Here is a 57671-nt window from a genome sequence, read left to right as displayed (position 1 = left end):
CGGCTGCCAGAAAAGATGCCTTGACCTTGGCCGCATCGTCCACGCCCGGCGGCACGCGGTGCGTGAGCAGTTCCATCAGGAACTCTTCTTCACCTGCGGGCGGGTTCTTGATGAGCTCGATCAGCTCGGCGGTCTGCTTGGCGTCCAGCGGCAGCGGCGGGATGCCGAGCGCGGCGCGCTCGGCGGCGTGTTGGCGGTACTCATTGAGCATGTTTTTTCTCCTGGGGCTGATGGTTATAAGGTTCACGAATCACCGGGTCTCTGTGCCCGACGCTCGGTGAGGGGCAGCGCCCCAATAGCGCTGCGGGAATGGGTTACTTCTTGGCTTGGGATTTGGCAGAGGTCTTGGCCTTGGCGGACGCCTTGGCCTTGGCCGTAGCGGCTTTGGCCTTGGCGGCTACCTTCTTGGTTGGTTGCGCCGCCTGAGCTTTAGCCTGGGCTGCAGCTTGCGCGCGGGCTTGTTCCGCCTCGTGCGCAGCCAACCTGGACACGGGGATGCATTCATTGGCCAGGCGTTTGCTCTTGGCCTGGTCGATCAGCATGGCGCGACCAGAGACTTGCAGCCAAATGACTTTTTGCGCCATGTTCTCCAGCCGGATGGCACCACTGGGCACCACGGTGGGCACCATGTGGTAGGTAAAGTTTTTACCCTTGATGATGAATTCACGCGGATTGCCCGGGGCTTCGCTGACGTTGAGCACCAGCGAATCGCGGCACTGGAAGTCCTCCTTAATGACCCGGCTGATCACGTAGTCCACCCCCGTCAAATGGGTTGCCGCAGGCGCCTGAGCAGCGGCCTGTCCAGGCGCGGGCGGATAGGCAGTGGCTTTGTCTTGCGGGGCATCACCAGGCTTGGCCGAAAGCGTGGCGAAATTACAGCCGGCCAAAACGGCGCTGGCCAGGATCATGGAAGAAAAATGCAAAAAGGCGCGCATGGCAGAGTCAATGGTTGGCGTGAAATTAATAGTTGGATTGGCTCAACCACCTTCAGGCAGCAGCCACGCTTTCAAGAAATCGGGCAAGGCTTGCCCCGTGTGGTGCGCCCGCTCAATGACTTGCCAGTAATAACGGTAGCTGGCGCGGTCGTGCAAGACGCCCTGGTGGCTGATGGGCGCCCATTGTGCAGCAAGCGCCTTTTCCAGGATTTGCACTGCGGCATCCAGCTCGGCCGGCTCGGGGGAGAAAGCCTGCACGATGGGGCGAATTTGCGACGGATGGATGCTCCACATCCGCGTATAGCCCAACTCTCGGCTGGCCTTGCGCGCAGCGGCGTGCAAAGCGGAGGTATCCGAAAACTCCGTCACCACGCAATGCGAGGGCGTTTTGCCAAAGGCGTGGCAGGCGGCCGCCAACTCCAATTTGGCACGCAGCACCAACGGATGCTGGAACTGCCCCGGCATGCCCAGCGCATCCGCGCCAATGGCGCCGCCGTGGGCAGAGACAAAATCCATCAAGCCAAAGCTGATGGACTGGATGCGCGCATGCGCCGCGATGGCAAAGGCGTTATGCACCCCCAGCGATGATTCAATCAAAACGTGCAGGGGCAGATGTGCGCCGCCAGCGGCATCGACCTCACGCACAGCGCGCTCCACATCGGCCAAAGTATCGACCTTGGGGATCATCACATGGCACAGGCGCTCTCCAGCCTGCGACACGATGGTGTGCACATCTTCGGCGAACGCGGGGTGATCGATGGCATGCACGCGCACGGCCACGCGCATGCCCGGCGCTGCCTCCTGCGCCAACGCCACAACCAGTGCAGCATGTTCGCGCTCGCCGCCTACTGGCGCGCCATCTTCACAGTCCAGCGTGACATCAAACACACACGCGCCAAATTCCTGCGCCATCTCGGCCTGCAATTGCAGGCTTTTGCGCATGCGCGCCTCCACACCGCTGTAGTGGTCGCACACAGGCAACAACCAAGCCGACGCCTGGGCGCCAAGGAGAACGTCGCGGGGATGGGCAGATGCGGCAGACATGAAGGGCAGGTAAAGAATGGCGCAACAAGAAGGGGCCGCTGCCAAGCAGCGGCTTAAGACAAATCAAGGCAAAAGCGCGCTACGCCCCACTCGCACGCAACCGAGCGGGGCGTAGCCAACGTCGGCTTACGGCAGCAGGTGCTTGACGCCGTCTTGCTCACCTTGCAACTCAGCCAGGGTCTTGTCCAAGCGCTCCTGACTGAAGGCGTCGATTTCCAGACCTTCGACGATCTTGTACTTGCCGTTCTCGGTGGTCACGGGGAAGCCGAAGATCACATCTTTGGGAATGCCGTATTCGCCGTTGGAAGGCACACCCATGGTGACCCACTGGCCCTTGGAGCCCAGCGCCCAGTCGCGCATGTGGTCGATGGCGGCGTTGGCGGCCGATGCGGCCGAGGACAGGCCACGCGCCTCAATGATGGCAGCGCCGCGCTTGCCCACGGTGGGCAGGAACACGTTGGCGTTCCATTCCTGATCGTTAATGGTGTCCTTGACGGATTTGCCGCCGATGGTGGCAAAGCGGTAATCGGCGTACATGGTGGGCGAGTGGTTGCCCCAGACGGTGAGTTTTTCGATCTCGCCGACTTTGCCGCCGGTTTTCTCGGCGATCTGGCTGGCGGCGCGGTTGTGATCCAGGCGCAGCATGGCGGTGAAGTTCTCGCGCGGCAGGTCGGGCGCGCTCTTCATGGCGATGTAGGCGTTGGTGTTGGCCGGGTTGCCCACCACCAGCACTTTCACGTCGCGGCTGGCGACTTTGTTCAGGGCCTTGCCCTGGGCAGTGAAGATCTGGGCGTTGGCGGCCAGCAGGTCGGCGCGCTCCATGCCGGGGCCGCGCGGACGGGCGCCCACCAGCAGGGCGTAGTCGGCATCCTTGAAGGCCACTTCAGGGTCACCCGTAGCCACAATGCCTTCGAGCAGTGGGAAGGCGCAGTCTTGCAGCTCCATGATCACGCCTTGCAGCGCTTTCTGGGCTTTTTCGTCGGGAATTTCCAGCAGTTGCAGGATCACGGGCTGATCCTTGCCCAGCATCTCGCCAGAAGCGATACGGAACAACAGGGCGTAACCAATCTGGCCGGCGGCACCGGTCACCGCGACGCGTGCGGCTTTTTTGCTCATACAAAGACTCCACTGTGGGTTAAGAGAGAAAATGGCGCGCATTGCCCCCGTTCTATCGAGAGAAAAAGAAGAAAGCGGCCTGCGGCGCACTGGGCGTAGCGGCGCGCGCTGGCAATGGCGGCGCGGGATTTTACCCTTCTTTTTCTTATGTCTTATATAAGACATGCGGAAAACCCTAGAGCGTGTTATGAACTTTGAGCCAACCGAATCAACGGCATGGCATTGGGCAGCATGAGAATGGCAAAGACCACGAAGTGCAATCCCCCCAGTACGTCTGGCAATCGCTCGTAATCACGAGACAAGCGTCTAAAGCGCGCAAGCCAGCCGAAGCTGCGTTCCACCACCCAGCGCCTTGGCAGCAAAACGAAGCCCTTTTTTGCTTCGCGCAACTTCACCACCTCCAGGGCAATGCCGTTTTGCGCCGCCGCATCCCGCGCCCTTTGCCCCGTGTAGCCTTGATCGACCCAAGCCTTGCGCACGCTCTTTCCCGTTGCCTGTTGCACCGCCTGGCACAGCGCATCGACTTGATCGCGCTCTTGCTCGTTGGCGGGCGTGACATGCAAGGCCAGCAAATGCCCCAGCGTATCCACAGCCATATGCACCTTGGAGCCGTTGCGGCGCTTGTAGCCGTCATAGCCAGCCCGCGTTCCACTCTCGCAACTCGATTGCAGGGTGCGGCTATCGATGGCTATAGCGCTTGGCTGCCCCTGCCGACCTTGAGCGAGCCGGATGATGGAGCGCAGGTCCGAGACGATGGCTTCGAAACAACCTGCATCCAGCCAGCGCCTGCTTTGCTGATACACAGCCTCCCACGGTGGCAAGTCATTGGGCAGCATGCGCCAGGGGGCGCCTGCACGCACCAGCCAGCGCAACGCGTTGAAGACTTCTCGCAGATCGTGCTGACGCTGCGGTGCCTCTTGATCCATCAAGATCAGATAAGGGGCGACAAAGCTCCATTCTTCATCGCTGACATCACTGGGGTAAGGCTTGCGAGACATGCTGGCACTGTATCCAAGCTCAGCACCACCTCTCGGAAAAGTGCATAACACGCTCTAGGCCCGTCTTTCAGGCCAGTTCTTCAGCCAAACAACTGCGCCAGCGCCAGCCCCGGCTCTTGGGCGCGCATGAAGGCCTCGCCCACCAAAAAGGCATGCACGCCTGCATCGCGCAGCCGCTGCACATCTTGCGGCGTGGCGATGCCCGATTCGGTCACCAGCAGGCGGTCGGCGGGCACTTCGCGTTGCAAGTCCAGCGTTGTTTGCAAGCGGGTTTCAAAGGTGCGCAGGTTGCGGTTGTTGATGCCCAGCAGCGGGGTTTTCAGCCGCAGGGCGCGCTCCAGCTCGGCCCGGTCGTGCACTTCCACCAGCACCGCCATATCCAGCCCGTGGGCGATGGCCTCGAAGTCGGCCATCTGCGCATCGTCCAGCGCGGCGGCGATGAGCAGTACGGCGTCCGCCCCCATCGCGCGCGATTCGTAGATGTGGTAGGGGTCCACCATGAAGTCTTTGCGCAGCACAGGCAAATCCACACTGGCGCGCGCTTGTTTGAGGTAATCGACGCTGCCTTGGAAGAATTGCCTGTCGGTCAGCACCGACAGGCACGCCGCGCTGGTCTGGCCGTCGCCTTCGGCATAGCTTTGCGCGATGTCGGCGGGGTAAAACGGCTCGCGCAACAGGCCCTTGCTGGGGCTGGCTTTTTTCACCTCGGCAATCACTGCGGCCTGGCCGTGTGCGATTTTGGCGCGCAAGGCGGCCTCAAAGTCGCGCGTGAGCACGCGGCTCTCGGCATCGGCGCGCACGGCTGCGAGCGGGGCTTTTTTCTGCGCTGCGGCGATTTCTTCGCGCTTGACGGCAATGATTTTTTCCAGAATGTCGGACATGGGCGGCTCCACTCACAAAAAAGAAAAGCGCAAAAAACGCAAGGCTTCAGGCCATTGGTTCAGGTCATTGGGGCCGCCACTTCACCGCGCGGCGGTCTGGGGCGGCAGGGCCTGGCACGCCTTGGCCTTGTACTCTTTGATCGCCTGCGCCAGTTGCGGCACCAGCGCCGGGCCACGGTAAATCAGGCCGGTGTAGATCTGCACCAGATCGGCGCCTGCGTCGATTTTCTCGAGCGCGTCCTCCGTATCCATGATGCCGCCTGCGCCAATGATGGGCAGGGCGGGGCCAACGGCCTGGCGCAACTGGCGAATCACCTCGGTGCTGACCTGGCGCACTGGCGCGCCGCTGACGCCACCGACTTCATCGCCGTGCGGATACGGGGCCACCTCGTCGTGGTTGATGGTGGTGTTGGTGGCAATCACCCCGTCCACCTGGTGCTGCTGCACGATGTGGGCAATCAACGCCACCTGGTCGGTGGAGAGATCGGGCGCGATCTTGAGGAACATGGGCTTGTGCGCATGCGTCTGCTTGAGCTCCTCGCGGCAATCGGTCAGCGCCTTGAGCAAGGCGTCGAGCGAGGAATTCGACTGCAAATCGCGCAGATTTTTGGTGTTGGGCGAGCTGATGTTGATGGTGACGTAATCGGCATGCGGATAGACCGCGCGCAAGCAGCTCACATAGTCATCGGCGGCGCGCTCAATGGGCGTGGCCGCGTTTTTGCCGATGTTCAGGCCCAGCCGCATGGGGTGCTGGCCCTGGCGGGCGGTGGACTTTTGCACGTTCTTCAAAAACGCCTCCAGCCCCTGGTTGTTAAAACCCATGCGGTTGATGATGGCGCCGGCCTCGCGGATGCGGAACATGCGCGGCTTGGAGTTGCCTCCCTGCGCCAGGGGCGTGACGGTGCCCACTTCCACAAAGCCAAAGCCCATGGCCGCCAGCCCATCGATGCAGCGCGCGTTTTTGTCCAGCCCGGCGGCCAGGCCCACGCGGTTGGGAAACTCCAGCCCCGCCACGGTAACGGGGTCGTCCACGCGGCGCTGCGCATAAAGGCGGCGCAGCCAGCCGCTCGATTGCGTTCTCTTGATCCAATCCAAGGCGAATTCATGCGCCTTCTCGGCATCCATGGCGAACAGAAACGGGCGTATCAGCGGGTAGAAATCCATGGGGCGCGAGTGTAAAGGAACGTTGCAAGGCTCAAGGTGCGCCGGCCGGGAGCGGCAAGCGCCTCACATGCCCTGCTTGGGGCAACGGGGATAATGTGGGGCTGTTGATTTCACAAGGCGCGGCGGCCAAGTCGCCGTCCGCTCTTTTCCTTCTTTTTCTCACCCGCCCCCTCCATCATGGACCAGGACGCCCTCAAGGCCCTCGTCGGCCAAGCCGCTCTCGCATACGTCAAACCCCACAGCATTCTTGGCGTGGGCACTGGCTCAACCGTCAACAAATTCATTGAAGCGCTGGCCCAGGCGGCCATTCCCTTGCAAGGGGCGGTGTCCAGCTCCGAGGCCAGCACCGCGCTGCTGCAACAGGCGGGCATTGCCGTGCTGCCCGCCAGCGAGGTGCAGGCGCTGGATTGGTATATCGACGGCGCCGATGAGATCGACGCCAACGGCTGCATGATCAAAGGCGGCGGCGCGGCGCTGACGCGCGAAAAAATCGTGGCCGATTTGGCCGCGCGCTTTCTCTGCATTGCCGATGGCAGCAAACGCGTGCAGACGTTGGGCGCCTTCCCGCTGCCGGTGGAGGTGGTGCCCATGGCCGCAGCGCAAATCGTGCGCCGTTTTGCCGCGCTGGGCGGGCAGGCCAGCGTGCGCCTGCGCGAGGGGCAGCCGCTGGTTACCGACAACGGCATGCACATCGTCGATGTGCGCGGCCTGCGCATCACCGAGCCGCTGGCGCTGGAAAACGAGATCAGCGCCTGGCCTGGCGTTGTCACCGTGGGCATTTTTGCCCGCCACCGCGCCAGCGTGTGCCTGCTGGGCACGGCCGAGGGCGTGCAAACCTTGCAATGGGATTGATGGGGCTGTTGTGATGGCTGCACGCCGCCCTGTTGCCCCTGCTTCGCCTGTGCGCACCGAGCGCAACGCCCGCGATGCCGCCCGCACCCGCGCAGGCGGCCCCGGCCATGTGCGCATCATCGGCGGGCAGTGGAAGCGCACGCGCCTAGCCGTTGCGCCCAAGCCGGGTTTGCGCCCCACGCCCGATCGCGTGCGCGAAACCCTGTTCAACTGGCTGGGGCAGGATTTGAGTGGTCTGTACTGCCTGGATGCCTTTGCAGGCAGTGGCGCTCTGGGCTTTGAGGCCGCTTCGCGCCACGCCGCCCACGTCACGCTGGTCGAGCGCGACCGCCAGCTTTGCGCGCAACTGCAAGCCAACGCCCGCCAGCTTCAGGCCCGCACCATCACCGTGCGCCAGGGCGACGGCCTGCATGCCTTGCAAACCCGCCCGGTGGCGGCCACGACGGATGGCGCGGCGGGCTGGGATGTGATTTTTCTCGACCCGCCCTACGCCGCCGAGCTGGAGCGCCCGGCCTTGCAGCTCGCGCGCCAAAGCCTGGCGCCGCACGGCCTGCTGTATCTGGAGAGCAGCCAGCGCTGGGACGATGCCGCGCTCCAGCCCCTGGGCTGGCAGCGCCTGCATTACCTCAAGGCCGGGGCGGTGCATGCCCATGTGCTGCGCCTGGCGGCCGCTTGATGTATTGCACTTCAAAGAAAAACACGGGTGTTACATATCATGCCGAAAATGGCATATTTTATTTCCTGTTGATTTGTAAATCAAAGCCCCCAAAGCCGCATGCAGACGGCGGGCAAACCTACAATAGCGCCCATGTCCACACCACACTACACCCGCGCCCAAGCCCTGCCGCAGCTCTTGCGCCAGCGCATCGTCATCCTTGATGGGGCGATGGGCACGATGATTCAGCGTTTCAAACTCGATGAAGCCCAATACCGCGGCCAGGGCTACGACGGGCCGGGTGCAGCCGGGGCGCGCTTTGCCGACTTTCCGCGCGATGTCAAGGGCAACAACGAGCTGCTCTCGCTCACCCGCCCGGACGTGATCGCCAGCATCCACGAAAGCTATCTGGCCGCAGGCGCGGATTTGATCGAAACCAACACCTTTGGCGCCACCGCTGTGGCGCAGGAGGACTACGGCATGGCCGATCTGGCGCGTGAGATGAATCTGCGCTCGGCTCAGTTGGCGCGCGCCGCTTGCGACAAATTCTCCACCCCCCAGCAGCCGCGCTACGTGGCCGGGGCGCTGGGGCCGACGCCGCGCACGGCCAGCATCAGCCCGGATGTGAACGACCCCGGCGCACGCAATGTGGATTTCGAAACCCTGCGCCAAAGCTATCTGGAGCAAACCCTGGCCTTGATCGAAGGCGGCGCGGACGTGATTTTGGTGGAGACGATTTTCGACACCCTCAACGCCAAAGCCGCGCTGTTTGCCGTGCAGCAGGCCTTCGACGCCACGGGCCAATGCCTGCCCATTCTCATCAGCGGCACCGTCACCGACGCCTCCGGGCGCATCCTCTCGGGGCAGACGGTGACGGCCTTCTGGCACAGCGTGCGCCATGCCCAGCCGCTGGCCGTGGGCCTGAACTGCGCGCTGGGCGCGGCCTTGATGCGCCCCTACATTCAGGAGCTGGCCAGCGTCGCCAAAGACACCTTCATCAGTTGCTACCCCAATGCCGGCCTGCCCAACCCGATGAGCGAAACCGGCTTTGATGAAACGCCCGAAGTCACCAGCCGCCTGGTGCACGAGTTTGCCGCCCAGGGGTTGGTCAACATCGTGGGCGGCTGCTGCGGCACCACGCCCGATCACATTGGCGCCATCGCCCGCGCCGTGGCCGCCGAGCCAGCGCGCGCGCTCAGCGCCGCCGGGCGTTTTGGCGCCTACCGCGAAGTGGCGTGAGAGCTTGAGCGCACAATTTCATCGTTCAACACGGAGGCCGCCCCATGCAGCGGGCGACATGTGGATGACAGCAAGTCGATAACAGCAAGTGGATGACAAGGAGGGTTTGCCATGTTCCGTTTTCGTTTTTCCCGCCGCTGGCTGGGGCTGTCCGGTCTGTCGGGCTTGAGCCTGTGCGCCGTGGCCTATGCCGCTGGCGCCAGTGTGGACGGCGTGGGCAGTTCGGGCAGCGCGGGCGAGAGCGCCGCTGCCGCTGCGCAGGAAACCGTCAGCCAGGCCAGCGACCGCCAGGGCGTGGCCGTCACCATCTACAACGATGGCCTGGCGCTGGTGCGCGAGCAGCGCCAGGTGCCGCTGCGCCAGGGGCTCAACCAGCTCGCCTTGCGCGATGTGGCCGCTCAAATCATGCCGCAGACCGTCAGCCTGCGCAGCGCCACCGGCGCGCCGCTGACGCTGCTGGAGCAGAACTTCGATTTCGACCTGCTCAGCGGCCAGTCGCTGCTGGAGAAATACGTCGGCCAGAGCATCACCGTCATCCGCGCCAACCCGGCCACGGGGCAGGAGCACAGCGAGCCGGCCAAGGTGCTGGCCAACAACGGCGGCCAGCCCGTGCTCCAGTACGCCGACCGCATCGAAACCGGCCTGCCCAAAGATGGCCGCATGGCCTTTGGCGCCGTGCCCGCCAACCTGCGCGACCGCCCCACGCTCAGCGTCACCCTGCAAGCGCCGCAAGCGGGCGCGCAGCCGCTCGATCTCTCCTACCTCACCAGCGGCATGGGCTGGGCGGCCGATTACGTCGCCACGCTCGCGGCCGATGAGAAAACGCTTGATCTGGCCGGCTGGGTCACGCTGACCAACGAAAGCGGCGCGCGTTACGACAACGCCACGCTGCAACTGGTGGCCGGCGATGTGGCGCGCGTGCAGCAGCAGCGCGATCGCGTGATGCTCAAAACCGCCACGGCCCCCATGGCCCTGGCCAGCGAGGCCATGCAGCAGGAGGAGCTGTTCGAATACCACCTCTACACCCTGCCCAGGCCGACGACGATTGCGCAAAACCAAAGCAAGCAGGTGGCGCTGCTCTCGGCCAGCCAGGTGCCGGTGCAAAAGGAATACCGCCTGCAAGGCGCCGAGCATTGGTACCACCTGCTCACCCATGGCCGTGACAGCCTCCCCGAGCTGGGCGATAAACGCAAGGTCAGCGTGTTCGTCGAGTTCGACAACAAAGGCGGCGACATGGGCATGCCGCTGCCGCGCGGCGTGGTGCGCGTGTACAAGGCCGATCGCAAAGGCCAGGCGCTGTTTGTGGGCGAGGACCGCATCGACCACACGGCCAGGAACGAAACCGTGCGCCTCAAGCTCGGCGAAGCCTTTGATCTCAACGGCACGTGGAAGAACACGGATCGGCAAAAAATCAGCGAGCGCGTCCATGAGATGAGCTTCACCGTCGAGCTGCGCAACGCCAAGAGCGAGCCGGCCACCGTCAAAATCGTCGAGCCCATCCCCGGCGACTGGAGCATGCTCAAGGAAAGCCACCCGCACACCAAGCCCGCAGCCAACCTGGCGCAGTGGGAGCTGCAAGTGCCCGCCGAGGGCAAGGCGCAACTGCATTACACCGTGCGCGTGCAGTACTGATGGCAGGGCGCTGGATGGGGTGTTCGGCTTGCGCCGCGCACCTGCCCGATGCCTGAAAAAAAGCGCCTCTGAAGGCGCTTTTTTATTTCAATGAGAAAGAATATATGCCTATTTCGGCAAAACAGGTATCAAGTCAATTTTCCCTTGAATTGAATAAAACCATCAGGCCGCCAGCGCCATCACCCACTGCGTCAGCGTGTGAATGGCCAGCCCCACGATGCCGCCCACCAGCGTGCCGTTGATGCGGATGTACTGCAAATCGCGGCCCAGGTGGCCCTCCACCTCCTCGATCAGCTCGCGCGTATCCCACTGGCCCACGCGGTCGGTGATGTAGCGGTGGATGGCGCTGCGGTAGCGCTCGACGATCTGCGGGCCGATCTGCTGCACCTGCGCGTTCACCCACTGCTGCATGGCCGGTTGCGCCTCCAGCTCCCGGCCCAGGTGGGTGATGGCCGCCTCCAGCCGCTGGTGCAGGCTGGAGGCCGGATCGTTCACATCGCGCGCCAGCCAGGCCAGCACATCGCCCCAAACTTGCTCCAGATACGCGCCCAGCGCCGGATGCGCCAGCAACTGGTCGCGCAGCGTGCTGGCCTTGAGCTGCACCTGCTCATCTTGCTGCAAGCGCTCGATCCAGCCCTGCACCGCCGCATCGAAACGCTGGCGCAGCGGGTGATCGGGCGACTCGCCCATGTCCTTGAGGTTGCGCGCCAGCGCACGCACGATTTGGCGCGTGCCCGCGCGGGCCGTGACCTGATCCAGCGCCAGATAGCGCAGGGCCTTGAGTTCGCGCGCAATCGCCTGCGTGATGTGCTGCTGGGCGCTCTCGCTCTCCACCACGCGCGCCAGTTGGGCCAGGATGTCGTCCAGCAGCGCCTGATGGCGGCCCTCGGCGGTCAGGCCGTTGAGCACCGCCGCCGTGCTGCCCGAAACATCGAGCTTGCCCAGCGCCTGGCGCACGTTGCGGATGAAGAAAGCGCGCACGCGCGCATCGTCCATCGCATGCACGCCGAAATCCACCGCCGCCGTCAGCGGCTGCATCAGCGCACGCACGTTGTGCGGCTGTTGCAACCATTGCGCCAGCCACGGCGCGGCGTTGAACTGCGCCAGGCGCTCGCGCACGTGGCTGGCGCTCAAAAAATTGCGGTCGATGAAATCGGCCAGCCCCTGCCCCAGCCGCTGCTGGTTGCGCGCCAGCACCGCCGTGTGCGCAATGGGCAAGCCCAGGGGATGGCGAAACAGCGCCACCACGGCAAACCAATCGGCCAGCGCGCCGACCATCGCCGCCTCCGCAAATGCCGCCACATACGGCCAGACGGGGTGCTGCGCATGCAGCGCAGTGGCCACGATGTAGAGAACCGTCGCCGCCAACAGCAGCGAAAGGGCCAGGGGATGTCGCATAGGCAAAGTCTTTCTGCGCAGCAAGCGCGCCTCGTGAGGGGGAAGGAAGGGATGCAAGAGATTTCAAATCAAAGTAAATTAATTTTTATATCTATCATGCCGAAATATGGTTGTTTTATTTCTCAATGATTTGTAATAAAAACATTCGCCAGCCTGGCCCAAAGCCCAGGGCGCATGCGGGCGCGCAGGCCTGCCGCTACACTGGCCGCCACATTGGCACTACGCACAGCATGACCACGTTATGAAATTGATCGACTCCATTGTCCGCCAGGCCGAGGCCCTCAGCGCCATCCGCCAAGACATCCACGCCCACCCCGAGCTGGGCTATGAAGAACACCGCACGGCCGATCTGGTCGCCTCGCTCTTGCAGCAATGGGGCATTGAAGTGCACCGCGGGCTGGGCAAAACCGGCGTTGTCGGCATCGTGCACGGGCGCGACGGCGGCGCCAGCGGTAAAGCCATCGGCCTGCGCGCCGACATGGACGCGCTGCCCATGCAAGAGGCCAACACCTTCGCCCACGCCAGCCGCACCCCCGGCAAGATGCACGCCTGCGGCCACGACGGCCACACCACCATGCTGCTGGCCGCCGCCCAGCACTGGGGCCACGGCGCCAACCGCGACTTTGACGGCACCGTCTACCTCATCTTCCAGCCCGCCGAGGAAGGCGGCGGCGGCGCGCGCGCCATGATCGAGGACGGGCTGTTCCGGCAATTTCCCATGGACGCCGTTTTCGGCATGCACAACTGGCCCGGCATGGCCCCCGGCGAAATGGCCGTGGCCGACGGGCCGGTGATGGCTTCGTCCAACGAGTTTCACATCACCATCCGCGGCAAAGGCGGCCACGCCGCCATGCCCCACGTCACCATCGATCCCATGCCCGTGGCCTGCCAGATGGTGATGGGCTTTCAAACCATTGTCAGCCGCAACGTCAGCCCGGTGGAGGCGGCCGTCATCTCCGTGACCATGATCCACGGTGGCGAGGCCAACAACGTCGTGCCCAACGCCTGCCGCATCGACGGCACCGTGCGCACCTTCAAGACCGAAGTGCTCGATCTGGTGCAGGCGCGCATGGAAAAAGTCGCCCGCGACATCGCCAGCGCCTTCGAGTGCGAGGCGGATTTCGTGTTCGAGCGCAACTACCCCGCCACCGTCAACAGCAGCGCCGAAGTGGCCCTGGCGCGCCGCGTCATGGGCGACATGCAGGCGCGCGCGCTGGAGCAAATCCCCTCCATGGGTGCGGAGGATTTCTCCTTCATGCTGCTGGAAAAGCCCGGTGCCTACTGCTTCATCGGCAACGGCGACGGCGCGCACCGTCCGCAAGGCCACGCGGGCGGCCCCTGCACGCTGCACAACCCCAGCTACGACTTCAACGACGCCCTCATCCCCCTGGGCGGCACCTACTGGGTGCGCCTGGCCCAGCGCTGGTTTGCCGAGCAGGCAGGGCAGGCGTAGGCAAGATGTTGAAAGAGGTTGGAATGATCAATCAAAGGAAATAAAACTGCCTTGTTTTGGCATGATGTGTAAAAAATCAATTTTTCTTTGATTGAAACAAAAGGGCGCATTCCAGCGCCCTTTTTTCATGCCCTGCGCGCAGGCGCCCAGTGGGTTCAGGGCGTTCAATGCGCTCAATGCGCTCAATGTGCTCAATGTGCTCAATGTGCTCAATGTGCTCAATGTGCTCAATGTGCTCAATGCGGCTGTCTGGGCTTGCGCTCGCGCCCGGCCAGGGCCGCATCGAACAGCCCGTTGGGCAAGATGCGCAGCAGCCGTGCCACCCAGGCCATTTGCCAGGGGATGACGACGTAGCTGCGCTGGCGCTCAATCGCCTCGAAAGCGCGCGCGGCAAACACCTGCGCATCGGTGAGAAACGGCATGGGAAACGGGTTGTCCGCCGTCATCGGCGTGCGGATAAAGCCCGGGCTGATCGTCACCACCCCCACGCCGCTGCCGCGCAAATCTCCGCGCAAACTCTCGCAATAGGCGATGGCCGCCGCCTTGCTGGCGCAATAGCCCGCATGGCCGGGCAAACCCCGCACCCCGGCCACGCTGGCAATGCCCACCAGCGTGCCGCTGCCGCGCTGGCGCATGGGCTTGATAAAAGGGATGAAGCTGGCCGCCATGCCCAGGTTGTTGGTCTGCCAAATGCGCTGCATGCCCTCCAAATCCTCCCACTCGGCGGTATCCACGCCCCAACTGATGCCCGCGCTGGCAATCACCACATCGGGCAAGCCCTGCTCGGCCAGGCATTGCTCGGCCACGGCGCGGATGCGCTCGGGCCGGGAGACATCGGCCGCATACAGGCGGCATACCTCCTCACTCAAATTCAACGCCTGCCGCCACTGCTGCATCACCTCCAGCCGCCGCGCCACCAAAGCCAGCCGCCAGCCCTTTTGCGCATAGTGCGCCGCCAACGCCTGCCCCAAGCCGCTGGAAGCGCCCGTGATGAATACCAGCGGCCGGGGCGTGAGCGTCACGGCCGTGCGGGAAGAAGCAGGGGAGGAGGAAGCGGGCGCAGCAGAAGATGTGGCGGCAGAAGGCATGGCAAACAGGCTCTTGGACAAAATCCGGACAAAACGCGCTTTATCGCACGCTTTGCACAGGCTCCCAGCCCGAGACATCCACATTGGCGGTGCAAAAAGCTGTGGATAAGTCGTGGGCGAGCGTGGGATGGCCCTATGAAGGGCCTGAGCGTGCCTGTTTTTTAGGCAGCTTGTTTTGCTTTGCCCGATCGGGGTCAAGGCTGTGGCGTGCGCGCTTTATTCCAGCTCCATCGCCAGCACCGCCTGCGCCACCGACAGCCACAGCGTCTGGCCCACGAAATGCACATCGCGCACATTGGGCAGGCGGTAGCGGCTGGGCGCTTGCAGATAGTCTTGCGCCGTGGCGGGAAGCTCGGCGCCGCCCAGCAGCAGGCGGGGCTGGGCTGAACCCGTGGCCGCCCCGGCCGGGTTGGCGGCCCAATCCACGCGGTACACGCTGGACCATTTCTCAGGCAACGCATCGTCGCGCACCGCCAGCGCCAAAGTCTGGCCTTGCGCACCTGCGCGCACGGCCATGCTGATATGCGGCAGGCCGTACCCTTCGATGCGGAAGTCGCGCCGCTGCCCGCTGGCAAGCTGGTGCCAGGCGTAGGCCCCGGCGGCGTTCTGGCTGATCAAATGCACCTGCCCTTGGGCATCCACATCCAAATCCAGCGCCACGTCGCCCTCGGCCATGCTGGGCAGCGTCAGCGTGCGCACATGCAGATGCCTATCGATGCTGCGCACCTGCCCCTTGTCCACAAAGTACTGCACGCCATCGCCGCCTGTGACCAGGCTGTGGGGGGCGTAAAAACGCGCCTGGCCGGGCGGGCCGTCGATGGCATCGAAGGGGATAAAAGTGTTTCCTGATTCAGAATCAGGCAAGCCCGCCATTCGGTGATCAAAACCGGAAACAAATAATGGATTTCGATCGGAGCGGGTAAAGGCAATCAGCAGCGGCCCATTACGCGAATAATCTGCATATGGCATCCCAAATCCGGAATGGAGTGCATAGCCTTGATCGGCATTTGTTTTTGCAATGGTGGTGGCGTAAATCTTGCCGTTATTGAAAAACAAGCCGCTTAAACGATTTTCTGGCAAAGGGGCCAAAATCTCCGGAATTCTGCCGTGTATGAATTCAAAAACCCGGCCATTTGCGTCCATTCTGTGCACGTGCGAACGGGGGTGGGCCAAACCCGCACATTGTGAAACTCCGCCATCGGAGAGCAAATATATTTGCTCGGTCTGGTGATAAATCCGCTCCACGGCATAAAACCGTACGGCATGCCAATCGATTGATTTTTCCGCGATGGGTAAATGGCTGGCCGGCGTGCAGTGCCGATCCGAAAAATCAGCCGAACCGGCCATGACGGTCAAGGCGTTTGGCACCGGCTTGGGCAGGGGCTTGGCGGGTTCGGGCTGTGCAGGCGGCGGATTGGGGTTTGCCGGCGGCTCTGGTGGCAGGGGGGAGTCGCCCCCACCGCCACAGGCGGCCAGCAGCGTGGCAAGACAGGCCAAGGGGAAAAGTCGGCTGCGCATATCTCCAGGCTCCTCAAAGTGGATTAGGCGCGCATGATCGCCAACTTTGGCGGGCGTATCCATGCGGGATAACGCCGCGCATCAGGCGCGCGGGTTACTTTTGCATGGTGCGTGGCAGGCTGAGAAACGTGGCTTGCACCGGGCCGCCGATTTCGGTGAGGTGGCGCTGTTTGTCGTAGCGCAGGTTGTGGCCGCTGAGGCGGTCGGGGCCGCGCAGCAATTGCACGGGGGTGTCGCTGTGTACGCGGCCTTCTTCGGGCCAGACTTGCAGTTGGGCGCTGCGAAATTCCATGCGCGGGGCGCTGGCGCTGGCTTGCTGGATGACGACGGCCTGGCCGTCCAGGCGCGCATAGGTGCCTTGGCCATTGCTGGCGCCGGTGTCGGCGGTGGCGGAGAGCACGCGGCCGTCTTCGGTGATGGCGCGCAGGCGCAGGTTGTGCACTTCCAGGGTGTCGCTGGCGGGGAAGTGCTGGCCGTTGCTGCCGAAGATTTCCGCCGTCAGTTGTCCATCGGGGCGGTAGCTGCGCACGGCAAAGCCGTGCAGGCGGTAGTCTGGCTCGCGCTCGGTCAGGGCGATGGTTTGTGGCGCGATGGGCTCGGGCATGCTGCGCGAGAGCCAGTAGGTGGCCAGGGCGAGCGCGGCCATGACGAGCATGGGGGCGTAAACGGAGAGTTTGTCGAGCCGGTAGCGCAGGCTGCGCCGGGGTTTGCGGCGCGGGTCGTAGGGCTGGGGCGCTGTGGGCGAGGTCATGGCTGCGCCCCTTCGCTCTGAGGTGTGGCCTGGGCGACGGGGCCTGGGGCTTGTTGCAGCAGCGCGCCGTAGTGGCCTTGGGCCATGAGCAGCAGGTCGCAGCATTCGCGCACGGCGCCTTGGCCGCCGCCTGCCTGGGTGATGTAGTGGGCGCAGGCGCGCACTTCGGCGTGGGCGCCGGGCGGGGCGATGGCCAGGGCGCAGGCGCGCAGCACGGGCAGATCGGGCCAGTCGTCGCCCATGGCGGCGGCTTGTGCCCAGCTGAGGTTCAGTTGCGCCAGCAGGGTTTGGGCGGCGGGGAGTTTGTCCTCTGTGCCGTAGATGGCGTGTTGCACGCCCAGGGCTTGCAGGCGCAGGCGCAGGGCGGCGCTGTCGCGCCCGGTGATGACGGCGGGGGTGATGCCGGCGCGCTGGAGCAGTTTGATGCCGTGCCCATCAAGGGTGTGAAAGCGCTTGAGTTGCTCGCCTTCGGGGCCGAAGTACAGGCCGCCGTCGGTGAGCACGCCATCGACGTCGAAGAACACCACGCGCACGGGCTGGGCTTGGTTCAGCAGCGGTGGGGCGAAGCGGGGCAGGATGGGGATGGCGGTCATGGCGTGCGGGCAGGGGGCAAAACAGGCGGCGATGGTAATGCGGTGGGGGCGGGCGGTGCTTTGTTTCAATCAAAGGAAATGTGGGTGATTGCCTATTTTGCCGAAACAGGGTGATTTTTGTTCCTTTGATTGGTAATTTGACGGGGTTTGCGCGGATGGTTTTGCATATCAAAGGAAAATAATCCTATTGACCATCAAGCCGAAACAGGGTGGTTTTTTTGCTTTGCTGGAGAGGGCGTGGTTCGCCTGCGAATGCAAATGGGCGCGCGCGGGGTGCGCTGGCTTAATCGAAATACGCCGCATCGGCAAAGGCGCAGGCTTGGGCGTCTTTGGCGGAGATGGTGGGCGCGGCTACGGTCAGTGCGGGCCATTGGATGGCCAGGGTGGGGTCGTTCCAGGCGATGCTGCGCTCGTGCTCGGGGGCGTAGTAGTCGGTGGTTTTGTAGAGGAAGTCCACCGTTTCGGATAGCGCCAGAAAGCCGTGCGCAAAGCCTGGCGGCACCCAGAGTTGTTCGGCGCCAGCGTCGGTGAGCAGCGCGCCGGCCCATTGGCCGAAGGTGGGCGAGCTGCGGCGCAAGTCCACCGCCACGTCAAAGGCTTGGCCGCGCGCCACGCGCACCAGCTTGCCTTGGGGCTGGCGGATTTGGTAGTGCAGGCCGCGCAGCACGCCGTAGCTGCTGCGGCTGTGGTTGTCTTGCACGAAGGTGGTGTGGCCGCCCACGGCGGCATCGAACACGCGCTGGTTGAAGCTCTCGCTGAAAAAGCCGCGCGCATCGCCAAACACGCGGGGCTTGAGCAGCAGGACTTCGGGGATGGGGGTGGGGATAACGTCCATGAGGGGAAAAAGCTTTGTGAATACGGGCGCCATGCCCGGGCAGATGGGCAGGGCGCGGGCGAATGTAGCAAGGATGGTGGTGCTGTTTGTGCGGGCGTCAGTGGTTGTCAGTGGTCTTTGGGGGGCGTGTCGCTGCTGAGGGGCTGGCCCCCGTTCTGGTCGTTGCCGTTGCCGTTGCTCTGGCTCTTGTCCTCGTCCGCGCCATCACTTTCGCCATCGCTTTCGGCATTGCTGCGGGTGGCTTTGAGCACGGCTTCTTTCAGCGAGGGTTTGCGCGGGCGCAGCAGTTTGTGCAGGGCGGCCATGAGTTCGGAGGCCATGTATTGCAGCAGGGCCATGTCGATATCGGCTTCGGCGTGGGGCTGGTCGTCCATGATGGAGAGCGCGCCCAGGGTGTGGCCGTGCCGGTCGAGCAGGGGCACGCCGGCGTAGAAGCGCATGCCGTGCGCCAGCACGTGGGGGTTGTTGGCAAAGCGCAGGTCGGCCTGGGTGTCTTCAATGACCAGCGGCGCGGCCTGGCTGGCGATGTGGGCGCTGATGGATTGCGCGCGTGGCAGCCCGGCCAGCGGGGCGCTTTCCTTGGGGGTGATGAGGCTGGTGGCGGGGGTGTGGATCCACTGGGCGTCGATCAGGGCGATTTGCGCGTGCTTCATGTCGAAGGCGTTGATGGCGCGGCGCACGCAGTCCTGGTAGAGCTCTTGCGCTTGCGGGGCGTGCAGCAGGCCGCTGTCGTGCAGGGCTTGCAGGCGTTGGGCTTCGTTGGCGGGGGGCGGGGCGGGGTGGTAGTCCAGTGCGCCTTCGGCGTGCAGCAGGTGGTCCACGCGCATCACCATTTCATGCAGGCGGCCCACGAGGTGGTCGGCCAGCACGCGCCCGGCCAGCTCGGGCGTCAGGGCCAGCGAGGGGGCGTTCCAGATGCCTGCGACGATGCGCACGTGCGGCCAGTGCTGGCGGATGTGGCGGGCCAGATAGCGGATTTGCGCTTGCGGCGAGGGGCTGAACACGGCCAGGCACAGCACGGCGGTGCTGGAGAGATCGGGCAGCGTGTGCAAGTGCATGCGCGCGCCCAGCGCGTGCTCGCTGTAGCTGGCGCGGTGGCCAAACAGGCGCAGGCTGTGGGCCATGGCGGCGGCGGCCATGCCATCGACTTCCCAGCGCGCGCCCAGGCAGTGCACGCGCGCGTATTCGCCTGCGGCGGGGAGGGTGGCTGGCTCGGGCGGGTAGGCGTCGGCCAGCTCGGCCAGCCATTCGTCCATGCCGTTGTTGAAGCGAAAACGCTGCTCGGCGGTGGCCAGGCTGCTGTGGGCCTGGCTGGACAGGCGCAGGGCGGGCAGGGCGACGGCGTCGTAGAGGTGGGTGACGGCCGAGGGCGGGCCGGATTCGCCCGGGCTGTCGGCCATGTGTTGCTTGATGGTGCTGCGCGCCAGGTCCATGGCGCTGTCCACGTCTTCCACCAGCAGGCGCTGGTACAGGCGCTGCGGCGGCGTGAGCACGGGGTCGCTGCCGAGCAGGACTTCGAGAAAGTTCAGCGCTTCGATGCTGCGCCCGAGCACCAGCAGGCACACGGTCAGGGGGGTGGCCAGGATCAGGCCGATGGGGCCCCACAGGGCCGTCCAGAACGTGGCCGAGACGATGATGGCCAGGGTGGACAGGCCCGTGCTTTCGCCGTACAGCCACGGCTCGATGAGGTTGTTGCTGATCAGCTCCAGCGCCACGATCAGCGCCAGCGTCCACAGCAGCATGTCCCAGCCGTGGCCGACGGCGAAAGACAGGGCCAGCGGAAAGATGGCGGCCAGCGCCGGCCCGACGTAGGGGATATAGCGCATCAGCGCGGCCACCACGCCCCATAGCGGCGCGCCGGGCACGCCGATCAGCCACAGGCCGATGGCCAGCGGGAAGCCGTAGGCGATGTTGACGATGAGCTGCATGCGCAGGTATTTGCCGATGCGCTGGGCGGCTTCGTCCAGCGCATCGGTGGCCAGGTGGATGTTGCCGCCCACCAGGCGCAGCAGGCGCTCGCGCAGGCCATCGCGGTCCAGCAGCACCAGGATGACGAACAGCAGCACGATGCCTGCGGTGAACAGCGGCTCGCTGATGTGCAGCAGCCAAATGCCCGCCTGCTGTGCGGGCGAGAGCTGCTGCGGGGCCAGTTGCACGGTTTGTACTTCGGCGCCCGCGTCGTTGGAGGCGGATGGCGTGGCGTCGTCGCGCTCCTCCAGGCTGCCGGAGATTTCTTCGCGCAAGCGCCCGAACGTGGCAGTCAGCCCCTCCAGCGCGCCCGGGCTTTCGATGGAGTTGCGCAGCGTTTGCAGCTTGACGATCATGGTGTGCTGGTAGCGCGGCAGGCTTTCGGCCAGGCTGGCGAGCTGGCCGCCCAGGTAAAAGCCCAGGCCGGTGAGCGCGCCCAGGGCCAGCGCCACGGTCACGAAAATGGCCGCCATGCGCGGCAGGCCCCAGCGTTTGAGGCGGCGCACCACGGGGTCGAGCAAAAAGCCCAGCAGCACCGCCAGCGCCAGCGGGATGAGCAAATCGCGCCCGAAGTACAGCGCGGCGATGATGGCCCCGGCAGTGACCAGCGCGCTGGCCAGCCGCAGGCCCGGCGCGATGGCGGCCAGGGCGTGCAAGGCGGCGCGGTCTTCGCTGTCGTAGGCGGGGGGCGCATCGGGCGCGGATGCGGGGGAGTTGCGCCCCGGCGAGGCGGGGTCAGAGCCGTTTCGATGCATGGGGAGTGTGTGTGGGCAGAGGGGGCGGCCATCGTCTGGGCGCACGCGCGGGCGGGGCCTGGCGGGGCTTGTCCACTCGCGCCGCGACTTTGAACAGGCGCCTGGTGATGTCTCTGGTTAATTTTGCAAATCAAAAAGGAAATAAAAACTGCCTGTTTCGGCAATTATATCAATGGGTCTAATTTCCTTTGATTTGCATTTGGAATGCGATGCGGGCAGCGTTGCCTAATGGGCTTGGCGCGGTAGCGCTCCAGCCAGTTGCTGCGCCAGCGGCAGGGCTTGCGCCAGCAGTTGGGCGGGGCTGAGGGTGTCGCAGGGCAGCACGCGGCGCGTGGGCATGCTGCGCAGCCAGGTGAGCTGGCGCTTGGCCAGTTGGCGCGTGGCGGCTTTGGCTTGCTCCAGCCATTGCCCGGGCGGCAGTTGGCCGTCGAGCATGAGCCAGGCTTGGCGATAGCCCACGGCGCGGATGGCGGGCAGTTGCGCGTGCAAGGCGGGGTTGGCGCGCAGGCGGCGCACTTCGTCCAGAAAGCCCGCTTGCACCATGGCGTCGAGGCGCTGGTTGGCGCGCGCGTGCAGCCAGGCGCGCGCGGCGGGTTCGAGCGAGAGCACGCGCTGGCGCACCCAGTTGGCGCGCCAGGCGTCGGCCGCTTGGGCAGTGCTTTCGGCGGTGGTTTCAGCGGTGGTTTGGCCGCGCGTTTGCAGGCTGGAGAGGGTTTGGCCGCTGATGAGCCAGACCTCCAGCGCGCGCTGGATGCGCTGGGCGTCGTGCGGGGCCAGGCGCGCGGCGCTGGCCGGGTCGATTTGCGTCAGCCAGGCGTGCAGGGCGGGCCAGCCTTGCTGGCGGGCTTGGGCGTCCAGCCTGGCGCGCACGGCGGGGTCGGCCTGCGGCAGCGGATCCAGCCCGTGCAGCATGGCGTGCAGGTACAGCAGCGTGCCGCCGACGATGAGCGGCAAGGCCCCGCGCGCCACGATGGCTTGCACCAGCGCGCCGCAATCGCGCACAAAGGCGGCGGCGCTGTAGCTTTCGTGCGGCTCCAGGATGTCGATCAAATGGTGCGGCGCTTGCGCCAGCTCGGCGGCGCTGGGCTTGGCGGTGCCGATGTCCATGCCGCGATAGACCAGGGCCGAATCCATGCTGATGATTTCCACCGGGCACTGCGGCGCGAGCATTTGCGCCAGGGCCAGCGCCAGGGCGGATTTGCCGCAGGCCGTTGGCCCGGTGAGCACGAGAAAAGGCAGCTCCAGCCAGGCCGCTGGCGCTGGGGAGGCGGCTGGTGCAGGGACTGGCGTGTGCATCGTGCGGCGGGCGAGTGGGCGAGTGGGCGAGGCAGCGGGGGGCGCGGGCGGGCCATCAGCCGTGCCCGCCCTCCAGGTAGGCGGCGCGTACCTCGGGGCTGGCCAGCAGCTCGGCGCCGGTGCCGCTGAGGGTGATTTGGCCGTGTTGCAGCACGTAGGCGCGGTCGGCCACGCGCAGGGCCTGGTTGGCGTTTTGCTCGACCAGCAAGATGGTGATGCCGTGGCTGCGGTTGAGTTCGCGCACGATCTGGAAGATTTTGCGGATGTAGATGGGCGCCAGGCCCAGCGAGGGCTCGTCGAGCAGCAGCAGCTTGGGGCGGCTCATGAGGGCGCGGCCAATGGCCAGCATTTGCTGCTCGCCGCCCGAGAGGGTGCCTGCGCGCTGGCTTTGGCGCTCTTGCAGGATGGGGAACATGGCGAAGACGCGGGCGATGTCGGCGTCGTAGTTGGCCGCATCGGCAAAGCCTGCGCCCATTTGCAGGTTCTCCATCACGGTCATGCGCCCGAAAATGCGCCGTCCTTCGGGCACCAGGGCGATGCCGCGGCGGGCGATTTCGTGCATGGGCACGGCGGTGATGTCCTCGCCGTCAAAGACGATGCGTCCGGCGCTGGCGCGCGGCTGGCCGAACAGGCTCATCATCAGCGTGGATTTGCCCGCGCCGTTGGCGCCGATGAGGGTGACGACCTCGCCCACCTGCACCTGCACGTCGATGCCGCGCAGGGCGTGGATGTGGCCGTAATGGGCGTGCACGCCCTCCATTGTCAGCATCATGTGCGGGCCTTTTCTGTGGTGGCAGCGGCAGCGGCGCTGTCCGGTTCTTCGTCGTCGTCCTCGCCCAGATAGGCTTTGATGACCTGCGGGTCGTTTTGCACCTGCTCGGGCGTGCCTTCGGCGATTTTGCGGCCGTAGCTGATGACGCCGATGTGGTCGCTCACGCCCATGACCACGCTCATGTCGTGCTCGATGAGCAAGATGGCGATGCCCAGCTCGTCGCACAGGTACAGCAGCAGCTCGTTGAGCTGGGCCGATTCGCGCGGGTTGAGGCCGGCGGCGGGTTCGTCCAGACACAGCAGCACGGGGTCCACGCACAGCGCGCGGGCGATTTCGATGCGGCGCTGGATGCCGTAGGGCAGCGCGCCAGCGGCATCGTCGGCCAGGTGTTGCAGTTGCAGGCGCTCCAGCCACATGGCGGCGCGCTCTACGGCTTCTCGCTCGGCCTGGCGGTAAGCGGGCAGGCCAAACAGCCCGGCAATGGAAAAGCGCGAGGCGCGCTGCAACACGTTGTGCTGGGCCACGATGAGGTTTTCCAGCACCGTCATCTTCGGGAACAGGCGGATGTTCTGGAAGGTGCGCACCACCTGGGCATCGCGCGCCACGCGGTGGCCGGGCAGGGCCTCCAGCCGCATGGCGCCGCGCACGGGGTGGTTGAGCAGCAGCGTGCCGCTGGTGGGCTTGTAAAAGCCGGTCAGGCAGTTGAACAGCGTGGTCTTGCCCGCGCCGTTGGGGCCGATGATGCCGGTGATGCTGCGTGCGGGCACTTCCAGCGACAAGTCGTCGATCGCCGTCAACCCGCCAAAGCGCATGGTCAGATTGCGCACGGACAGCAGCGTGGGCGGCAACGGGGCCGCAGCGGTGGGGGTTGAGGGGGTGGGTTGCGGTGCCGTCATCGTGCGCCCTCCTTGTGCAGCCGCAGCGTCGGTTCGCGGTGCGCCAGCAGGCCGCCGGGTTTCCACACCATGATGAGCACCATTGCCAGACCAAACAGCAGCATGCGGTATTCGGAAAAATTGCGCCCCAGCTCGGGGATGAGCACCAGCAGCGTAGCCGCCAGTACCACGCCCATTTGCGAGCCCATGCCACCCAGCACCACGATGGCCAGGATGATGGCCGACTCGGTGAACACGAAACTCTCGGGCGAGATAAAGCCTTGCCGCGCGGCGAAGAACACGCCCGCAAAGCCGCCGAGCATGGCGCCGATGGCAAAGGCCGAGAGCTTGATGTTGGTGGTGTTCATGCCCATGGCCTGGCAGGCGATTTCGTCCTCGCGCAGCGCCTCCCAGGCGCGGCCCACGGGCAGGCGGCGTAGCCGCGCGATGAAAACGTGGGTCAGCAGCGCCAGCGCCAGAATCAGGTAGTAGAGAAAAATCAGCCGGTGCATGGCCGAGAACTCCAGCCCGAAGAAGCTGGCAAAGGTGTGCTGCCCCTCGGGCGCGCGGGCGGCGAAGCTCAGGCCGAAAAAGCTGGGCCGGGGGATGGAGGCGATGCCGTTGGGGCCGCCGGAAAAGCTCGTCCAGTTCAGCAGCACGATGCGGATGATCTCGCCAAAGCCCAGCGTGACGATGGCCAGGTAATCGCCGCGCAGGCGCAAGATGGGGTAGCCCAGCAAAATGCCAAAGGTGGCCGCCAGCAGGCCCGAGACGGGCAGCGCGGCCCAAAAGCTCCAGCCAAACTGGGTGGACAGCAGCGCATACGAATACGCGCCCACGGCGTAAAAGGCCACATAGCCCAAATCCAGCAGGCCCGCCAGGCCCACCACCACGTTCAGGCCCCAGCCGAGCATGACGTAAATCAGCACGGTGGTGGCGGTATCGACGACGTAGCGGTTGTCCGAAAACGCCAGCGGCAGCGCCACGGCCAGGCCCAGCGCCAGCCAGCCCAGCCAGTAGATGACGCGCCGCGCGCCCCCGCCTGCATGGGCCGGAGCGCTGGCAGCGACTTGCGCCGATGAGGCGGTTGGGGCCGTCTGTGCTGCCTGGGCGCGCGCGCGTTGGGCGTTGGCGCGCATATCCAGCAGCCAGCGCAGCAGCAGCCGCCCGGCAAACACCACGGCCACGGCCACGGCCAGCAGGCCAAAGCGGGTTTGCACGGCCAACTTGCCGCCCACATCCACCGTGGTAAAGCCAATGAGCGGAATGCCCAGAATCAGGGCCACGAAGGCGATCCAGCTCGCATCGCGCAGGCGCTCTTGCGCCGTCATGGCGTGGCGGGCGAAAACAACGGTAGCCATTACACCTTCTCCACTTCAGGGCGGCCCAGCAGGCCCGAGGGGCGCAGCATCAGCACCAGGCACAAAATGCCGAAGGTGGCCACGTCTTTGTATTCCGCCCACAGGTAGGCGGCCCAGAACGATTCGATCAGGCCAATGAGCAGGCCGCCCAGCATGGCCCCGGGCAGCGAGCCAATGCCGCCCAGCACCGCCGCCGTAAAGGCCTTGATGCCGGCCAGAAAGCCGATGAAGAAATCCACCACGCCGTAATACACCGTCACCATCAGCCCGGCCACGGCCGCTAGCGCAGCGCCCAGCATGAAGGTCAGGGAGATGGTGCGATCCACATTCACGCCCAGCAGCGCGGCCATGGTGCGGTCTTGCTCGCAGGCGCGCTGCTGGCGGCCAAAGGGCGTGCGTGCAATCATCCAGGTAAAGGCCAGCATCAGCACCACGGTGGTGACGATGATGAGCAACTGCACCCAGCCGATTTGCACGGTGAAATCGGGTGTTTCCCACAGCACGATGCCGCCTTCGAGCACGGGCGGAATGGGCTTGACGCGCGCGCCCTGGGTGAGCTGCACGGCGTTTTGCAAAAAGATCGACATGCCGATGGCGGAGATCAGCGGCGCCAGCCGCGTGGAGCCGCGCAGGGGGCGATAGGCCGTGCGCTCCACCGCCCAGCCGTAGGCGGAGGTGAAGAACACCGAGACGATCAGCACAAAGGTCAGCGCCAGCGGGATGGAGGTGACGTCGGCGGCGGCCAGCAGCGTGAAGGCCGTCACGGCGATAAAGGCGCTGATCATGAAAATATCGCCGTGGGCGAAGTTGATCATGCCGATGATGCCGTACACCATCGTGTAGCCGATGGCGATCAGGCCGTACATGGCGCCCAGCGTCAGGCCATTGATCAGTTGTTGAAGGGCGTAAGCCACGGGGAAACTCCTGGGGGGGATGGGCCGGGCAGCCGCGCGCATGCGCCGCTGTTGCCCGTAACACGGCCTACGGCCCCGAGGGCGGGGCCGTAGCTCAAAGCCTGTGCAAAAAACCGTTGGGGCAAGTTCTTTGCGCAGGCTCTTGCCCGAAGGGCTTATTGCGCGTAATCGTACTTGCCGCCTTGCCAGCGATAAACCACAAAGCCAGGGGCCTTGAGGTTGCCCTTGTCGTCAAAGGACAGCTCGCCGATGACGGTGTTGAACGTGCCTTCGCGCATGGCTTTTTCCAGCGCAGCGGCCTTGGTGCTCTTGGCGGCGGTGGCTGCTTGCTCGAACAACTGCATGGCGGCGTAGGCCACCAGCACGTAGCCTTCAGGCTCGATCTTGGCGGCGCGGAACTTCTCCACCACGGGCGCGGCCTGGGGGTTTTTGCGCGGATCGGGCGAGAAGGTGAAGAACACGTTGTCCGCAGCGGGGCCAGCAGCGGTAATCAGCTCGGAGTTGGTCATGGTGTCGCTGCCCATCACCAGCAGTTTCAGCCCGGCCGCTTGCGCCTGGCGCAAGATCAAGGCCACCTCGGTGTGGTAGCCGCCGTAGGCCATCACTTCCACGCCCGCTTGCTTGAGCTTGGTCACCAGGCCGGAGTAGTCCTTCTCGCCTGCGGTGATGGACTCGCGCAGCGTCGGCTCCTTGCCCTTGGCCTTCATGGCTTTGGCCATTTCATCGGCCAGGCCCTTGCCGTAGGCGCTCTTGTCGTCCACCACGGCCACTTTCTTGTCCTTGAAGTGCTCGGCGATGTAGCCGCCGGAGACCACGCCTTGCTGGTCGTCGCTGCCCATGATGCGCACCAGGTTGGTCAGGCCGCGCGCCGTCACCTGCGGGTTGGTCGAGACAGTGGCCATCGGAATACCGGCTTCGGCGTACACATCCGAGGCGGGGATGGTGGAGCTGGAGCACCAGTGGCCGTGCATGAACACGATGTTCTTGTTCACCATCGTGTTGGCGACCGAGACGGCTTGCTTGGGATCGCAGGCATCGTCGCCCACTTCCAGCTTGATCTTCTCGCCCAACACGCCGCCGCGCGCGTTGATGTCGGCCACGGCCATTTCCGCGCCCTTGCGGATCTGGTCGCCTGCCGAGGCGTATTGGCCCGTCATCGGCCCGGCAATGGCCACGGCGTGATCGGCCAGCGCAGCCGTGGAAAAGCCGCCCAATGCGGCCAAAGCGACGGTGCTCAGCAAAGTCTTCTTCATCATGGATGGACTCCCGGAAAGTGAAATGAGTGAAACATACGGCAACAAAAGCGCGCGCGAAGGTAGCCGAAATCGCGTCGAACGCCATTAGGGTTGTCCCTAGGTTTTGCTCGTGCAAAAGGGTGAAAAAGTCTGGTAAGGCATTTTTTATTATAAATCAAAAGAAACAAAATTACCTTGTTTTGGCATGCTATATATTGATTAAATTTTCCTTTGATTTGAATTCATGTATTTTTCCGCTTGGCGCGCTCAAGCCCCAGCATGACGCCGTACAGCGCCGCGCCCACCAGCAGGCTGAGCGCCGCTGCGCCCAACGCCAGAGCAAAGCCGCGCTGGGCATCGCCCGCCCAACCCATCAGCCGCACCACCAGCGGCGGCCCGGCGATCTGCCCCAGGCCGTACAGCATCGTCAGCGCCCCCATGAAGGCCGTGGCCTGCCCGGGCCGCAAGCGGCGCGCCTCCTGCATGCCGAACAAGGTGATGACGGTAAAGGGCAGGCCCAGCAGTACGCTGCCCAGCACAAAGCCCAGGCTGTGCGGCCACCACAGCGGCAGCGCCACGCCCAGCGCCTGTACCAGATAGCAGGCCATAAGCAGCCAGCGCCGATCGGCTTGCGGCGAAATCCATCCCGTGCTGGCCGCACCGATGGCTACGCATACGCCAAACACGGGCCAGAACAACCCGATCCAGGGCGAGCCGGGGATGGCCAACTGCGCAATCACCGGCAAATACGTGGCCGTGATGATGTAACCCAAACCGGCCAGGCCATAGGCCGCTGCCAGCAAGCCATGCTCCCAGCGCCACGGCGCATCGGGAGTATGCGGGGCAGCAGATTCGGCATCGGGCGCGGCGGCCGAGGCAGGGGCGGGCGGCCAAAGCAGGCTTTGGCGCACCACCTGCGCCACCCAGGCGGCCATCGCCAGGCCCAGCGCCGCCAGCGCGGCCCAAATCGCCCAAGGGGGCCAGGCCAGGCGCGCCAGCAGCGAAGCCACCAGGCCCGAGGCCACGATGCCCAGGCCCGGGCCGGTAAAAATCAGCCCGCCCAGCTTGGGCGCTTGGCGCAGCGCCAATTGCTCCAGGCACCACCCGGCGGTATGCACAAAGCTAATGCCCGAGGCCACCCCCGCCAAGGCGCGCGCGATGCGCCACAGCCACGGCGCTGGCCAGGCCATCGCCGCCAGCAGCGCCGCCGTCGTCAGCAAGGCCGTCAGCATCAGCGCCGGGCTGAGCGCTCGCACGCGGCCCTGGCCGTGGCGGCGCAGCAGCCAGGGCAGCGCCATGCACAGCAGCGCGCCGAGCAAATAGCCGATGTAGTTGAGCGTGGCCAGCCAACTGCCTTCGTGCAAATCCAGCAGGCCGCCCTCCACCATCAGCGCCAGCATGGGCGTGAACGCAAAACGCCCCAGCCCCATGACGGCAGCCAGCGCCACGGCGCCAGCCAGGGCGATGCGCCAGGGGGAGGGGGGTGAGCAAGGGGTCGTAGCGTGCATGGGGTGCGCATTATCTGGCGCGATCTGGCGCGGCTTGCGCCGCCCTGCGCCTGCTTCGACGACAATTGCCCGCTATGTCAATACAGTCCCCTTTCCCTTTTTTGAACAACATGCTCTCAGGCCTGGGCCAAGGCATTGCCTTGCCTGGCTGGCTAGTGCAGGAAATCCAGCGCCGCATGGTGCTGCTGGTCAACCACGTGTTGCAGCAGGAGCCGCAAGCGCAGCAGCGGCTGGCGCCGCAACAGGGCAAAAGCGTGTACGTCAGTTGGCGGCAGTTCAACGCCCAGGTGCGCATCACGCCCGCCGGGCTGCTGGATTTGGATGAAGCCACTGGCAGCAGCGATTTGCTGCTGGAGGTGGCCGAGCCTTCCGTGACCCGGCTGCTGCAAGGCGCGGTGCGCGGGCAGCGCCCGCCCATTCGCATCGCGGGCGATGTGGATTTGGCCAGCGCGCTCAATTGGGTGATCGACAACGTGCGCTGGGATCTGGAGGAGGATTTGGCGCGCCTCATCGGCGATGTGCCTGCGCACAAGCTGGCGCAGGTCGGCAGCCGGCTGGCGCAGGAGTTGCGCAAGTTTGCGCAGGGCGCAGGGCGCAGCGGCGCGCCACGGCCCTGAGCGGCAGAACGGGATTGCCTGCCATGAAGCAATTTCTGCGCGGATGGAGCATTTTGTGGGTCGTGTGGCGCTACGGCCTGGACGAGATGGCGCTGAGCCAGTTTCGCCACCGGGGCGGCGTTGCCTGGCTGGTGCGCATGCTGTCGATGGGGCGCGATCTGAGCGCGCCGCGCGGCGTGCGCTTGCGCCAGGCGCTGGAGCAGTTGGGGCCGATCTTCGTCAAATTCGGCCAGGTGCTGTCCACCCGGCGGGATTTGCTGCCGCCCGATATCGCCGAGGAACTGGCCCATTTGCAAGACCGCGTGCCGCCCTTTGACAGCGCGGTGGCGGTGTCCATCATCGAGAAAGCCTTTGGCAAGCCCATCGACAGCATCTTTACCTCCTTCGAGCGCGAGCCGGTGGCCAGCGCCTCCATCGCCCAGGTGCATTTCGCCACCATCGTCGATCGCCAGGGCCAGCCGCATGAAGTGGCCGTCAAGGTACTGCGCCCGGGCATGCTGCCCGTGATCGAAAAGGATTTGGCGCTGATGCACATGCTCGCGGGCTGGATGGAGAAGCTCTCGGCCGATGGCAAGCGCCTCAAGCCCAAGCAGGTGGTGGCCGAATTCGACACCTATTTGCACGACGAGCTGGATTTGATGCGCGAGGCGGCCAATGCCGCGCAGTTGCGCCGCAACATGGACGGGCTGGATCTGGTGCTCATCCCCGAGGTGTTCTGGGATTTTTGCCGCACCGAGGTGATGGTGATGCAGCGCATGAAGGGCATCCCCATCAGCCAGGCCGACGAGCTGCGCCAGCGCGGGGTCGATTTGCGCCGCCTGGCGCAAGACGGCGTGACGATTTTCTTTACCCAGGTGTTTCGCGATGGCTTTTTCCACGGCGACATGCACCCGGGCAATATCCAGGTCAGCGTCGATCCGCAGAGCTTTGGGCGTTATATCTCGCTGGATTTCGGCATCGTGGGCACGCTCACCGATTTCGACAAGGAATACCTGGCGCAAAACTTCACCGCTTTTTTCCGCCGTGACTACAAGCGCATTGCCGAGCTGCATGTGGAAAGCGGCTGGGTGCCCGCCGATACGCGCATTGCCGAGCTGGAGGCGGCCGTGCGCACGGTGTGCGAGCCGTATTTCGACCGCCCGCTCAAGGAAATTTCGCTGGGCATTGTGCTGATGCGGCTGTTCCAGACCTCGCGGCGCTTTCATGTGGAGATCCAGCCCCAGTTGGTGCTGCTGCAAAAAACCCTGCTCAATATCGAGGGCCTGGGCCGCCAGCTTGACCCCGACCTGGATTTGTGGCGCACGGCCAAGCCGTTTCTGGAGCAGTGGATGGTCGATCAAGTCGGCCCCAAACGCTTTTGGAGCGAGCTGCGCAACGAAGCGCCGCGTTACGCGCAAATCTTCCCGGCGCTGCCGCGCTTGCTCAAGGACTATCTGGCGGCGCAAAGCCGCACCGAACAGGCTGAGCTGCGCCAGCTTCTGGAGGAGCAAAAGCGCACCAACCGCATCTTGCGCCTGATGGTGGCGGGCGGCCTGGGATTCGTGTTTGGTGCGCTGGCGCTACAGCTGTACCTGCGTTGGTACTTTTTCGGATGAAATTGGCATGATTTTTGGCCTGCGCGGAAACAAAAAATAAAGATAATCCGCGCTCTGCAAAAAAGGGGTCTGTGTGGTTCATGGCACAGGCCCCTTTGCATGCAGTGCAAGAGAAGCGCGGCGGGCTGACCATAGGCGCTTCTTGTGAGGTGGGTCGGAGCATCCCTTGGGCAAGGCAGCTTGCTTCAAGGCTCCGGCTTTTTCTTGTCCTGAGAGTTTGCGCATCACCGTCGGCCCGGCGCGAGGCGGCAGTCGCAAACGCCAAAGAAAGCGCCCGCGTTTTCCCATGCCGCGGCCGCAGGAGGTCTTTCATGCTGATTACCTTCATCGTCCTCTACCTGCTCGTCTCCGTGGCCATTGGCCTGTTGGCGGCCCGCCGTGTCCACAACACGACCGATTACGCCCTGGCCGGGCGCCATTTGCCGCTGAGCATGGTGGCCATCGTGACCTTTGCCACCTGGTTCGGCTCGGAGCTGGTGCTGGGCGTGTCGGCCGAGTTCGTCGATGGTGGCCTGGCCGCCGTGGTGAAAGACCCGTTTGGCGCCGGCCTGTGCCTGGTGCTGGTGGGCATGTTCTTCGCCCGCAAGCTCTACCAGAAAACCCTGCTGACGCTGGCCGATTACTACCGCCAGCGCTTTGGCAAGGGCATTGAGGTGATTTGCTCGCTCATCATCATCTTCAGCTACCTGGGCTGGGTGGCGGCGCAGATCACGGCGCTGGGGCTGGTGTTCAATATGCTCTCCGAAGGCTCGATCAGCTTCTTCTGGGGCATGGTCATCGGCACGGTCGTGGTGCTGATTTACACCATGTATGGCGGCATGTGGTCGGTGGCGCTGACCGACACCATTCAGATGATCGTCATCGTAGCTGGCCTGCTGGCTGTGGCTTGGTACGCCGCCGATCTGGCCGGCGGCGCGGCGCGCGTGATTGATTACGCCGCCACCGAGGGCAAATTCAAGATGTTCCCCGATTGGGGCGACGGGCGTGGCTGGCTGTTTTTCGTTGCCTCGCTCATCACCATGATGCTGGGCTCCATTCCGCAGCAGGACGTGTTCCAGCGCGTCATGGCCGCCAACAGCGCCGATGCCGCCGCGCGCGGCCCCATCATCGGCGGCACCTTCTACATCGTCTTCGGCTTTGTGCCCATGTTCATCGCCACGGCGGCAGTGCTGATCCTGCCCGATGTGCAAACCATCATCGACAAGGACGTGCAGCACGTGCTGCCCACGCTGGTGCTCAAACACATGCCGCTGCTGCTGCAGGTGGCATTTTTCGGCGCACTGCTTTCGGCCATTACCTCCACCACGGCCTCCACGCTGCTGGCGCCTTCCACCACCTTCGTGGAAAACATCCTGCGCAACATCAAGCCGGGCATGAGCGATGCGCAAACCCTCAAGGCCATGCGCATTGCCGTGCCGGTGTTTACCGTCATGGTGCTGGTCTATGCCATCAACATGGAAGGCAAGTCGATTTATGAACTGGTGGCCGAGGCCTACCAACTGCCCCTGGTGGGCGCCTTTGTGCCGCTGGTGTTCGGCCTGTACTGGCAGCGCGCCACCACGCAAGGGGCGGTGCTGTCGGTGATTTTCGGCATTCTGGTGTGGGGCATGGTGGGCCTGTCGGGCCTGCTGGCCGCCAGCTACCCCGACACCTGGGGTGTCAATGGCGTGGTGGCGGCACTGGCGGTCTTTGGCGAACTGGTGCCGCAACAGCTTGCAGGCGTAGCCGGGGCGATCGTGGCCATGGTGGTCGGCTCGCTGATGCCGCAATTCATGCGCGACGTGAAAGAGAAGCCCCACCATCTGGAAGCGGCATCGCCTGTGGCGGCCTGAGCCGCCCGCGCGGGCGCGATACATCAAGCAGGGGTCGCCGTGCACTCCGCTGGCCCCGAGCCATCCCCCCGGCCTGCGCCTTGGCGCAGGCGGTTGCGTTGGAGCTGGCGCTGGGGCATGCGCGCACTGCTGGCACTGGCGCTGCTGGCAGCGGCTGCGCTGGCGGCGCTGCATGGCTGGCTGTTGCCGCAGCTAGACCAATGGCGGCCTGAGCTGGAGCGCGCCGTCAGCCGCGCCAGCGGCCTGCCTGTGCGCATTGGCGCTTTGCGCGCCGAATCCCCCCCGCAGGGCTGGGCCCTGCTGCCCACATTGATAGCGCATGACGTGCACGTCGGCCAGGCAGGCGACGCGCTGCATGTGCAGGTGGCGCAGGTGGAGCTGGGCGTGTCGCTGCCATCGTTGGCGCGGCTGGGCTGGGATTCGCTGCGCCTGCATGCGCCGCACATGGTGGTGAGCTGGGCCGATGGCGGGGACGCGCCCGCAGCCCTGCCGTGGGCCGCCGTGCACTGGCTGCTGGATCAACCGCAGGTGCTGATGGAGCAAGGCCGCCTGACCGTGCACCCGCCCGACGGCCAAGCCGAGCCACTGGTTTTGGAGGCCATCGACCTCGCCCTGGAGCGCACGCTGCTGGGCCGCCACACGCTGGCGCTGCGCCTGCAACCGCATGCCATGGGGACGGTGCAATTGCAGCCCGATTTGCAGGTTGATTTGCAGGCTGAATGGGCCGTGCGCCTCGGCCACCATCCCCACGATTGGCCGCTGCTGCAAGGCCCTGTGCATTTGCAGGTGCACGGGGCCGATGTGCAGGCGGGTTTTGCTGCTGCCCTGGCGCATTGGCCCGCGCTGGCGGCAACTTGGCCGGGGGCCGTGCCGCAGGGTCGAATGGATGCCCATCTCCAGGTGCAATTGGAGGCCACGCGCGGGCAACAGCATGTGCGCGAGGCGGATCTCGATGCACGCTGGCATGCCCTTCAGGTGCCCGGCCCGGCTGCCCAACCCTTGCTGGCCTGGGATGAGGCGCGCCTGCAACTGCATGCCAACGGGCCGCAGCCGCATCGGCCGGCATGGCAGGTGACGCAGGCGCAACTGGAGGCGCGGCGCGGCCGCCAGCAATGGCGCAGCGGCCCTCTTTCAGCCGTGCTGGATTACCGCCCGGCCACGCCCACCGCGCCTGGCCATTGGCGCCGCCTGGAGCTGCACGCGCCGCAGTGGGATTTGGCTTTCCTCGCCGCGCTGGGTGCGCCTGCCGCCCCGCATCCCCCGGCTCGCCCCGGCCCGGCTTGGCCCGAGCCGCCACGTTGGCAGGCCGCGCTGGCCCAGGTGCAGCAACATCTGGCGCGCTGGCAACCCACCGGCGTGTTGCGTGATGTGCGCGGGCACTGGCAACGCGAGCCATCGTCGGCAGGCGCTGAGCCATCGCAATGGGCGCTGACTGCCACGCTGGAAGGCGTGGGCTGGGGCATGGGGCCTGTTGCGGGCGCTCCCCTGGGTGTGCGCCAGCTCAGCGGCGCGGTGCAGGCGCAGGACGGCGGCGGCCAGGCCCAATTGCACATGGACGATGGTGCGGTGCACCTGCCCACGGTGTTCGAGCAGGCGCTGATCCCCGTGCAAACGCTGCGGGCGCAAGTGCAATGGCAGCACAGTGCCGATGGCCACCTCGCCGTGCAAGTGCAAGCGCCCCAGGTGCGCAACGCCCATGCCCAAGGCAGCGCCACGGTGCGCTGGCGCACGGCGACGCAGGAGGAAATGGCCCGCCACCCAGGGCTGGGCCGCTGGCCCGGCCATCTGGATTTGCAAGCCCAACTCACGCGGGCCGATGCGGCCCAAACATGGCGCTATCTGCCCTTGTCCATCCCCGAAGCCGCGCGCCACTATGTGCGCGACAGCGTGCGCCAGGGGCTCGGGCAAAAGGTGGCATTCGAGGTGCGCGGACTGCTGCGCGACTTTCCCTTTGACGGCGCGCGCAGCGCGGGCGCAGCGGCGCCGGGGCGGTTTCGCATTGAGGCCGAGGCCGATCAAATCGCCTACCGCTACGTGCCCCATGCGCTGCTGGCCGAGCAGGAAGGGGGCGTGCAAGGCCAGGCGCAAGCCTCTGCCCAGGCTTCTTCCCAGGCCCCTCCCCAAACACCTGCCCAAGCCGTCTGGCCCGATCTGGCCGATGTCAAAGCCCGGCTGCTGTTTGAGGGCTATGGCATGCACATCGATGTGCACGAAGGGCGCTTGCAGGCCGTCCCGCAAGTGCGCATAGGCCCCAGCCAGGCCCGTATCGAGGACTTTCGCCGCGCCCATTTGCAGGTGCAGGCCACGGCGCAAGGGCCGTTGCAGCCGCAACTGCAATTGCTGGCCACCACGCCCGCTGCGCGCATGACCGGCCACGCGCTCGACGACTGGCGCGGCACGGGCGAGATTGGTTTGCAACTGGCGCTGGGCATTCCTCTGGATGCCCAGCCGTCTGGGACACAGCAGGGTTACACCGTGGCAGGCCAAGTGCGCTTGCAAGGCAACGACATCCACGGTCAGGCGCACATGCCCAGCCTGTACGGCGCACAAGGCACGGTGCGCTTCAGCGAAAAAGGCTTTACCGCCAAAGGCATCACCGCGCAGGCCTTGGGCGGCCCCGTGCAACTGGAGGTGCACATGCCTGATCTGGAGGGGCGCGACGCGCCCGCACGCGTGCAGGTGCAGGCGCGCGGGCGCTTCAGCGCCGAAGGCGTGCAGCGCTACGCCCGCCAGGCGCTGGGCGCGGGCCAGGGGCTGGCCGATCGCCTGCTGGCCGGGCTGCACGGCGCGAGCGATTACACGCTGGATGTGCACACCCTTGGCGCGCGCGCTTTCATCGACTTCGCCAGCAGCACCCAGGGCTTGGGTAGCCGCCTGCCTGCCCCGCTGCACAAAGCGGCCGATGCCGTCCAGCCCCTGCGCTTAACCCATACCCCGCCCAATGCCGAAGGCGATGAATGGGTGCAGCTCGATTGGGGCGAGCGCCTGTATGCGCGCTACCGCCTGCGCCGCAGCGCGCCCAGCGCATCGCCCCCAACGCCAACGGCCAACGCTCCAGAGGCCAAGGCGAAGGCAACAGCGAAAACGACAACAACCGCCGCCCCTGCCGCGCCAGATTGGCAAGTGCGCGAGGGCGCGGTGCTGATTGGCGCGTTCAGCGATGACGAGCGGCGTCTCAGCCGCTTCATCCCCCACCGCTTCGCCCCCGCTCCCGTGCCCGGCCATGTGCGCGCCACTATCGCCTGGGAGGGCTGGGACGCCTCCGCCTGGTTGCCCTGGCTGCAAGGCCCGCAAACAGGCGCTGCTGCATCCAACGCCCCCCAGCCCACCGAGCAAGACGCCGCAAAAGCCCCCGAAAAAGCCGCCGCCAGTGCAGACGCCCACAGCAGCCCCTCGGCCCGCTCCACCCCCCGCCCTGACGGCGTGCCCCAGGCTCACCCGCCCACCCCAGCGGCCCCGGCGTCGAACCCCTCATCGGCCCCCTCGGTATGGCCTGCGGCCCTTGGCGCCCTGATTCCCAGCGTGTGGTACGGCCAGTTCCAGCGCCTGCAATGGGGCGAGATGACGCTGCACGACGTGGCCGTGCAGGCCTACCAAAACGGCGGCGCGCAACGCCCGTTCTGGGTGGCCAACATCCATGCGGCCGAAATGCAGGGCCAGCTGGAATACCACCCCCACTATCTGGACGACACGGGCCTGCTGCGCGGCAAATTCGCGCGCGTGGAGCTGCCAGCCGACTTTGGCCAAACGCCCGCGCCCGACGCCAATGCCGCCCATGCCAAGGCCAGCAGCAGCGCCAGCGCAGACTGGGCCAGCGTGCGCCGCCTGCCCACGGTCGATCTGGAGATCGACCGCCTGCTGTTTGCCGGGCGCGACTGGGGCCAGGCCGCCTTGCAAGCCGTCAACCACATGCCCGGCGGCCTGCTGCCGCACGAATGGCGCATCAACTACCTCACCTTGCACGTGCCCGAAGCGCGCCTGCATGCCCAGGGCAGTTGGCGCGCCGCCCGCCAGGCCCAGCCCGTCGCCCACTTGCTGGACGGCCACAAAGTCATGGACATGCGCTTCACCCTGGAGGTGGACGACGCAGGCCGCCTGCTCTCGCGCCTGGGCTGGCCCGGCGTGCTGCATGCGGGCAAAGGCACGCTGCATGGTCGCCTGGGCTGGCGCGGCTCGCCCTTCAAGCTCGACCTGCCCACGCTGGGCGGCAGCTTTCATCTGGACATGCAAAAAGGCCAGTTCCTGCAAGTCGATGCCGGCGCTGCCCGCCTGCTGGGCGTCTTGAGCCTGCAAGCGCTGCCCCGGCGGCTCAGTCTGGACTTTCGCGACATCTTCAGCGACGGCTTTGCCTTCGACTTCGTGCGCGGCGACGTGCAACTGCAAGAAGGCAAGGCCAGCACCAACAACGTGCAAATGCAAGGCGTCAACGCCGGTGTCGTGCTCGAAGGCCAGGCCGATGTGCTGGGCGAGACGCAGGACATCAAAGTCACCGTCGTGCCCGAGCTGGACGCCATGACCGCCTCGCTCGTGGCCACCGCCATCAACCCCGCCGTGGGCGCGGGCACCTTCCTGGCCCAGCTCTTTCTGGGCAAGCCCCTGGCCCAATCGGCCGCGCGGGAATTTCACATCCACGGCGCCTGGAGCGCCCCCATCGTCGAGCGCGTGCAACGCCGCGCCGAGCCCCGCCAAACCACCATGCCGGAGGCGGGCGATGGGCCTTGATGGCCTTTGTTTTACAAATCAAAAGGAAAATAAATAATGCTTTTTCGGCATGATAGCATTGAAATCATTTTTACTTTGATTGGAATAATGAAAAAGGGGCCATCCCGCCGTCCTGCCACCTCCAAGCACCCCACACCCCCATGCGCATTCTTCAGATTCGCCTGCAAAACCTCAACGCCCTGGCAGGGCGCTGGCTGGTGGATTTAAGCGGCGACGCCTATATCAACGAAGGCCTGTTCGCCATCACCGGCCCCACCGGCGCGGGCAAAAGCACGCTGCTGGACGCCATCTGCCTGGCCCTGTACGGCCAAACTCCGCGCCTGGACAAAATCACCAAAGGCAGCAACGACGTCATGGCCCGCCACACCGGCGAATGCTTTGCCGAAGTCACCTTCGAAACCCCTGCCGGGCGCTGGCGCTGCCACTGGAGCCAGCGCCGCGCCCACCGCAAACCCGACGGCGAGCTGCAAGCGCCCCGGCACGAACTCTCCAGCGCCGACGACGGGCGCATCCTCGCCAGCTCCGTGCGCGACGTCGCCGCCGAAGTCGAGCGCCTCACCGGCCTGGACTACGAACGCTTCACCCGCGCCATGCTGCTATCGCAGGGCGCATTCGACGCTTTTCTGAACGCCCCGCCCGACAAACGCGCCCCGCTGCTGGAGCAGCTCACCGGCACCGCCCTCTACAGCCACATCTCCATGCGCGTGCACGAGCGCCACAGCCAGGAACAGCACACCCTGGCCGAACTGCAAGCCCAGTTGCACCACTTCGCCCCGCTGGACGAAGCCCAGCGCCACGCCCTGGAGGCCCAGCGCGCCGCCCACGCCCGTGCCGCCGCCGAGCTGGAGCAGCAGCGCGCCGCAGGCGAGCGCGCCCTGCAATGGGGCCAAAACCTGCTGCAACTGCACGAGCGGCAAGCCCGGCTCGCCCAAACCCGCCACGCACTGGATGCGGATGTCGCCGCCTTCGCCCCCCGGCAAACCCAGCTAGCCGCCGCCTTGCGCGCGCTCGAACTGGCCGCCCAGCACAGCGCCCTGGCCGCCCTGCGCCAGGCCCAGCAAAACGACGCCGCCGCCGCCGAGCGCCTGCACCACCAGCGTCCCGCCCGCGAAGCCGCGCTGGCGCAAGCCCAAAGCCAGGCCGACGCCGCCCAGCGCCAGCACCACAGCGCCCGGCAGCAATGGCAACAGGCCCAGCCCGCGCTGCGCCAGGCCCGCGCGCTGGACGTGCAAATCCGCGACAAACGCCACGCACTGGACGAAGCCGCCGCCAGCGCCCAAGCCAGCGCCCAGCGCGAGCACACCCAGCGCGCCACGCTGGAGCAGCAGCACACCCAGCACGCCCAAGCCCAGGCCGCGCTGGCCCAAGCCCAGGCCGATTTGCAGCGCACCCAGTCTGACGCCGACCTCATCAGCGCCTGGCCCGAACTGCGCCCCCGCCTGCAAGACGCCGCCCAGGCCCAGCGCGCCGCGCAAGAGCGCCAGCAGCACATCCAGCAAGCCCGGCACGCCCTGGAGCAACACGCCCAGACCCTTCAGGCCAGCCAGCAACAAGCCGCCGCCCAGCAAGCCCACGCCCAGCAACTGCAAACGCAATGGACGCAGCAACAAGCCGCCTTGGCCCAATGGCTGCACCACCGCCCGCTGGCCGACTGGCGCGCCGACCTGACCACCGCCCAACGCCACGCCGATGCCTGGCGTGAGGCCATCGCCCTGCACCAAACCTGGCTGGCCGCCGAGCAGGCCCACGCCGAGGCCCAAACCCAGCGCCAACACCTGCAAACCGCCCTGACCAGCGCCCGCCACGCCCGCGAGCTGGCCGCGCTGCACACCCAAACCCAAAAGGCCGCGCTCGAACAACGCGAGCGCCAATGGCAATTGGAGCTGCACATCCAGAACCTGGAAGAACTGCGCCACACCCTCAGCCCCGGCCAGCCCTGCCCCCTGTGCGGCGCCGAGCAGCACCCCTACGCCGCGCACCGCCCCGACATCGCCCCCGAAGGCACCCGGCAAGCCATCGACCAGGCCCGCCAGCAACTGGAGCACTGGCGCGAACAAGCCACCCAGGCCCAGTTGGAAGAAGCCCGCCTGAGCGAAGCAGACGCCCACGCCCGCGCCCAAATCCAAAGCCAGCAACAAGCCCTCCAGGCCGCCCAAACGCAGTGGGAAGCCCTGTTCGCCCAGGCGCTGCCGGACTCCCTCCCGCCCGAGCCGCTCGGCCCCAGCGCCACCCTGGCCGATTGGCTGGCGCAAGCCCAGGATCGGCAGGCCCAACACCTGCGCCAATGCAGCGAGCGCCTGGCCCAGGCCGACACCCTGCAAGCCGCTCTCGCCCCCTTGCGCGCCGAGCTGGACGCCGCCCTTGCCGCCGCCCATCAAGCCGAGCGCGACGCCCTCACCCAGGCCCAACAGCACAGCCAAGCCCAGGCCCGCCTGCACGCCTTGCAAGAAGCCGCCCAGGCCCCCGACGCCCATTGGCAACAGCAAAGCCAAACCTTGCTGGAGCAGGTGCGCCGCTTCGCCCCCAAGGCCCAACTGGCCGACGTGCAAGCGCCCCAGCCCCTGCTGGCCCAGCTCGGCCAGCGCCACGCCCAGCGCCAGCGGCAGGAGCAACAAGCCGCTGACGCCCGCCAGCAGCTGCAGGACAGCGCCCAGCGCCTGGCCCTGCACCAGCAGGAACTGGCCCATTTGCAAGCGCAAACCGCCCGCCACGCTGCCGAAGAAACCACCGCCCGCCAAAGCTGGCAAACCCTCGTGGACGAGCGCCAGCGCCTGCTCGAGGGCCAAGCCGCGGACGCCTGCGAAGCGGCCCTGCTCGCCCGGATGCAACAGACCGAAGCCGCCAGCGCCGCCGCCCGCCAAGATTGGCAGGCAGCCCAGCAAGCTCTGGAGCAACTGCACCAGCGCCAGCAAGACCTCGCCCAAGCCCTGGCCGAACGCGCCCCGCGCTTGCAGGACGGCGAAACCGCATTGGCCCAGCGCCTGCACGCCCAAGGCTTTGCCAGCGAGGCCGAGTGGCACGCCGCCTGCCTGCCCGAGCACGAACGCCACCATTTGGGCCAGCAAGCCCAAGCCCTGGCCCAGCGCCAGGCCCTGTGGGAGCAGCAGCAGCGTGACACCGCCGCGCAACTGGCCGCGCTGCAAAGCCAGCCCAACCCCGTGTACGCCCAATGGCAGCAAGCCGCCAACGCCTGCGCCCAGCCAGCGCAGGCCGAAACAACGCCCTTGGGCGCAGAAGATCCGGGCGTTCAGGCGGACAGTGGGCAAGCGGATCTGGGCGATGCGATCTCCCCTCGCACCGCGGTGCCAGCGCCTGCGCCCTTGCCGTGGGATGCGCCGCAATGGGCCGCCGCGCTGGAAATCCTGCGCGCCCTCCAGCAGCAGCGCAGCGATGCGCAAGCCAAGCTGGCCCAGGCCCAAGGCGCGCTCCAGCAGCGTCTGGACGACGACTCCCGCCTGCGCCAGCGCCACGCCGCCCAGCTCGCCCACATCCAGCGCCAGCAGCGCCAATGCCAGCGTTGGGCGCTGCTGCACCAGCTCATCGGCTCGGCCGATGGCAAGAAGTACCGCAACTTCGTGCAAGGTTTGGGCTTTGAGGCCGTCATCGCCCACGCCAACGTGCAATTGCAAAGAATGACCGACCGCTACCTGCTGGTGCGCGATACGGCGCAGCCGCTGGCGCTCAACGTCATGGACCACTACCAGGGCGGCGAAATCCGCACCACCAAAAACCTCTCTGGCGGCGAGAGCTTTCTCGTCAGCCTGGCGCTGGCGCTGGGCCTTTCGCACATGGCCAGCCGCAACGTGCGCGTGGACTCGCTGTTTCTCGACGAAGGCTTTGGCACGCTGGATGAACAAACGCTGGACGTCGCCCTCGACGCCCTGGGCACCCTGCAACGCAGCGGCAAGCTCATTGGCGTCATCTCCCACGTCGCCGCGCTCAAAGACCGCATCGCCACCCAAATCGAAGTCACCCCCCAAAGCGGCGGGCGCAGCGCACTGCAAGGCCCCGGCGTGCAGCGGCTGAGCGATGCCAAGGCGCCGCGCAGTACAGGAAAATTACCAATCAAAAAGAAAAGCAAAAAACCTGTTTAGGCAAGTCTGTATTGAAAAATATCAAATATTAATGATTTTTGAAATGTAAATTTAAAAATCTGCCTAAAAAAGCAGCAAGCCACCTGTCCCCATAGGGCCATCCCACGGCCACCCACGACTTATCCACAAGTTTGTGCACGGTTGTTGTGGATGGCGGGCAGGGCGCCTTGCTCTGCACCCGCCGGGGCGCTCTTGCGGGGGGCGAAAAGTGCATCACACGCTCTAAACAGGCTTACAGCCCCTGCTGGGCGCGAAAGGCTTTGGCCGCGCTGAAATGGCCGCAGCCGATAAAAGGCCGCGGCCCGCGCCGTGCCGACAGCGGCGAGGGGTGGTTGGCCAGCAGCACCAGATGGCCGCGATCGGGCGGGATCAGGGCCTGCTTGGATTGCGCATGCGCCCCCCAGAGCATGAAGACCACTGGCCGCGGACCTTGCGCTACCTGGGCGATAAGGGCATCGGTCAGCGCCTCCCAGCCCTTGCCGGCATGGCTGGCGGCCTGGCCTTCTTCCACCGTCAGGCAGGTGTTGAGCAGCAGCACGCCGTTTTGCGCCCAGCCAACCAGGCTGCCGCCAGGCTGGGGAAACGCCGGGGGCGCAGCGCCCAAATCGCGTTGCATCTCTTCAAAAATATTGCGCAGCGAAGGCGGCAGCGGCACGCCCGGCGCGACGGAGAAGGCCAGCCCCTCGGCCTGGCCGCGGCCGTGGTAGGGGTCCTGGCCGAGGATGACGATGCGCACGTCCTGTGGCGCGGTCAGCTCCAGCGCACGCAGCGGCTGGGGCGGGAAGATGCTTGCGCCCGCATCCAGGCGTTGCTGGAGAAATTGCAACAGCCGCTGACCCGTGGGGCTGCCGAAAAACTGGTCTGTGGCGGCCATCCAGCCCGGGGCTACGGGCCAATCGACGGGGTCGGCGCTGAGGAGTTGGTCGGCGCGCATGGAGTCCTTTCAGATTTTTTGGGGTATGCGAGGCGGGGGAGTGTAGGGCGCACGGCGCTGACCCATCTGGTGTGCCAAGGGGGATGCCTCGCTCAGCCCAAGCCGTTTTGCGGCTCGGGCGGCGCGGGCGTGGCCGGTTGCTGGCGGATCTTCGATGGAATCTGCCTCTGCGGGCGGTGCGGGTGGTTCAGGTGGTTCAGGCGGCGCGGGCGCTTCGGAGGGGGAGGCGCGCAGCACCTGCTGCATCAGCGTGGCGGTTTCCGCCTCCATTTCGCGCAGGCGCGCCGTGAGTTTTTCGTTGGCGTAGGCGGGCAAGTCGGGGTCGTGCATGTCGGCCAGCACGTGCATGCGGTGGTCGCTGCGGCGGGTGTATAGCTCGGCCAGCTCGCGCGCTTTTTCCGGCGCGATGCCCAGGGCCTCCAAAGCCAGGCGGGCGCTGCGCATGGCGGCGTCGAAGGTTTCGCGGATGACGTGATCGGCGCCAGCGCGGTGCAGTTCGTAGCCGTTGCGCTGGTCGTAGGCGCGGGCAATGATGGGCAGCTTGGGGTAGTGCCGCCGCACGAACTGGATGATCTCCAGGGCGCGGTGCTGGTCGTCGATGGCCACGATGAGCAGTTTGGCGTCTTGCAGGCCGGCCGAGGCCAGCAGCTCCGGGCGATTGGCATCGCCGTAATAGGTTTTCAGGCCGAATTTGGTCAACCCTTCCACGGTTTCGGCGTGGTAGTCGATCACCGTCGATTGGAAGCCGCAGGCGGCCAGCATGCTGTTGATTTGCACGCCGAATCGGCCATGCCCGAGCAAGATAATGGGTTTGCTGGCGGCGATGTCGTCGTGGGGGCGCTCTTGCGCCTCCTCCTCTTTGACGCGGGCGGCCAGTTTGTCGTGCATGACAAACAGCAAGGGCGTGGCAACCATCGACAAGGCAATCACCAGCAGCATGCGGTCGGCGATCAGCGGCGGCAGCAAATGGCTTTGCTCGCTGATGGACAGCAGCACAAAGCCGAACTCGCCTGCCTGGGCCAGGCTGAAAACGAACAGCTTATTGGCCGGGCCAGAGAGCTTGAAGGCCCGTCCCAGCACGTACAGCACCAGCATTTTCAGCACGATCAAGCCAGCGGTAAGGCCCAGGATGGGCCAAAACTCTGCGCCCAGAAGCCGGAAGTTGATGCCCGCGCCTACGGTGATGAAAAACAGCCCCAGCAGCAGGCCCTTGAAGGGCTCCAGATAGCTTTCCAGTTCGTGTCGGTACGCGCTTTCGGCCAGGGCCACGCCGGCAATGAAGGTACCCAGCGCGGGCGACAGGCCGATGACCGACATCAACTCGGCAATCCCGACCACCAGCATCAAGGTGAAGATGGTGAACATCTCGCGCAAATGCGTGCGGCCAATGTGGTGAAACATCGGCGGCACGATGCGGCGCACCCCGAACACGATGGTGAGCAGCATCAGCGCAGTGGCGATGGCCTGAAGCCACACCGGCTCGCCCGCGAGCAAGTTGATGGAGTGATCGACCCCTTCGGCCTTGGCCGCAGCGCCTGCGGCCCCCAGCAGCGGCAACAGTGCCAGCATGGGGATAGCAGCCACGTCCTGAAACAGCAGCACCATGAAGCCCGATTGCCCCCCTTGGCTGGAGAGCAAGCCCTTCTCCCCCAGGGTTTGCAGCACGATGGCGGTGGAGGACAGCGCCAGAATGCAACCGGCTGCCACGCCAATTTGCCAGCTCTGCCCCAGCAGCATGGCTGCGGCGGCAATCAGGGCGGCGGTCAGCCCCACTTGCAGCCCGCCCAGGCCCAGTAATTTATGCCGCAACTGCCACAGCTTGTTGGGCGCCAGCTCCAGGCCCACCAGAAACAGCATCATGACCACGCCAAACTCGGCCACTTGCTGGATGGTTTCCAGCTCCTTGCCCACCAGGCCCAGAACCGGCCCGATGATGATGCCCGCCACCAGATAGCCCAGCACCGAGCCAAGGCCAAAGCGCCTGGAAATCAAGACCGCTGCCACGGCTGCAAAAAGGTAGATGAAGGCGTAAAGCAGAATCTGGGACATGGGGGCTGTTCCGAAAGCGCGCGGCGGCGAGGCTGCGTGAGTGGAAATTGTATTGAACGCTCTCAAGTCAACTCCCCTATCAACCCCATCAGGAGGCGCAAGGCCATGTCGTGGTTCAAGAAAATGATTCAGCCCGCCGCCGCTTCGGCGGAACCGACGCTGCTGGATTGGCGCACGTTTACCGAGCGCTGCGCCCAGGCGTGCCAGGCCAAGCTGGCGAGAGCGGTGCATGTGCGCTGGGCCGATGATTGCCAGCGGACGCTGGTGTGCTTTGCGTTGGAGGACGGCACCCAGGTAGGCATCTCGCCGCAAGGCGCTTTTGCGCAGTACCAGCAAGCCCCTGAGCGGTTGGAGGTGTTGCTGGCCGCTATTCCGGCCCAGGTGGAGCGCCTGGACTATCACCGCACCCCCAGCGCCGAGCACATCTTTCCCGTGATTCGCAATCTGCATGCGCTCTGGCCCGATGGCCAAAGCCCGCAAGGGCAGGACGGCCCCATCGTGTTCCCGCTGGCTGGGGATCTGGCCTTGACGTTCGTGCTCGATCAGCCCGATGCCCTCGCCCTCCTGCACCGCAGCCAGTGCGCCCAATGGGACCAATGGGGCCTGGCCGATGAGGATGCCGTTTGCCAACTGGCGCTGGAGAACTTTTCGGCCTACGCCAGCGCGGACGATCGCACGCGCCTGCACCCCTACGAGGATGCGCCGGGGCTGTTTTACTTCGAGTTGGATCAGGTCTATGAATCCAGCCTGATTCTGTTTTTGCGCGACATCCTCGACGCCTACCAGCCAGCCCTGCAAGGCCCGCCCGTGTTGGCCGTGCCCGCGCGGCACGTGCTGCTGTTGTGCGGCGCGCAAGACGCCCACGCGCTGGCGGCGATGCAGCAGCGCGTGCGCACGGTGTGTGCGCACTTTCCTTACCCCATCTCCGCGCAGCTCTACAGCCTGGATAGCAACGGGGCCATCGCACTGTTCCATCCGCCAGAGGCCCCAGGCGAGCCAGAGGCGCAGACGAAGGCTTGAGCTTGGCCTTTGCCCCACCCGCTGCGCCTGGGGAGCGCGCAACACGCTCTATGGTTTAATGCGCGCCTCACATTTCGAAGGGGAGTATCCCTGCGGCGCAGCGCCTTGACCGAGCGCGCTGAACGCCAAATGTGGCGCCCGTCAGTACGAGCGGCGCAAGCCCTCTTTTTTGGGGAGAGGCTCGCGCAGGCTCCGGGCGTCGCGCTGCCCGGGCGCGCGGCCAGGCCGCTCTGAGCAGGGGAGAGACTTTCGAGCCATTTACCCGAACCCCCTCCCTTTCTCCCCCCATTGCTTATGGAATTTGCTCTGCCTGTTGAATTTGAAGTCGGCTCGCTGGTCGTGCTGACGCTGATCCTGGTTGCCGACTTGTTGCTCATCCTCAAGCGGCCCCACATCCCCTCCATGCGCGAAGCCTCGCTGTGGGTGACGTTTTACGTCGGCTTGGCGCTGGTGTTTGCGGGCCTGATGTGGTTCTTCACGGGCCGCGAATATGCGGGCCAATTCGTCGCTGGCTGGCTGACGGAGTATTCGCTCTCCATCGACAACTTGTTCGTATTCGTGCTGCTGCTGGCGCAGTTCAAAGTGCCGCGCCAATACCAGCAGGAAGTGCTGATGGTGGGCATCATCCTGGCGCTGGTGCTGCGCGGCATCTTCATCTTGCTGGGCGCGGCGTTGATCCAGAACTTCAGTTGGGTGTTCTACCTCTTTGGCGCGTTTCTGGTTTACACCGCCTACAAGCAAGCCTTCCCCGGCGGTGATGAGCAGGAGGAAGACCTGGAGCCTGCCGTGGTGCGCTTTGCCCGCAAGCACATGGCCATCGCCCCCGACTACGACGGCGCCAAAGTGCGCACCGTGGTGGACGGGCGCAAGATGTGGACGCCCATGCTGATGGTCTTCATCGCCCTGGGCTTTACGGATTTGATCTTCGCCATCGACTCCATCCCCGCCATCTTCGGCATCACGCAAAGCCCGTTCATCGTCTTTACGGCCAATATCTTCGCCCTCATGGGCCTGCGCCAGTTGTACTTCCTGCTCGGCGGCCTGCTCGATCGCCTCAAATACCTGCACTACGGCATCGCCTTCATCCTGGCCTTCATCGGCGCCAAGCTGGTGCTGCACGCCATGCACGTCAACGAGCTGCCCTTCATCAACGGCGGCCAGCCCATCGAGTGGGCGCCGGAGATATCCACCTGGGCTTCGCTGGGCGTGATCGTGGCATCCATGGTCGTGGCCACCGTAGCCAGCCTGATGAGCAAGGAACCATCGCACCATTGATGCGTGGCAGGGCCGCTGCGCAGATATTTTACAAATCAAAAAGAAACAAAATCAACTTATTTTGGCATGGTATAAATAAGATAGGTTTTATTTTGATTTGTAAATCAAGCAGATGGGCTTGAGACTTCCGAAACCACGCCTGGGGCGTGGTTTCGGTTTTTTAGCAACGCAGCATCGCGTTGCGATCGCCGGATTTTTCTGACTGTTGAACATTTGCACCTTTGGACTTTGGGACTGCTGGATATGACCCCCACTGAAACGACGCCGAGCGCCCAGGTGCGCCCCTGGCTGATGGAATTGCAAACCCGCATCGTTGACGCCTTGCAAGCGCTGGAAGTGCAAGCGGGCAGCGCCGTGCAATTTGTGCGCGAGCCGTGGCAAAAGGCAGCGGGCGAGCCGCTGCAAGGCGATGGCATCACCTGCATCATCGAAGACGGCCAGGTGTTCGAGCGCGCCGGCATCGGCTTTTCGCATGTGCGCGGCGCCAGCCTGCCGCCCTCGGCCACGCAAAAACGCCCCGAGTTGGCCGCCGCGCCGTTCGAGGCGCTGGGTGTGTCGCTGGTCTTTCACCCGCGCAACCCCTACGTGCCCACCGTGCACATGAACGTGCGCATGCTCACCGCCCGCCCGGCAGACGCGGCGCCCGTGAGCTGGTTTGGCGGCGGCATGGATTTGACGCCCTATTACGGCTACGAGGAAGACGCGCAGCACTTTCACCGCGTCTGCCAGGCCAGCGTGCAGCCCTTTGGCGCCGACAAATACCCGCGCTACAAAGCCTGGTGCGACGAATACTTCTACCTCAAACACCGTGGCGAGCAACGCGGCATCGGCGGCATCTTTTTCGACGATGTTTCGGAGCTGGGCTTTGAGGGCGGCTTCGCGCTCATCCAATCGGTGGGCGAGCACTTCCTGCAAGCCTATTTGCCCATCGTGCAGCGCCGCCAGGCCCAGCCCTGGGGCGAGCGCGAGCAGCAGTTCCAGCGCTACCGGCGCGGGCGGTATGTGGAGTTCAACCTGGTGTTCGATCGCGGCACGCACTTTGGCCTGCAATCGGGCGGGCGCACGGAATCGATCTTGCTATCCATGCCGCCGCATGCCTGCTGGGCCTACCAAAAGCAATTCGAGCCTGGCTCGCGCGAGGCGGAGTTGACGGAGAAATTCCTGATCCGGCGCGATTGGCTGGCCGATCATTGAAGGGGAAGGGGAAGTGTCGCAACGCGGCGCGCCCTCTGGCGCCGACGGCCCAAAAAGAAAAGAGCTACGAGGCTACCCAAGGTGAAATTAGAGAGTGAGGGAGGAGAAGCACCTAGGGAATCGTCAACCGGGCAAGCCCGAAAGCCTCGTAGCTGGAAATACCAACCAAGTCTTGGCGACTGGCATCCGACTGGGCCTTTGCTTACAGGTTCCAAGTGGAACTTGTAAAAATCGGCTTCAACCGTTACCCGTTGCCAAGGAGGAGACATTATTTTGACAAACTCGGGGCTTGTCAAGCGCTGCCGCGCCGTTTTTGCACCGCTTGGGCCAGCAAAGCCAGGATTTCCTGCGATTCTTCCCAGTCCACGCAGGCGTCGGTGATGCTTTTGCCGTATTCGAGCTGGCGCGGATCATCCTGGCCGGGGGTGAACTTCTGCGCGCCGGGCTTGAGGTGGCCCTCGATCATCAGGCCGAAGATGTGGCGCGAGCCGCCCGCGATTTGCGCCGCCACGTCTTGCGCCACGGCTTTTTGGCGCGTGTGGTCTTTGAGGCTGTTGGCGTGCGAGCAATCGATCATCACGGGCACATGCAGGCCGGACTTGGCCATTTCATCGCATGCGGCCTGCACGTGTTGCGCGTCGTAGTTGGGGGTTTTGCCGCCGCGCAAAATCACGTGGCAATCCTCATTGCCCTCGGTCACGACGATGGCGACTTGCCCCGTTTTGTGCACGGAGAGGAAGTGGTGCGAGCGGCTGGCGGAAAGGATGGCGTCGGTGGCGATGCGGATGTTGCCGTCCGTGCCGTTTTTGAAGCCAATGGGCGAGGACAGGCCCGAGGCCAGCTCGCGGTGCACCTGGCTTTCCGTCGTGCGCGCGCCGATGGCGCCCCAACTGATGAGATCGCCGATGTATTGCGGCGAGATCACATCGAGAAACTCGCTGGCAGCGGGCATGCCCAGGCGGTTGATCTCGATGAGCAGTTGGCGGGCGATGCGCAAGCCCTCATCGATGCGAAAGCTGCCGTCCAGGTACGGGTCGTTGATCAGGCCCTTCCAGCCCACGGTGGTGCGCGGTTTTTCAAAGTACACGCGCATGACGATTTCCAGCGTATCGGCGTATTGCTCGCGCACTTGGACGAGTTTGCGGGCGTATTCGAGCGCGGCGGCGGGATCGTGAATGCTGCATGGGCCAATGATGACCAGCAGGCGGTCGTCCTGCCCGCGCAGCATGGCGCGGATGCGTTCGCGCGTCTGGCTCACCAGGCGCTCGGTGCGTGTGCCTTTGATGGGGAAGAAGCGGATCAAGTGATCGGGAGGCGGCAGCACGTTGATCTCCTGAATGCGCTGGTTGTCGGTCTGGCTGGTTTTTTCCACGGGGTCAAGGTAGGGCATGGCAGTGGGGTTGGCTGGGTGAGAAAGAAAACAAAAGGCCAAACAAAAACCGCCGGGCTTGGGGGCCTCGGCGGTTCAGGTATGGGGGGCTGGTTTGCTATGCGCTTGCAGGTCGATCCCTCTCATCCGCCAAGGACAGAGATGTCAAACCAGAAAAAGTAAGCGTGGGTTGCAAACATGGGGCGGCAATGTAGCACAGTTCATGCGCTGCTCAGCGCGTGCGCCGCGCGCCTGGCGGCAAGATGGTGCGGGCGACGACGGTGAGGAAGAACTGCTTGTCCAGCCACAGCCAGATCAGAACGGGCACCAGCGTGGGCACGATCAGCGTGCCCAATTGAAAGCCGTACACAATGCCTTCGATCTGCCAGGCGCTGATGCGCAAGTGGCCCAGGTCCAACTGGGCGGCGACGATGATCTCCTGCAAGATGAAAAACACCAGCGTGAAGGCCTGGAATGGCAGCAGCAGGGCATAGCCCGCCAGGGCCTTTAGCAGCAGGCGTTTTTGGCGTGCGGCCAGCAGCAAGGCCAGAAAGATGGGCAGGCCGTAGGCGTAGCGGGCGGGGTCGGCCTCCAGCGAGAGTTCAGCGCGCTGGCCGCCGGAGTTGGGCACCGGGAAGTCGATGCGGGAGTTGACTTCCAGATGATGGGGATAGGGCTGGGTGTGGGCCTCGCGCACCCAGCCGGAGGCGCCCGATTCCAGCGCCACGGCGGCGATGGCGCTGACGGGCCAGGAGGTCCAGGGTTTGACGTACACCCAGGCGGGGATGAGCACCGCCAGCCACAGAAAGACGGTGAGGGCGAAGACGGGCAGGCGCACCTGCCGTTTGTCGAACAAGACGGTGGCGGTAGGGGAGTTGGACATGGGCGGCGGCGAACAGGTCAACAAGCCCAATCAGGCATGGGCGGCAGGCGGGGGCGGCAGGGCTGCATCGTCGTTGGCATCGCTGGGCGCGCCGAGGCTGACGCGGCGCACCCACAGCAGCCAGACGATGAACACATCCAGCATGATCAGCGCTTGCCAGAGGTATTCATGGGCGAAGTCGAACACGGCCTTGTCCCACAGTTGCAGGTAAAACAGGCTGATGACGCGGGCGATATTGACGATCTGGATGGCCACAAACCCCAGCGTCATGCCCCAGAACTTGGCGCTCCAGCTTGAGGGGTAGGCCAGCACGGCGGAGAACAGCAGCAGGCAGGCTTCCACGCCGTTGCAGCCAGGCTCGATGGAGACGCCCAGGCCCGTGGCTGGATCCCACAGCACCTTGCCCGAGGCCATGACGGTGTGGTCGAACGTGGTGACCAGCCAGGCGCAAATCTGCGCCAGCAAAGCCGTCCAAGGCAGTACCACGTTTTGCTGCACCACCTGAAGCATGTTCAGCCCGAACAGGATGGCGACCAGCGCGATGAAAACCAGAAAAAAACGCATGGCAAGACAAGGAAGCAAGGGGGGAGGGCAAGAGTCGGTTTAGCGAGCTGGCAGCGACCAGGCGCAGGATCGTACCAAAGCGTTGATGGGGCTGAGAGGCTTGTCGCGCAACATCTTGTTTTCCATATCATTGGAAATAAAAATCACATATTTAGGCATGATGGTAAAGGCATCAATTTTTCCATGATTTGTAAATAAGCCATCCCGTTCGGAGCGCGCCGAGCGGGTGGGAACACGCTCTACACTTCGCGTTTTCAATTTTGCGCCGATGCCATGTCCTCAAGATGGAAACCCAACGTCACCGTGGCCGCTGTGATTGAGCAGCAAGGGCGGTTTTTGCTGGTGGAAGAAGACACGCGCGATGGCTTGCGCCTGAATACGCCTGCGGGCCATCTTGACCCCGGCGAGGGTTTGCTCGATGCCTGCCGACGCGAAGTGCGGGAGGAGACGGCCTACGACTTCGCCCCGATGGAGCTGGTGGGCATTTACCTCAACCGCTTTTGCCCCAGCGGTGCGGGTGAGGATTTGACCTATCTGCGCTTTACCTTTTGCGGCCAGCTCGGGCGGCACTTCCCCGAGCAGGCGCTCGATACCGGCATCGTGCGCACGCTGTGGCTGAGCCTGGAGCAATTGCAAGCCAGCCGCGAGCGCCACCGCTCGCCCGTCGTGCTGCGCTGCGTGCAAGACTACCTGGCCGGGCGACGCTATCCGGCAGCGGCGGTTACGGTGGATCCCAGCATTTACCTCCCCGGCCCTGACGTCCAAGGCGGCTTGTTGAGCGCCTGAACAGCCTGGCAAGCCTGCGCGGCAATGTTTCAATCAAAGTAAATATAGTTTGAATGTTAAATTGCCGAAATAAGGGTATTTTATTTCTTTTTGATTTGTAATAAATGACAGTAAAGCAAAGCAGGCATGGCAATGGCAGCCCCTCTGCAAGCGCCAATCGCCTTTGAACAGGCTTGCCGCCGCCCAGCCACTGCCCCCGCCATCGCAACGCTCTTTGTTTTCCCCTCCCCCTCCTGCATCCCACCCCATGCACATCCACATTCTTGGTATTTGCGGCACCTTCATGGCAGGCGTAGCCGCGCTGGCCAAAGCCCAGGGCCACACCGTCACCGGCTGCGACGCCCAGGTTTACCCCCCGATGAGCGAGCAGCTCCAGGCGCTGGGCATCGCCCCCATTGAGGGCTATGGCGCCGACCAGACGGCGCTGGGCGCGGATATGTACGTCATCGGCAACGTCGTCAGCCGTGCGCGCACCGCCGATGGCGCGCCGCGCTACCCGCTGATGGAGGCCATTCTCGACCAGGGCCTGCCCTACACCAGCGGGCCGCAGTGGCTGGCCGAGCACGTGCTGCAGGGCCGCCACGTGCTGGCCGTGGCCGGCACGCATGGCAAAACCACCACCAGCGCCATGCTGGCCTGGATATTGGAGGACTGCGGCGCCAACCCCGGCTTTCTCATCGGTGGCGTGGCGCAAAACTTCCCGCACTCGGCGCGCCTGGGCCGCGCCGTGCAGCGTGAGCGCAGCAGTTACTTCGTCATCGAGGCCGATGAGTACGACACCGCCTTTTTCGACAAACGCAGCAAGTTCGTGCACTACCGCCCGCGCACGTTGGTGCTGGGCAACCTGGAGTTCGACCACGCCGACATCTTCGACAACCTCGCCGCCATTGAGCGGCAGTTCAACCACCTCATCCGCACCGTGCCCGGGCGCGGGCGCATCATCGCCAACGGGGCGGACGCCAACCTCGCCCGCGTGCTGGAGCAGGGTGTGTGGAGCGAGCTGCGCCATTTCGGCATCGCCGCGCCCGGCGCCTACAGCGCCAGCGGCAGCGACCAGCGCTTCCAGGTGCTCTATGGCGACGCCCCCGTGGGCGAAGTGCGCTGGGATTTGGGCGGCCGCCACAACCAGCTCAACGCCCTGGCCGCCATCGCCGCCGCCGAGCACGCGGGCATTCGCCCCGCCGATGCCGCGCGCGCGCTGGGCCGCTTCAAAAACGTGCGCCGCCGCATGGAGCTGCGCGGTGTGGCCGGCGGCGTGGCGGTGTACGACGACTTCGCCCACCACCCCACCGCCATCGCCACCACCTTGCAAGGGCTGCGCCGCCGCCTGCCGGCGCATGAGCGCGTCATCGCCGTCTTCGAGCCGCGCAGCAACACCATGAAGCTCGGCGCCATGGCCGCGCAACTGCCCGCCGCCTTGCAAGAGGCCGATCAAGTCTGGGCCTACAACCCCCAACTGGGTTGGGACGTGGCCGCGGCCCTGGCCCCGCTGGGCGAGCGGGCGCACACCCACAGCGATATCGACGCCCTCGTGCGCGCCATTGCCGCCAACGCCCGCGCGGGCGACCACATCGTGTGCATGAGCAACGGCAGCTTTGGCGGCATCCACGCCAAGCTGCTGGCCGCGCTGGCAGCGCGGGGTTGAAACCCGCCCCTTGGGAGACACCGCCAATGACCACCTGGGCCACCCTCCTGGCTGAAGGCCGCCGCAAGAAAGACAACCTGCAACCGCAACGGCAGGAACCGTTGCCAGCGCAGCCGCCAGCCTCCGCCGACGAAACCCGCACCGAAATCGAGCGCGATTACGACCGCATCCTCTTTTCCACCCCCGTGCGCCGTCTGGCCGACAAAACCCAGGTTTTTCCGCTGGACCGCAACGACAGCGTGCGCACGCGGCTGACGCACTCGCACGAAGTTTCCAACCTTGGCCGCAGCATCGGCACCGCGCTCGTCTTTCACCACCGCATTGCGGCGGATGTGCCCAATGCCCAGCGCAACATCCCCGCGCTGCTGGCCACCGTCGGCCTGGCCCACGATCTGGGCAACCCGCCCTTTGGCCACCAGGGCGAGGACGCCATGCAGCACTGGTTCCACACCCACCAGCGCGCCGTGCTGCACGGGCTGGACGATGCCCAGCACCGGCAGGACTTTCTGCGCTTTGAGGGCAATGCCCAGGCGTTTCGGCTCGTGGCGCGCTTGCAACTGATCGACGACGACTTCGGGCTGGATCTGACCTACGCCAGCCTGGCCGCGCTGATGAAATACCCCACCGCCTCGCATCAGGCGGACGGCAGTTGCGCGGCGCGCAAAAAACACGGCTTTTTTGCTGCCGAACAGGCTGCCGCCGAGCAAGTCTGGCGCGCCACCGGCCTGGGCGCAGGCCGCCGCCACGCGCTGGCCTATCTGATGGAGGCGTGCGACGACATCGCCTACGTCGTGCTTGACGCCGAAGATGCGGTGAAAAAAGGGCTGGCGTCGTTCTCCGACCTGATGAACTTCCTCAACGTGCAGGCTGCGGACGACGCCGTGACGGCGCGCGTGGTGGCGCACAGCCTGCACAAACACCAGCAGCACCAAAGCCAGCAAAGCGCGCGCCATCGACTCTCGCCCGCCGAGCTCAATGACATCTCCATGCAGCGCTTTCGGATTTTTGCCATTGGCGCGATGGTGCGCGCCGTCACCGCCGCTTTTGTGGCGCACGAGCGCGCGCTGTGCGAGGGCACGCAGCCCAAGCCTTTGCTGGAGCTGAGCGAGGCGCGCCAGTTGTGCGCCGCGCTCAAGCGCTTTTCCATCGCCCATGCGTACAACCACCGTTCGGTGCTGGCGGTGGAGCTGCAAGGCTTTAACGTCATCGGCGATTTGATGGGCATGTTCTGGGCTGCCATCGTCGATCGTGAGGAGGCGGCCCACCCCGCCTCACGCCGCCGCCATCCGTTCACGCGCTATGTGTATGAGCGCATGTCGGAAAACTACCGCCGCATTTTTGAAAACCCCTCGCCAGAGGATGCAAAGCTGCCGCTGCGCTACCGCGAATGCCTGTTGCTCACGGACATGGTTTCGGGCATGACCGACTCTTACGCCGTGCACCTGCACGAGGAGCTGGCGCGCGTGCAGGGGCGTTTTGATGTGGATGCGTTTTTGCAGCCACAGGCTTGATGCGGCATTTTTACCAATCAATAGGATGGAAAATATCCTTGTTATGGCATGATTTTATTGATGTCAAATTTCTTTTGATTGGTGAAATCTAGTCCAGCCCATTCTCGTCGGCCAGCAAGATCAGGCGGGTGAGTTCGGCGGCGTTGGCGGTTTCGGTTTTCTCCAGCACGTGTTGGCGGTGTACGTGCACGGTTTTCTCGCTGATCTCCAGCATGCGGGCCACGGCTTTGTTGGGGTGGCCCTGGGCGATGAGGCGCGCCACTTCGCGCTCGCGCGGCGAGAGGCGCTCCAGCAGCGCCTGCGCGCCGCTTTTGCGCTTGTGGGTTTGCCGGGTGGCGCGCATGTGCTCGACGGCGCTGTCCACGGCGTCGAGCAGTACCTGGTCTTTAAAGGGTTTTTCCAGAAAGTCGTGCGCGCCCGCTTTCATGGCTTGCACGGCCATTTCGATGTCGCCGTGCCCGGTCATGAACACGATGGGCACGGCCCAGCCGCGGGTGATGAGGTGCTGCTGCAAGGCCAGCCCGCTCATGACGGGCATGCGGATATCCAGCAGCAGGCAGCCGATGTCGGCGGGCTGCTGCGCGTGGGCCAGCAAAAAGGCTTGTGCGCTGTCGTATTGCTGCACCTGCCAGCCTACGGAATCGAGCAGAAAGACCACGGAGCGGCGAAAGGCCGCGTCGTCGTCCACCAGGTAAATCGTGGGTTGTTCGCTAGGGTTCATACAGTGGGCAAACTCAGTGAAAAGACCATGCCTGGGCCGCTGCTTGGGCGCGTGGCTTGCAGTTGCCCGCCATGGGCTTCGGCAATGCTTTTGCAGATCGACAGGCCCAGGCCCAGGCCGTCTGCCTTGGTGGTGTAAAACGATTCGAAAAGGCGCTGCATTTGCGCGTCGCTCATGCCTGCGCCCCAGTCGCGCACGTGAATCCAGAGCCAGCCGTCTTGCTCGTCCAACTGAATGTGGATGCGCGCCGTATCGGGGGATTGGGCTTGCATGGCGTCTTGCGCGTTTTTGAAGAAGTTGAGCAGGATTTGCTGGATTTGCAGCGGATCGACCTTGACGCGCGTGTGCGGGGCAAGCGCGCCGCCGACTTCCATTTGCGGCGGGTGCAGTTGCATGCCTTTGAAGAGGGCGATGGCATCGCGCACCAGGGCGGCGGGGTCGCAATCTTCGCGCGTGCTGGGGCGTTTGCGCACAAAGCCTTTGATGCGCTTGAGGATGCCCGCTGCGGTGTGCGAGAGGGTGACGATCTGGGTGGAGGCTTCGCGCACGGCTTCGTCGTTGAGGCGGCCGTTGTCCAGGCGGCGCAGCAGGCTTTGTGCGTAGTTGCTCACCCCCGCCAGCGGTTGGTTGAGTTCGTGCGCCAGCGTGCTGGAAAGCTCGCCCAGCACGGACAGGCGCGAGAGGTGATCCACCTGCTCCTGGTGTGCGCGCATGCGCTGTTGCAACGCTTCGCGTTCGAACAAGGCCTGCTCCAGCGCGGCGGTGCGTTTGCGCACCAGATATTCCACCCGCAGGGTATAGGCCGCCCAGCACAGCAGCGCCAGCAGGCAAAACAGCACGTAAGGCCAATAGGCCTGGATGGTGTGCTGCAAGCTGGTGGCGCGCAGGTAGTCGTAAGAGCCGATGCGCAGTTGGCGGAAGACGTCGTGAATGGATTGGTAGTCGGCCGGCACCGTCCAGCCCAGGCCGTGCCGCTGCGGATCCATCTTCAGCAATGCGATGGCGACCGCGCGCGCCAGCTCGCTGGAGGTGTGGCGCAGGCTGGCCAGGGGCCAGTTGGGGTACAGCGGCGAGGAGACGGCGCAGCCCAGCGCAGGCTCGAACTGCCCGGCCACCACCTTGTAGTGCTGGCGCCAGTTGGGCACGGTTTCCAGCAAGCAGGCGCGTACGATGCCCGCATCGGCCTGGCGCAAGTCGATGGCGCGCAGCACCTGCTGCATGGGGTAGCCGACAAATTGCATGCGCAAATCCCGTTGGGGATCGATGCCTAGCCCATCCAGCTCGCGCCAAATGATTTGGTAGCCGCCAAAGCCCTCGGAGGAGATGGCCGCCAGCGTTTGGCCGCGCAGGTCCTCCAGCCGTTCCAGATCGGTGCGCTCGCGCGCCGCAACCACGGTGGCGGCCACCCCTTGGTGGGAAGTGGGGGTGCGCCCGTGTGCGAGGGTGACGATGCGGCTGACGCCAAAGGCCACCTCCAGCTCCACATATTGGCCGGGGTTGGTCAGCACGAAATCCACCTGCCCCTGCTCCACCGCCTGGCGCAACGCCCCCAACCCCAGGTACTGCATGGTGAAACGGGCCTGGGGGAGCGCCTGGTTGAGGTAATCGGCCAGTGGCCCCCATTCGTGGCGGGCGGCGTCTTCACCCAGAAACGCCAGCACGCCAATGCGTACCGGGGTGGCGTCGGCGGCCTGCCCGTGCGCCGGAGAAGATGCGTACGCGGCTTGCGTGCAAGCCAGTAATGCGCTGATCCAGGCCCAAGCGAGTCGACTGGCAATGGGCAGCCAGAGCTGTCGGGCAAGGGGGTAAAACAGGGCGGCAGGAAAAGGGCGGCGCCAGCGGAATCGAAGCATGGCGGCATTGGAACCGAAATCGGTTGTACCCCTTGGAATATGGCCCTAGAGCGTGTTATGCACTTTTCCGAGAGGTGGTGCTGAGCTTGGATACAGTGCCAGCATGTCTCGCAAGCCTTACCCCAGTGATGTCAGCGATGAAGAATGGAGCTTTGTCGCCCCTTATCTGAT

The 57671-nt window shown here is 65.1% G+C and carries 46 protein-coding genes (1 of these 46 running past the window's edge); 16 read left to right on the top strand and 30 right to left on the bottom strand.

Annotated features, from left to right (window positions below):
* From acnB to EBQ26_RS08110, 7 genes are all read right to left on the bottom strand, one after another.
* On the bottom strand, positions 1 to 211 hold the beginning of the coding sequence (gene acnB / locus EBQ26_RS08140; protein ID WP_122238524.1) for a bifunctional aconitate hydratase 2/2-methylisocitrate dehydratase. Its footprint begins 2387 nt before the window's first position; the window shows 211 of its 2598 coding nt (coding positions 1-211); it begins with the start codon at positions 209 to 211; the stop codon falls past the left edge of the window.
* Positions 212 to 314: 103 nt separating this feature from the next.
* A complete protein-coding gene (locus EBQ26_RS08135) occupies positions 315 to 935 on the bottom strand; it encodes a hypothetical protein (RefSeq protein ID WP_122238523.1) in 621 nt (206 codons plus the stop codon).
* A 42-nt stretch (positions 936 to 977) separates the two neighbouring features.
* Positions 978 to 1979, bottom strand: coding sequence for an HpcH/HpaI aldolase/citrate lyase family protein (locus EBQ26_RS08130; RefSeq protein WP_122238522.1), 1002 nt, complete (start codon positions 1977 to 1979; stop codon positions 978 to 980).
* Positions 1980 to 2105: 126 nt separating this feature from the next.
* A complete protein-coding gene (locus EBQ26_RS08125; RefSeq protein ID WP_122238521.1) occupies positions 2106 to 3095 on the bottom strand; it encodes a malate dehydrogenase in 990 nt (329 codons plus the stop codon).
* A gap of 185 nt (positions 3096 to 3280) precedes the next feature.
* Entirely contained in the window at positions 3281 to 4093 is an 813-nt protein-coding gene (locus EBQ26_RS08120; RefSeq protein ID WP_122238520.1) for an IS5 family transposase, read from the bottom strand.
* 80 nt (positions 4094 to 4173) lie between these two features.
* On the bottom strand, positions 4174 to 4974 hold the full coding sequence (gene trpC / locus EBQ26_RS08115) for an indole-3-glycerol phosphate synthase TrpC (RefSeq protein ID WP_122238519.1): 801 nt from the start codon (positions 4972 to 4974) through the stop codon (positions 4174 to 4176).
* Between the two features lie 81 nt (positions 4975 to 5055).
* On the bottom strand, positions 5056 to 6138 hold the full coding sequence (locus EBQ26_RS08110) for a quinone-dependent dihydroorotate dehydrogenase (protein WP_122238518.1): 1083 nt from the start codon (positions 6136 to 6138) through the stop codon (positions 5056 to 5058).
* Positions 6139 to 6315: 177 nt separating this feature from the next.
* Here EBQ26_RS08110 and rpiA point away from each other — a divergent pair, with 177 nt between their 5' ends.
* The 4 genes from rpiA (at position 6316) to EBQ26_RS08090 (ending at position 10516) form a co-directional block, all read left to right on the top strand.
* A complete protein-coding gene (rpiA, locus tag EBQ26_RS08105; RefSeq protein ID WP_122238517.1) occupies positions 6316 to 6990 on the top strand; it encodes a ribose-5-phosphate isomerase RpiA in 675 nt (224 codons plus the stop codon).
* A gap of 13 nt (positions 6991 to 7003) precedes the next feature.
* The gene (gene rsmD, locus EBQ26_RS08100; protein ID WP_122238516.1) at positions 7004 to 7666 is read left to right on the top strand and encodes a 16S rRNA (guanine(966)-N(2))-methyltransferase RsmD; all 663 of its coding nucleotides are present in this window, start codon (positions 7004 to 7006) and stop codon (positions 7664 to 7666) included.
* Positions 7667 to 7798: 132 nt separating this feature from the next.
* Positions 7799 to 8884 carry a homocysteine S-methyltransferase family protein gene (locus EBQ26_RS08095; protein ID WP_122238515.1) on the top strand — a complete coding sequence of 362 codons (1086 nt, stop codon included), beginning with the start codon at positions 7799 to 7801 and terminating at the stop codon, positions 8882 to 8884.
* A gap of 111 nt (positions 8885 to 8995) precedes the next feature.
* The gene (locus EBQ26_RS08090) at positions 8996 to 10516 is read left to right on the top strand and encodes a DUF4139 domain-containing protein (RefSeq protein WP_122238514.1); all 1521 of its coding nucleotides are present in this window, start codon (positions 8996 to 8998) and stop codon (positions 10514 to 10516) included.
* 162 nt (positions 10517 to 10678) lie between these two features.
* Here EBQ26_RS08090 and EBQ26_RS08085 read toward each other — a convergent pair whose 3' ends face one another.
* Entirely contained in the window at positions 10679 to 11914 is a 1236-nt protein-coding gene (locus EBQ26_RS08085; protein ID WP_122238513.1) for a DUF445 domain-containing protein, read from the bottom strand.
* A 241-nt stretch (positions 11915 to 12155) separates the two neighbouring features.
* On the opposite strand from EBQ26_RS08085, the gene EBQ26_RS08080 reads away from it, so the two are divergent.
* Positions 12156 to 13367: a M20 aminoacylase family protein gene (locus EBQ26_RS08080; protein ID WP_122238512.1), complete on the top strand. Its 1212-nt coding sequence runs from the start codon at positions 12156 to 12158 to the stop codon at positions 13365 to 13367.
* Between the two features lie 27 nt (positions 13368 to 13394).
* On the opposite strand, the gene EBQ26_RS12960 is transcribed toward EBQ26_RS08080, so the two are convergent.
* The 14 genes from EBQ26_RS12960 to EBQ26_RS08005 all read right to left on the bottom strand — a co-directional run bounded on the left by EBQ26_RS12960 (position 13395) and on the right by EBQ26_RS08005 (position 28836).
* On the bottom strand, positions 13395 to 13562 hold the full coding sequence (locus tag EBQ26_RS12960) for a hypothetical protein (protein ID WP_238944242.1): 168 nt from the start codon (positions 13560 to 13562) through the stop codon (positions 13395 to 13397).
* 41 nt (positions 13563 to 13603) lie between these two features.
* Positions 13604 to 14455: an SDR family oxidoreductase gene (locus EBQ26_RS08070; protein WP_122238594.1), complete on the bottom strand. Its 852-nt coding sequence runs from the start codon at positions 14453 to 14455 to the stop codon at positions 13604 to 13606.
* A gap of 216 nt (positions 14456 to 14671) precedes the next feature.
* On the bottom strand, positions 14672 to 15319 hold the full coding sequence (locus tag EBQ26_RS08065; protein ID WP_147474031.1) for a hypothetical protein: 648 nt from the start codon (positions 15317 to 15319) through the stop codon (positions 14672 to 14674).
* Positions 15320 to 16067: 748 nt separating this feature from the next.
* Positions 16068 to 16724 (bottom strand): LPS export ABC transporter periplasmic protein LptC, encoded by a 657-nt coding sequence (lptC, locus tag EBQ26_RS08055; protein WP_238944241.1) that lies wholly within the window; start codon positions 16722 to 16724, stop codon positions 16068 to 16070.
* Positions 16721 to 17317 (bottom strand): KdsC family phosphatase, encoded by a 597-nt coding sequence (locus tag EBQ26_RS08050; protein WP_122238593.1) that lies wholly within the window; start codon positions 17315 to 17317, stop codon positions 16721 to 16723. Before EBQ26_RS08050 ends, lptC begins: the two co-directional genes overlap by 4 nt.
* 283 nt (positions 17318 to 17600) lie before the next feature.
* Entirely contained in the window at positions 17601 to 18152 is a 552-nt protein-coding gene (gene rfbC / locus EBQ26_RS08045; RefSeq protein WP_122238507.1) for a dTDP-4-dehydrorhamnose 3,5-epimerase, read from the bottom strand.
* A 107-nt stretch (positions 18153 to 18259) separates the two neighbouring features.
* On the bottom strand, positions 18260 to 20875 hold the full coding sequence (locus tag EBQ26_RS08040) for an AI-2E family transporter (RefSeq protein ID WP_122238506.1): 2616 nt from the start codon (positions 20873 to 20875) through the stop codon (positions 18260 to 18262).
* A 225-nt stretch (positions 20876 to 21100) separates the two neighbouring features.
* Positions 21101 to 22171 carry a tRNA (adenosine(37)-N6)-dimethylallyltransferase MiaA gene (miaA, locus tag EBQ26_RS08035; protein WP_122238505.1) on the bottom strand — a complete coding sequence of 357 codons (1071 nt, stop codon included), beginning with the start codon at positions 22169 to 22171 and terminating at the stop codon, positions 21101 to 21103.
* Positions 22172 to 22226: 55 nt separating this feature from the next.
* Complete coding sequence (locus tag EBQ26_RS08030; protein ID WP_122238592.1) at positions 22227 to 22940, bottom strand: ABC transporter ATP-binding protein; 714 nt, start codon at positions 22938 to 22940, stop codon at positions 22227 to 22229.
* The gene (locus EBQ26_RS08025) at positions 22940 to 23839 is read right to left on the bottom strand and encodes an ABC transporter ATP-binding protein (protein WP_122238504.1); all 900 of its coding nucleotides are present in this window, start codon (positions 23837 to 23839) and stop codon (positions 22940 to 22942) included. The genes EBQ26_RS08030 and EBQ26_RS08025 overlap by 1 nt, the downstream gene beginning before the upstream one ends.
* Entirely contained in the window at positions 23836 to 25149 is a 1314-nt protein-coding gene (gene livM / locus EBQ26_RS08020) for a high-affinity branched-chain amino acid ABC transporter permease LivM (protein ID WP_238944253.1), read from the bottom strand. The genes EBQ26_RS08025 and livM overlap by 4 nt, the downstream gene beginning before the upstream one ends.
* 29 nt (positions 25150 to 25178) lie before the next feature.
* Complete coding sequence (locus EBQ26_RS08015; RefSeq protein ID WP_238944240.1) at positions 25179 to 26135, bottom strand: ABC transporter permease subunit; 957 nt, start codon at positions 26133 to 26135, stop codon at positions 25179 to 25181.
* A gap of 113 nt (positions 26136 to 26248) precedes the next feature.
* Positions 26249 to 27349 (bottom strand): branched-chain amino acid ABC transporter substrate-binding protein, encoded by a 1101-nt coding sequence (locus EBQ26_RS08010; protein ID WP_238944239.1) that lies wholly within the window; start codon positions 27347 to 27349, stop codon positions 26249 to 26251.
* A gap of 221 nt (positions 27350 to 27570) precedes the next feature.
* Positions 27571 to 28836, bottom strand: coding sequence for a YbfB/YjiJ family MFS transporter (locus EBQ26_RS08005; protein WP_122238500.1), 1266 nt, complete (start codon positions 28834 to 28836; stop codon positions 27571 to 27573).
* A gap of 110 nt (positions 28837 to 28946) precedes the next feature.
* On the opposite strand from EBQ26_RS08005, the gene EBQ26_RS08000 reads away from it, so the two are divergent.
* From EBQ26_RS08000 to EBQ26_RS07980, 5 genes are all read left to right on the top strand, one after another.
* Entirely contained in the window at positions 28947 to 29453 is a 507-nt protein-coding gene (locus EBQ26_RS08000) for a hypothetical protein (protein WP_238944238.1), read from the top strand.
* A gap of 23 nt (positions 29454 to 29476) precedes the next feature.
* Complete coding sequence (ubiB, locus tag EBQ26_RS07995) at positions 29477 to 31048, top strand: ubiquinone biosynthesis regulatory protein kinase UbiB (protein WP_122238498.1); 1572 nt, start codon at positions 29477 to 29479, stop codon at positions 31046 to 31048.
* A 311-nt stretch (positions 31049 to 31359) separates the two neighbouring features.
* Positions 31360 to 32880 (top strand): sodium:solute symporter family protein, encoded by a 1521-nt coding sequence (locus tag EBQ26_RS07990; RefSeq protein ID WP_122238497.1) that lies wholly within the window; start codon positions 31360 to 31362, stop codon positions 32878 to 32880.
* Positions 32881 to 32919: 39 nt separating this feature from the next.
* The gene (locus tag EBQ26_RS07985; RefSeq protein WP_147474030.1) at positions 32920 to 37602 is read left to right on the top strand and encodes a YhdP family phospholipid transporter; all 4683 of its coding nucleotides are present in this window, start codon (positions 32920 to 32922) and stop codon (positions 37600 to 37602) included.
* A gap of 140 nt (positions 37603 to 37742) precedes the next feature.
* On the top strand, positions 37743 to 41696 hold the full coding sequence (locus EBQ26_RS07980) for an AAA family ATPase (protein WP_122238495.1): 3954 nt from the start codon (positions 37743 to 37745) through the stop codon (positions 41694 to 41696).
* A 232-nt stretch (positions 41697 to 41928) separates the two neighbouring features.
* Here the strand turns inward: EBQ26_RS07980 and EBQ26_RS07975 are convergent, their stop codons facing one another.
* Both EBQ26_RS07975 and EBQ26_RS07970 read right to left on the bottom strand, forming a co-directional pair.
* On the bottom strand, positions 41929 to 42630 hold the full coding sequence (locus tag EBQ26_RS07975) for a uracil-DNA glycosylase (RefSeq protein ID WP_122238494.1): 702 nt from the start codon (positions 42628 to 42630) through the stop codon (positions 41929 to 41931).
* Positions 42631 to 42639: 9 nt separating this feature from the next.
* On the bottom strand, positions 42640 to 44679 hold the full coding sequence (locus EBQ26_RS07970; RefSeq protein WP_238944237.1) for a monovalent cation:proton antiporter-2 (CPA2) family protein: 2040 nt from the start codon (positions 44677 to 44679) through the stop codon (positions 42640 to 42642).
* A 105-nt stretch (positions 44680 to 44784) separates the two neighbouring features.
* Here EBQ26_RS07970 and EBQ26_RS07965 point away from each other — a divergent pair, with 105 nt between their 5' ends.
* The 3 genes from EBQ26_RS07965 (at position 44785) to hemF (ending at position 48168) form a co-directional block, all read left to right on the top strand.
* A complete protein-coding gene (locus EBQ26_RS07965; protein WP_147474029.1) occupies positions 44785 to 45699 on the top strand; it encodes a hypothetical protein in 915 nt (304 codons plus the stop codon).
* 294 nt (positions 45700 to 45993) lie between these two features.
* Positions 45994 to 46974 (top strand): TerC family protein, encoded by a 981-nt coding sequence (locus EBQ26_RS07960; RefSeq protein WP_122238492.1) that lies wholly within the window; start codon positions 45994 to 45996, stop codon positions 46972 to 46974.
* Positions 46975 to 47217: 243 nt separating this feature from the next.
* Positions 47218 to 48168: an oxygen-dependent coproporphyrinogen oxidase gene (hemF, locus tag EBQ26_RS07955; RefSeq protein ID WP_122238491.1), complete on the top strand. Its 951-nt coding sequence runs from the start codon at positions 47218 to 47220 to the stop codon at positions 48166 to 48168.
* Between the two features lie 292 nt (positions 48169 to 48460).
* Here hemF and EBQ26_RS07950 read toward each other — a convergent pair whose 3' ends face one another.
* The 3 genes from EBQ26_RS07950 to xrtH form a co-directional block, all read right to left on the bottom strand.
* Complete coding sequence (locus tag EBQ26_RS07950; protein WP_122238490.1) at positions 48461 to 49558, bottom strand: 3-deoxy-7-phosphoheptulonate synthase; 1098 nt, start codon at positions 49556 to 49558, stop codon at positions 48461 to 48463.
* 211 nt (positions 49559 to 49769) lie between these two features.
* Positions 49770 to 50420 (bottom strand): exosortase H-associated membrane protein, encoded by a 651-nt coding sequence (locus EBQ26_RS07945; protein WP_238944236.1) that lies wholly within the window; start codon positions 50418 to 50420, stop codon positions 49770 to 49772.
* A 30-nt stretch (positions 50421 to 50450) separates the two neighbouring features.
* Positions 50451 to 50984, bottom strand: coding sequence for an exosortase H (xrtH, locus tag EBQ26_RS07940; protein ID WP_122238489.1), 534 nt, complete (start codon positions 50982 to 50984; stop codon positions 50451 to 50453).
* Between the two features lie 273 nt (positions 50985 to 51257).
* Here xrtH and EBQ26_RS07935 point away from each other — a divergent pair, with 273 nt between their 5' ends.
* On the top strand, positions 51258 to 51770 hold the full coding sequence (locus EBQ26_RS07935; protein WP_122238488.1) for an NUDIX hydrolase: 513 nt from the start codon (positions 51258 to 51260) through the stop codon (positions 51768 to 51770).
* Positions 51771 to 51803: 33 nt separating this feature from the next.
* On the opposite strand, the gene EBQ26_RS12690 is transcribed toward EBQ26_RS07935, so the two are convergent.
* Positions 51804 to 52019 (bottom strand): hypothetical protein, encoded by a 216-nt coding sequence (locus EBQ26_RS12690; protein WP_147474028.1) that lies wholly within the window; start codon positions 52017 to 52019, stop codon positions 51804 to 51806.
* Between EBQ26_RS12690 and mpl the strand changes: the two genes are divergently transcribed.
* Together mpl and dgt are read left to right on the top strand one after the other, a co-directional pair.
* Positions 52018 to 53415 carry a UDP-N-acetylmuramate:L-alanyl-gamma-D-glutamyl-meso-diaminopimelate ligase gene (gene mpl / locus EBQ26_RS07930; RefSeq protein WP_122238487.1) on the top strand — a complete coding sequence of 466 codons (1398 nt, stop codon included), beginning with the start codon at positions 52018 to 52020 and terminating at the stop codon, positions 53413 to 53415. The genes EBQ26_RS12690 and mpl overlap by 2 nt on opposite strands.
* 26 nt (positions 53416 to 53441) lie before the next feature.
* On the top strand, positions 53442 to 54926 hold the full coding sequence (dgt, locus tag EBQ26_RS07925; RefSeq protein ID WP_122238486.1) for a dGTP triphosphohydrolase: 1485 nt from the start codon (positions 53442 to 53444) through the stop codon (positions 54924 to 54926).
* Between the two features lie 88 nt (positions 54927 to 55014).
* Here dgt and EBQ26_RS07920 read toward each other — a convergent pair whose 3' ends face one another.
* Both EBQ26_RS07920 and EBQ26_RS07915 read right to left on the bottom strand, forming a co-directional pair.
* A complete protein-coding gene (locus EBQ26_RS07920; protein ID WP_122238485.1) occupies positions 55015 to 55647 on the bottom strand; it encodes a response regulator transcription factor in 633 nt (210 codons plus the stop codon).
* The gene (locus tag EBQ26_RS07915) at positions 55644 to 57500 is read right to left on the bottom strand and encodes a sensor histidine kinase (RefSeq protein WP_122238484.1); all 1857 of its coding nucleotides are present in this window, start codon (positions 57498 to 57500) and stop codon (positions 55644 to 55646) included. The genes EBQ26_RS07920 and EBQ26_RS07915 overlap by 4 nt, the downstream gene beginning before the upstream one ends.
* Positions 57501 to 57671: the final 171 nt, after the last annotated feature.

Origin of the sequence: Allofranklinella schreckenbergeri (genome assembly GCF_003703475.1) — a bacterium.
In the GTDB taxonomy this organism is placed as follows: Bacteria; Pseudomonadota; Gammaproteobacteria; order Burkholderiales; family Burkholderiaceae_C; genus Lampropedia; species Lampropedia schreckenbergeri.
Note: the sequence above shows the minus strand (reverse complement) of the source record. Positions and strands in the feature narration are given on the sequence as shown.

Coding starts and splice junctions, on each gene's coding strand:
- EBQ26_RS07980 (WP_122238495.1), top strand. CDS start 37,743: ATGCGCATTCTTCAGATTCGCCTGCAAAACCTCAACGCCCTGGCAGGG.
- mpl (WP_122238487.1), top strand. CDS start 52,018: ATGCACATCCACATTCTTGGTATTTGCGGCACCTTCATGGCAGGCGTA.
- EBQ26_RS07990 (WP_122238497.1), top strand. CDS start 31,360: ATGCTGATTACCTTCATCGTCCTCTACCTGCTCGTCTCCGTGGCCATT.
- EBQ26_RS08095 (WP_122238515.1), top strand. CDS start 7,799: ATGTCCACACCACACTACACCCGCGCCCAAGCCCTGCCGCAGCTCTTG.
- EBQ26_RS07960 (WP_122238492.1), top strand. CDS start 45,994: ATGGAATTTGCTCTGCCTGTTGAATTTGAAGTCGGCTCGCTGGTCGTG.
- EBQ26_RS08085 (WP_122238513.1), bottom strand. CDS start 11,914: ATGCGACATCCCCTGGCCCTTTCGCTGCTGTTGGCGGCGACGGTTCTC.
- EBQ26_RS07950 (WP_122238490.1), bottom strand. CDS start 49,558: ATGCCCTACCTTGACCCCGTGGAAAAAACCAGCCAGACCGACAACCAG.
- EBQ26_RS07920 (WP_122238485.1), bottom strand. CDS start 55,647: ATGAACCCTAGCGAACAACCCACGATTTACCTGGTGGACGACGACGCG.
- EBQ26_RS07945 (WP_238944236.1), bottom strand. CDS start 50,420: ATGTCCAACTCCCCTACCGCCACCGTCTTGTTCGACAAACGGCAGGTG.
- EBQ26_RS08005 (WP_122238500.1), bottom strand. CDS start 28,836: ATGCACGCTACGACCCCTTGCTCACCCCCCTCCCCCTGGCGCATCGCC.
- EBQ26_RS08135 (WP_122238523.1), bottom strand. CDS start 935: ATGCGCGCCTTTTTGCATTTTTCTTCCATGATCCTGGCCAGCGCCGTT.
- trpC (WP_122238519.1), bottom strand. CDS start 4,974: ATGTCCGACATTCTGGAAAAAATCATTGCCGTCAAGCGCGAAGAAATC.
- EBQ26_RS07935 (WP_122238488.1), top strand. CDS start 51,258: ATGTCCTCAAGATGGAAACCCAACGTCACCGTGGCCGCTGTGATTGAG.
- rpiA (WP_122238517.1), top strand. CDS start 6,316: ATGGACCAGGACGCCCTCAAGGCCCTCGTCGGCCAAGCCGCTCTCGCA.
- livM (WP_238944253.1), bottom strand. CDS start 25,149: ATGACGGCGCAAGAGCGCCTGCGCGATGCGAGCTGGATCGCCTTCGTG.
- EBQ26_RS08110 (WP_122238518.1), bottom strand. CDS start 6,138: ATGGATTTCTACCCGCTGATACGCCCGTTTCTGTTCGCCATGGATGCC.
- EBQ26_RS07915 (WP_122238484.1), bottom strand. CDS start 57,500: ATGCTTCGATTCCGCTGGCGCCGCCCTTTTCCTGCCGCCCTGTTTTAC.
- EBQ26_RS08000 (WP_238944238.1), top strand. CDS start 28,947: ATGCTCTCAGGCCTGGGCCAAGGCATTGCCTTGCCTGGCTGGCTAGTG.
- EBQ26_RS07965 (WP_147474029.1), top strand. CDS start 44,785: ATGTCGTGGTTCAAGAAAATGATTCAGCCCGCCGCCGCTTCGGCGGAA.
- rfbC (WP_122238507.1), bottom strand. CDS start 18,152: ATGGACGTTATCCCCACCCCCATCCCCGAAGTCCTGCTGCTCAAGCCC.
- rsmD (WP_122238516.1), top strand. CDS start 7,004: ATGGCTGCACGCCGCCCTGTTGCCCCTGCTTCGCCTGTGCGCACCGAG.
- EBQ26_RS08040 (WP_122238506.1), bottom strand. CDS start 20,875: ATGCATCGAAACGGCTCTGACCCCGCCTCGCCGGGGCGCAACTCCCCC.
- EBQ26_RS08050 (WP_122238593.1), bottom strand. CDS start 17,317: ATGACCGCCATCCCCATCCTGCCCCGCTTCGCCCCACCGCTGCTGAAC.
- EBQ26_RS07970 (WP_238944237.1), bottom strand. CDS start 44,679: ATGTCCCAGATTCTGCTTTACGCCTTCATCTACCTTTTTGCAGCCGTG.
- EBQ26_RS08010 (WP_238944239.1), bottom strand. CDS start 27,349: ATGATGAAGAAGACTTTGCTGAGCACCGTCGCTTTGGCCGCATTGGGC.
- miaA (WP_122238505.1), bottom strand. CDS start 22,171: ATGCACACGCCAGTCCCTGCACCAGCCGCCTCCCCAGCGCCAGCGGCC.
- EBQ26_RS07975 (WP_122238494.1), bottom strand. CDS start 42,630: ATGCGCGCCGACCAACTCCTCAGCGCCGACCCCGTCGATTGGCCCGTA.
- hemF (WP_122238491.1), top strand. CDS start 47,218: ATGACCCCCACTGAAACGACGCCGAGCGCCCAGGTGCGCCCCTGGCTG.
- EBQ26_RS08090 (WP_122238514.1), top strand. CDS start 8,996: ATGTTCCGTTTTCGTTTTTCCCGCCGCTGGCTGGGGCTGTCCGGTCTG.
- dgt (WP_122238486.1), top strand. CDS start 53,442: ATGACCACCTGGGCCACCCTCCTGGCTGAAGGCCGCCGCAAGAAAGAC.
- EBQ26_RS08030 (WP_122238592.1), bottom strand. CDS start 22,940: ATGCTGACAATGGAGGGCGTGCACGCCCATTACGGCCACATCCACGCC.
- EBQ26_RS12690 (WP_147474028.1), bottom strand. CDS start 52,019: ATGGGGTGGGATGCAGGAGGGGGAGGGGAAAACAAAGAGCGTTGCGAT.
- EBQ26_RS08015 (WP_238944240.1), bottom strand. CDS start 26,135: ATGCGCGCGGCTGCCCGGCCCATCCCCCCCAGGAGTTTCCCCGTGGCT.
- EBQ26_RS08125 (WP_122238521.1), bottom strand. CDS start 3,095: ATGAGCAAAAAAGCCGCACGCGTCGCGGTGACCGGTGCCGCCGGCCAG.
- lptC (WP_238944241.1), bottom strand. CDS start 16,724: ATGACCTCGCCCACAGCGCCCCAGCCCTACGACCCGCGCCGCAAACCC.
- ubiB (WP_122238498.1), top strand. CDS start 29,477: ATGAAGCAATTTCTGCGCGGATGGAGCATTTTGTGGGTCGTGTGGCGC.
- EBQ26_RS08080 (WP_122238512.1), top strand. CDS start 12,156: ATGAAATTGATCGACTCCATTGTCCGCCAGGCCGAGGCCCTCAGCGCC.
- EBQ26_RS08025 (WP_122238504.1), bottom strand. CDS start 23,839: ATGACGGCACCGCAACCCACCCCCTCAACCCCCACCGCTGCGGCCCCG.
- EBQ26_RS08070 (WP_122238594.1), bottom strand. CDS start 14,455: ATGCCTTCTGCCGCCACATCTTCTGCTGCGCCCGCTTCCTCCTCCCCT.
- xrtH (WP_122238489.1), bottom strand. CDS start 50,984: ATGCGTTTTTTTCTGGTTTTCATCGCGCTGGTCGCCATCCTGTTCGGG.
- EBQ26_RS08130 (WP_122238522.1), bottom strand. CDS start 1,979: ATGTCTGCCGCATCTGCCCATCCCCGCGACGTTCTCCTTGGCGCCCAG.
- EBQ26_RS08120 (WP_122238520.1), bottom strand. CDS start 4,093: ATGTCTCGCAAGCCTTACCCCAGTGATGTCAGCGATGAAGAATGGAGC.